This window comes from Pantoea sp. Lu_F5_004 (assembly GCF_051136245.1).
In the GTDB taxonomy this organism is placed as follows: domain Bacteria; phylum Pseudomonadota; class Gammaproteobacteria; order Enterobacterales; family Enterobacteriaceae; genus Pantoea; species Pantoea agglomerans.
This window is the reverse complement of record NZ_CP194946.1, coordinates 2690797-2748467: the sequence shown is the minus strand read 5'-3', so window position 1 is coordinate 2748467 and position 57671 is coordinate 2690797. Positions and strand designations below refer to the sequence as shown.

Below are 57671 nucleotides of genomic sequence, written 5' to 3'. Positions count from 1 at the left end.
TGATTTCGCTGTGTTTCTCAGTCAGGTATTTCTGATGGGTGGTGCCGTTCTGGACGCCAACCCGCTTGCCTTTCAGCGCTTCCACGCTGGCGACTTTGCCTTTCTGGGCAACAAACAGCGCGGAGTTGTCATAGTAAGGCTTGGTGAACAGGACCTGTTTTTCACGATCTGGCGTGATATCCATGCCCGCCATCACCGCATCAAAGCGACGGAATTTCAGGCTTGGGATCAGGCTGTCGAACGCCTGATTGGTGAAGGTGCAGGTCGCGTCAATCTCTTTACACAGCGCATTGGCCAGATCGACATCAAAGCCCTGAATCTTGTTGTCCGCATCCACAAACTCAAAAGGAGGATAAGAGGCTTCGGTCGCAAAACGAATCGTCTGAGCCGCCGTAGCGCTCAGGCTAAAACCAGCAAGCAGTGCAGCAAGTACCATTTTTTTCATTTTTAGCATCCTGACTTAGTGCGAAAGATAGTGAGCAAACGCCTCGGTTTGCGGCTGTGTAAAGCGGCTGGCATCGCCCTGTTCCACAATGTGACCGTTCTCCATATAGACGACGCGGCTGGCCGTTTTACGTGCCACCTCCACTTCATGGGTCACAATCACCTGGGTAATGCGGGTCTGGGCCAGTTCGCGAATGATACTGACAATCTGTGCGGTAATTTCAGGGTCCAGCGCGGCAGTCGGCTCATCGAACAGCAGCACCTGTGGCTCCATCATCAGCGCGCGGGCAATCGCCACACGCTGCTGCTGACCACCGGAGAGATGCAGCGGAAAGCGATCGCTGTAGGGCGTCAGGCGCAGCCGGTCAAGCAGCTTGTCGGCACGGGCGCGGGCGTCGCTTTTGCTGAGGCCCAGTACCCGGCAGGGCGCTTCAATCAGATTCTGCAGCACGGTAAGATGCGGCCAGAGGTTGTACTGCTGAAACACCATACCGACGTTCTGACGCAGTTCGCGAATCGCAGCATCGGAGGGTTTCTGGCTGAAGTCGAACTGATTACCGGCAATCTGCAACTGACCTGAACGGGGTTGCTCCAGCAGGTTAAGCACCCGCAGCAGCGAACTCTTACCCGCACCGCTGGGACCCAGCAGTACCAGGGTCTCGCCTTGCGGACACTCAAGGTTAATGTCGAACAGCGCCTGATGAGCACCGTAGAAGCAGTTTATTGCGTTTAGTTGAATACTCATGCGCCAGATTTGAATAGCTATTAGTGTCGCGGATTTTAACGTCACCAGAATAGTTATGCAAATAAGGTGGGTTAAAATTTGTAAAACAGCAGGCTAACCGCAAAAGCTTAGCACAATATCATGCACAGTCTGGGGGCAGCCCGCTGCAGCGGGCCGGACGGCGGAAATAAAAAAAGCGCAGCGCCCGGGGGCGACTGCGCTTCGCTGAACGGATAAGCCTGAGGTTATTTTTTCGATTTCTCAAGCATCTGGCTCAGGCTGCCACCCTCTGCATGCGCAGGGTTGGCCATGTAGCGCACATCATCCACCACCCAGCAACTGCCCTGATGGATCATCAGCACTTCATCCTGCCACTGCTTGCCGTCGCGGCTCAGATCGACCCGCAGCGGGATGTTGCGCGCATCGCGGTTCGGAATGGTGGAAGCATCAGCAACGCTGGCAGCGGTCGGACCCTGTGACAGGCTGGAGAAGAGATCGCCATTGCGCCACTGTGCGCCTGCATTGCTGCCGCTTGCCGACTGCAATGAGTGGTACAGCGCATCACTCAGGTAAGGGCGATATTTTGCCAGGGTGTTGCTGTCGGGCAGACCCTGCGTAGGCTGTTCGATACGCAGGTCGTAAAACTGCTGGGCCACCTGGTCAGGACCGCCTTCAATGCACGGTGCGGTACGTGGGCCATTATCCTTAATGACTGGCTCAACGGTGGTACAGGCGCTGAGCAGCAGGGCTGCCGGGATCATTAGCGCAAACGCGTTGTTTCTCATCTCGATTTCCTTATGGTTCTCTGGCAAGGTGCCCTTTTTAGCATAGAGTATAGCCGTGCTTTTTAGTCGAAAGAGCCTTAGCCCGGTTTTCAACAAGGAGAATGCGATGAAATTTTCAACAACCCCAACGCTGGAAGGTCACAGCATCAGCGAATATTGCGGCGTCGTCACCGGTGAAGCGATTCTGGGTGCCAACATCTTCCGTGATTTTTTTGCTGGCATCCGTGATGTGGTCGGTGGCCGCTCCGGTGCTTATGAGAAAGAGCTGCGCAAAGCGCGAGAGATCGCGTTTGAAGAGCTGGAGGAGCAGGCAAAAGCGCTGGGCGCCAACGCAGTAGTCGGTATCGATATTGATTACGAAACGGTCGGCAAAGATGGCAGCATGCTGATGGTAAGTGTCAGCGGTACGGCGGTGATCATTCGTTGAAACGGTGGCTGTGGCTGATACTGGCGCTGCTGCTGGCGGGCTGCCAGTCCGGGATAGAATCCCGTGACGGCTACTGGGCCGATCTGCGGCATCCGGCGCAGGGCGCGCGACCGCGGGTGAAGGTGATAGTGATCCACTACACCGCCGAAGATTTTTCTTCGTCGCTGGCGACCCTGACCGATCGGGAGGTCAGCGCCCACTATCTGATCCCCCGCCAGCCGCCACAGCGCGCCGGGAAAGGCGTTATCTGGCAGCTGGTGCCGGAGCAGCAGCTCGCCTGGCATGCCGGGCCAAGCTTCTGGCGCGGAGCCAGCCGCATCAATGACACATCGATTGGTATCGAACTGGTGAACCAGGGTTATCGCCGGACCCTGACCGGTCTTGAATGGCAGCCGTTTACCGCTGCGCAGATCACCACGCTGGAGGCGCTGCTGCGCGATGTTGCACAGCGCTACGGCATCGCACCGGAAAATATTGTCGGTCACAGTGATATCGCGCCGCAGCGTAAGCAGGATCCCGGCCCACTATTTCCGTGGCAACAGCTGGCCCAGCGCGGAATGGGTGCCTGGCCCGATGCCCGGCAGGTCGCGTTTCATTTAGCGGGTCAGGATCCGCACGCGGTGGTGCCCGTGGAGCCACTACTGGAAAGTTTGCAGCGCTACGGCTATCCGGTGACGGCAGGGATGAGCGCGCGTGAACAGCAGAGGGTAATCGCCGCGTTTCAGATGCATTTCCGGCCTGCGGATTATCGCGGGCAGCCCGATGCAGAAACCGCGGCGATAGCCGCCGCGCTACTGGATAAATATGGCGCGGCGCAATAGCGGATTATTGGTGTAAAAACGCCTTCCAGTGGGCGACGACCTGCGCCAGCGCCGCACGATCAGCATCCAGATGGGTGACCAGACGGGTGCGGGTTCCTGCGCTGATTAACACCCCGCGCGCCTTCATCCACTCACCTAATGGTTTGACCTGGGTTTCCGGCACCGCCACAAACAGCATGTTGGTCTGCTGATCGATGACCTGAACGCCCAGCTCATGCAACTGCTGTCCCAGCCAGGCGGCATTGTCATGATCCTCCTGCAGCCGCACCACGTTGTGTTCTAACGCATAGAGACCCGCCGCCGCCAGAATACCGGCCTGGCGCATGCCGCCGCCGGTCATTTTACGCCAGCGACGTGCGCGCTCAATCAGCGCCGTGTCGCCACAGAGCAGAGAACCGACAGGCGTGCCCAGACCTTTAGAGAGACAGATTGTCAGGGTGTCGCAGTAGCGGGCAATCGCTGCCAGCGTGGTCTGCTGCGCGACTACCGCATTGAAAATGCGTGCGCCATCAATGTGCAGCGCCAGCTGGTGCTCGCGGGTAAAATTCCACGCCTGTTCCAGATACGCCAGCGGCAGGACTTTACCGTGATGCGTGTTCTCCAGACTCAGCAGACGGGTGCGGGCAAAGTGAATATCGTCCGGCTTGATGGCGGCCGCTACTACGTCGAGCGGCAGCGTACCATCGTCGGCGGCCAGAATTGGCTGTGGCTGAATACTGCCCAGCACTGCCGCGCCGCCCGCCTCATATTTGTAGTTGTGCGCCTGCTGACCGACGATATATTCATCGCCGCGTTCGCAATGGCTGAGTAGTGCCACCAGATTCGCCTGGGTGCCGGTCGGGAAAAACAGCGCCGCTGCTTTGCCGCTCAGCCGTGCGGCTTCCGCCTCCAGCGCATTTACGGTGGGGTCGTCACGGTAGACATCATCACCGGTCTCGGCAGACATCATCGCGCTTAACATGGCGGCACTGGGCCGGGTTACGGTATCACTGCGTAAATCGATCACCCTATGCTCCTGAACGTGGCGAAAGAAAAAAAGGCGGGCATCACGCCCGCCTGGATGGAGTCTCTGTTTTACCGCAGCCAGTTGGTTTTCGCCAGTTCTACCACCTCATCACCGCGACCATTCATGATGGCGCGCAGCATGTAGAGACTGAAGCCTTTAGCCTGCTCCATTTTGATCTCCGGCGGCATCGCCAGTTCCTCTTTGGCGGTAATGACATCCACCAGCACCGGGCCATCGTGGGCAAACGCCTGCTCCAGCGCGCCATTGAGATCGGATGCCTTTTCCACCCGGATACCCCGGATACCGCAGGCCTCGGCGATAGCGGCAAAGTCAGGATTCTCCAGCTCGGTGCCATCGGTGAGATAGCCACCCGCTTTCATCTCCATCGCCACAAACCCCAGCACGCTGTTGTTAAAGATCACCAGTTTGACCGGCATTTTCAGTTGCGCCAGTGAGATAAAATCCCCCATCAGCATGCTGAAGCCGCCGTCGCCACACATTGCCACCACCTGACGATTGCGATCGATCGACTGCGCGCCCAGCGCCTGTGGCATCGCGTTCGCCATTGAGCCGTGGTTAAACGAACCCAGCAGGCGACGTCTGCCGTTCATCTTCAGATAGCGCGCCGCCCAGACGGTCGGTGTCCCGACATCGCAGGTAAAGATGGCGTCATCACTGGCGTAGTGGCTGATCTGCTGTGCCAGATATTGCGGATGTATCGGCTGCTTGTCGTTGGGCTGCGCCAGCTCGTCCAGACTTTTACGTGCCTCTACATAGTGCTTAACCGCGCTGTCGAGATGGCTGCGATCGCTTTTGTGTGTCAGTTGCGGCAGCAGCGCCTGCAGTGTGCTTTTTACATCGCCGACATAGGCCTGATCGACGTGACAATGTGACCCAAGGCTGCCCGGATTGATATCAATCTGGATGATTTTAGCCTTTTCCGGATAGAAGGCGCGATAGGGGAACTGCGTGCCCAGCAATACCAGCGTCCCGGCATTCATCATGGCGTGAAAACCGGATGAGAAACCGATCAGACCGGTCATGCCGACATCATAAGGGTTGTCATATTCGATGTGTTCTTTGCCGCGCAGCGCATGGACGATAGGGGCTTTCAGCGCTTCTGCCAGCGCTACCACCTCCTGATGCGCTCCGGCGCAGCCACTGCCGCACAGCAGCGTAATATCGCTGGCTTCGTTCAGCGTCTGCGCCAGCTGCGCCAGTTCTGCGGGCTGTGGCAGGACCTGCGGCAACTGTGGCGGATACCATTCCGCGCTGGCGCTTTCTGGCGCCAGTTTAAGCGCGACATCCCCAGGCAGCACCACCACCGAGACGCCACGATTCAGAATCGCTTTACGCATCGCGATACCCAGTACCTGCGGGAGCTGCTCAGGGTTCGAAACCAGCTCGCAGTAGTGGCTGCATTCGCGGAACAGCTCCTGCGGATGGGTTTCCTGAAAATAGCCGCTGCCGATTTCGCTGGAGGGAATATGTGCCGCAATCGCCAGAACAGGAACGCGGTTACGATGGCAATCGAATAGACCGTTGATCAGATGTAAGTTGCCTGGCCCACAGGAGCCGGCGCAGACCGCCAGTTCACCGCTGATGTGCGCTTCCGCGCCCGCTGCGAATGCGGCGACTTCTTCATGGCGCGTCGGCATCCATTCAATGGTGCCCATGCGATTAAGACTGTCGCTCAGGCCGTTAAGGGAATCCCCGGTGACGCCCCAGATGCGTTTTACGCCCGCGCTTTCCAGCGTTTTGGCGACCAGCGCCGCGACGGTTTGTTTCATGCTCTTCTCCTTTGTCGGCCCGCCCTGAAGAGTGACGTGACCAGAACCGAAAAAAGAAGCGTAGACGACGCGGCAGAAAAGCAGGCGTGAAAAAATGCGCTGGCAGAGCTCAGCGCATATCAGACAGGATTCAGGCGGAGAAGAGAGCGATGAGAATCGGGGCCAGCAGGCTCATCACAAAGCCGTGCACAATGGCGGCCGGGACGATCTCATTGCCGCCCGCCCGCTGCAGCACCGGCAGGGTAAAGTCCATTGAGGTGGCGCCACACAGGCCCAGTGCGCTGGAGCGATGACGGCCAATCAACGCCGGAATAAGCATGATTGCCACCAGTTCACGTATCAGGTCGTTGAAGAAGGCGGCGCTGCCGATGACCGGACCAAAAGCTTCGGTCATCAGAATGCCGGAGAGAGAGTACCAGCCAAAACCGCTGGCTAACGCCAGACCGGTTTTCAGCGGCACGCCCAGCAGCAACGCCGCAATCATGCCGCCGATAAGTGCGCTGACCAGCACTACGCTGGCAACCAGCAGGCCACGACGGTTCAGAATAATCTGACGCAGCGTCATGCCGCTGCCGCGCAGCTGAATGCCCACCAGAAACAGCAGGAAGATCAGCGCATATTCGCTGGCCGTCGAGGCGTGTTGCAGCAGTGGCCATTGGGTCAGGCCAAGCAGAAAACCGATGACAACCACGCCGCACAGCTTCAGAGAGTCCAGCGCCATATGCAGCCGCGAGGGCAGTTTCTCCTGCCGATGCGCATGCTGCCAGGGAGCATATTTTTCCAGCCCGCGCAGCGCCAGCAGGTTGCACAGCAGAATGCAGAATGCCGCTACCAGCGCGGTGTAAAATACCGCCAGCAGATTGCTGCTCAGGTTGTCGAGAAAGGCCAGGCTGATGCCCATAAAGAACAGAATGACGTAAACCATCCAGCCCAGCAGCTGATTGACCCGGCGCAGGGTTGAAGTTTGACGGAACGGTAGCAGCCAGCCGGCGATCAGCGGCAGAAGAATAATCAGGAGTCCGGAGTACATAGCGATAAGGGCCATCCATGGAGGAAGAGGCCACACGCTAGCGAAAAAGCGTAACGGAGTAAACCCTGAGAAAGCAGCTTGACCGGCTCGCTGGCGGCAACCATGCTGTTTATAAACTGAGGATGGGCGCCTATGATTCTGGAACATATCGACATTCGCGGTTTCCGCGGCATCAATAAGCTCTCACTGCCTTTAACCCAGACCAATCTGCTGATTGGTGAGAACGCCTGGGGCAAATCCAGTCTGCTGGATGCCCTGAGCCTGTTACTTTCGCCCCATGAACCGGCCTATGTTTTTACCGAGGCTGATTTCCATTTCACCCCAGGCGATGTGACCGATGCGATGCGCCGCCTGTCGGTGGTGTTCCACTTTCGCGATGACGGCAACGACCCGGATGCGGTGCTCTCGACCTTCTGGCAGCGTGATGCTCAGGGCCAGCGTCAGCTCTGTTACAGCGTCAGCGCCACCTGGCGTGACAGCGGTATCGAAACCCGCCGCCGTTTTGTTGACCTGAACTATCAGCTGTTGCCTGAGCAGAACTGTGCGGCGGCCATCGATCTTTTGCTGAAACGGTATCCTGTTCTGCGATTGCGCGATGCACGTTTCAGTAAGCGGAGGCGGAGTAGTGCACCGCTCCCCACCGCACATCCTGAGCTACTGGCGGGTATGGAGACGCTGGCGCGCGATCTGGAGCACCATCCGCAACAGCTCAGCGATGAGGTGCTGCGGCAGGGGCTGAAGACGATGCAGCAACTGATGCAGCACTACTTTCTGGTGCAGCCGCCCGATGCGGGCAACGAGGTCAGGCTACGGGATCCTCAGACGCGCGAGGGGGGACAGGGATGGCGGGCGCTGGATCACCTGAATCAGCTGATTGCCGGAACCGACTCCCGCAGTCGTCAGCTGATTCTGCTGCAGATGTTTACCCTGCTGATTGAGGCGCGAGGAGACGTCCCGCTGACCGCCGGTGCCCGCCCGCTGCTGCTGATTGAAGATCCGGAAACCCGGCTGCATCCGATTATGCTGTCGGTAGCATGGAATCTGCTGAGGCTGCTGCCGCTGCAAAAAATCGCCACCACTAATTCGCCGGAGCTGCTGTCGCAGGTGCCGGTGGAAAACGTCTGTCGTCTGGTGCGAGGACCCTCGCGCGTAGCGGCCTGGCGTATCGGTCCGGAGGGACTGAGTGCCGAAGAGAGCCGGCGCATTGGCTTCCATATTCGGGTCAACCGGCCTGCTGCGCTGTTTGCCCGTTGCTGGCTGCTGGTGGAGGGGGAAACCGAAGTCTGGATCATGAATGAGCTGGCGCAGCAGTGCGGTTACAACTTCGCCGCTGAAGGCGTGAAGGTGATTGAGTTTGCGCAGTCGGGGTTAAAGCCGCTACTGAAGTTTGCCCGGCGCATGGGTATCGCCTGGCATGTCCTGACTGACGGTGATCAGGCGGGGAATAAATATGCCAGTACGGCACGCACTCAGTTACAGCCGGGTGAACCGGAGCCGCGTTTTCTGACGCAGTTACCGGCGCTGGATATGGAAAATTTTCTCTATCAGCAGGGTTTTCAGGATGTCTATCATCAGATGGCGCACCTGCCGTTAAACGTTCCGATGAGTTCCAGGCGTATTATTACTAAGGCGATTCACCAGAGCTCCAAGCCGGAACTGGCGATCGCAGTGGCTACGTCAGCGGCGGAACGCGGGCCAGAAGCCATCCCGCTGTTGATGCGGCAGATGTTTGCCCGGGTGATTGGACTGGCGCAGGGCCAGGCAGATTAGGTGACATCGAACAGGAAAATGCCAGCGGCACTGGCTGGCATTTTTGGGTCTTTGTTCAGAAAGGCGATATGTGTCAGGCCACGGCCTGCACCTCGACCGGCACGATCAGGCTGGCGTGATTGCCTTTCGGGCCTTCGTGAACATCGAACTGAACCTGCTGGCCTGCCTTAAGCGTGCGGTAGCCTTCCATCTGAATGGTGGAGTAGTGCGCAAAAATATCTTCGCCACCGCCAATCGGACAGATAAAGCCAAAGCCTTTGGAATTGTTGAACCATTTAACTGTGCCCGTCTCCATGCTTTTACTTCCCTCGCAAGACATTTTATAAGTAGGTGAGGTCATCGAAGCTGTGAGTCGGATTTGATTAAAACTCAATCAGCCTGTGCAGCTAGAATGTAGAGAAAGCGCGGCTGACGTCAAGCAAACCACCGGGCCAGGTGGGGAAAAAATCATCAAAATTTGAGGCAGTTAACGCTATTGCGAATTTTGTGATGCAGGTCGCGCAGGGGAATTTCTGAATAAATTTTCAGCAGCGGCATGCGGCTTGACAGGCATGTTAAACTCTCAATATGTAGCTACTTAAAGGCTAAAAGCAAAATCTCAACGGAACACTATGGCAAACGCAAACGACTGGCTTAACTTTGAACATCTGGCCGAAGATAAAGTACGTGAAGGGTTAAAGCCGCCTTCTATGTATAAAGTCATTCTGAATAATGACGATTATACACCTATGGAATTTGTTATTGACGTTGTACAAAAGTTCTTTTCTTATGATGTTGAACGTGCAACGCAGCTGATGTTGAAAGTTCACTATCACGGCAAGGCGATCTGTGGTGTATTTACTGCAGAAGTCGCCGAAACAAAAGCGGCCCAGGTGAACAACTATGCACGGGAAAATCATCATCCGTTGCTGTGTACGCTGGAAAAGGCCTGAACCCGTCTCCATATAGGAAACAGGTAAGGGCGATAATTGGGGGAGGTGCCTAATGCTCAATCAAGAACTGGAACTCAGTTTAAATATGGCTTTCGCCAGAGCGCGTGAGCACCGTCATGAGTTTATGACCGTCGAGCATCTGTTACTGGCGTTGCTCAGTAACCCGTCGGCCAGAGAGGCACTGGAAGCCTGTACGGTGGACATTGTGGCTCTGCGGCAGGAACTCGAAGCCTTCATCGAACAAACTACGCCCGTGCTGCCTGCCAGCGAAGAGGAGCGTGACACACAACCCACGCTCAGCTTCCAGCGCGTCCTGCAGCGTGCGGTTTTCCATGTCCAGTCATCCGGTCGCAGCGAAGTCTCCGGTGCGAATGTGCTGGTCGCCATTTTCAGCGAGCAGGAGTCGCAAGCGGCCTATCTGCTTCGCAAACATGAAGTGAGCCGCCTTGATGTGGTGAATTTCATCTCTCACGGTACGCGCAAAGATGAGCCCGGCCAGGCGCCAGGCGCAGAAAATCCGGTTAACGAAGAGCAAGCAGGCGGGGAGGAGCGTATGGAAAACTTCACCACCAATCTTAATCAGCTTGCTCGCGTCGGTGGTATTGATCCACTGATTGGTCGCGATAAAGAGCTGGAACGTACCGTTCAGGTGCTATGCCGTCGCCGTAAAAATAACCCGCTGCTGGTGGGTGAGTCGGGTGTGGGTAAAACCGCCATTGCTGAAGGTCTCGCCTGGCGCATAGAGCAGGGCGATGTACCGGAAGTGATGAAAGACTGCACGATCTACTCGCTGGATATCGGTTCCTTATTAGCCGGCACCAAGTACCGTGGTGACTTTGAAAAACGTTTCAAAGCGCTGCTGAAGCAGCTGGAACAGGACGAACACAGCATTCTGTTTATCGATGAGATCCATACCATCATTGGTGCGGGTGCCGCGTCCGGCGGCCAGGTCGATGCTGCGAACCTGATCAAACCTCTTCTTTCCTCTGGCAAGATTCGGGTGATGGGTTCCACCACCTATCAGGAATTCAGCAACATCTTTGAAAAAGATCGTGCCCTGGCGCGTCGCTTCCAGAAGATTGATATCACGGAGCCTTCATCTGAAGAGACCGTGCAGATCCTGAATGGCCTGAAGACCAAGTACGAAGCGCATCACGATGTGCGCTATACCGCGAAAGCGGTGCGCGCCGCGGTGGAACTGGCGGTGAAATATATCAACGACCGTCATCTGCCTGACAAGGCGATTGATGTGATTGATGAAGCGGGTGCGCGTGCGCGCCTGATGCCAGCCAGTAAGCGCAAGAAAACCATCAACGTCTCTGACATTGAAACGGTGGTGGCCCGTATTGCCCGTATTCCTGAGCAAAGCGTGTCAGCAAGCGACCGCGATACGCTGAAAAATCTGGGCGATCGCCTGAAGATGCTGGTGTTTGGCCAGGACAATGCGATTGAGGCGCTGACGGAAGCGATCAAAATGAGCCGTGCAGGTCTGGGTCAGGATCGTAAGCCGGTCGGTTCCTTCCTGTTTGCCGGGCCTACCGGTGTCGGTAAAACGGAAGTCACCGTGCAGCTGGCGAAAGCGCTGGGTATTGAGCTGCTGCGCTTTGATATGTCCGAGTATATGGAGCGTCACACCGTCAGCCGTTTGATTGGTGCGCCTCCGGGTTACGTCGGCTTTGATCAGGGCGGCCTGCTGACGGATGCGGTGATTAAGCATCCTCATGCGGTGGTGTTGCTGGATGAGATAGAGAAAGCACACCCGGATGTCTTCAACCTGCTGCTGCAGGTGATGGATAACGGTATGCTGACCGACAACAATGGTCGCAAAGCGGACTTCCGCAACGTGGTGCTGGTCATGACCACTAACGCCGGTGTCCGCGAGACTGAACGTAAGTCGATTGGCCTGATTCATCAGGACAACAGCACCGATGCCATGGAAGAGATCAAAAAGATGTTTTCTCCAGAGTTTCGTAACCGTCTCGACAACATTATCTGGTTCAGTCACCTGTCACCAGAGGTGATCCATCAGGTGGTCGACAAGTTCATTGTCGAGTTGCAGGCGCAGCTGGATGCCAAAGGCGTGTCGCTGGAAGTCAGCGATGAAGCACGCGACTGGCTTGCTGAGAAAGGCTATGACAAAGCGATGGGCGCTCGTCCGATGGCGCGCACCGTGCAGGACAGCCTGAAGAAACCGTTAGCCAATGAACTGCTGTTTGGTTCGCTGGTGGATGGCGGCTCGGTGTCAGTGGCGCTGGATCGTGAGAAAGGTGAACTGACCTATCACTTCCTGAGTGCTGAAAAACGCAAAACCGAAGGCACGGTGCATTAATCACCTGCTGCAGATATGAAAAAGGCCGGATTAAAATCCGGCCTTTTTTTTCGCTGCAAATTGCAGAGCGATGAGATTACTGCAAATTAGCGACTACGGAAGACAATGCGGCCTTTGCTCAGGTCGTACGGGGTCAGCTCAACGGTCACTTTGTCACCCGTCAGGATGCGGATGTAGTTTTTGCGCATTTTACCGGAGATATGAGCAGTAACCACGTGTCCGTTCTCAAGTTCTACGCGGAACATGGTGTTAGGTAACGTATCCAGTACGGTACCTTGCATTTCAATATTGTCTTCTTTGGCCATCGAATCCTCTGGGTGTACTACCTTTCAGTTGAACCGGCAAGATAATGCCCAATTCAACGATTTATGTAAAGAACCGTCGGCGATTTTGCCAACGCTTTGCCGGGGTGCACGTCAGTCGCGCGCATCCGGTAAAATTAGGGTGTTTATGTGACGTCTGCGGGGGATTAGCGGGCTAAGAATCTGTATCAACCGGTTACACGCGCACGATTGAAAACAGTTCCGAGAGTGCGTTGAGATTCCCAGCCTGGCAATTCCGGCTCGTTATTGCGAAGCGCGGACGACATACCAAACTCGACCATTATACCACTTAATACGCCTTTATGTGTGCAAAACATCTCTGTGCGACTAAAAAAGGGTTTGTGTCTGCCAGCAGCCATCGCTGACAGGCTGGCACGCAAGGCTTTGTACATATTGCAGATAGTCGGCGCGCGGGATCTCCTGCGCCCCCAAAGAGGCCGTATGAGGGTTAAGTACCTGACAATCCACCAGACGGCCCTGATGTCTGAGGAAATGCTGACAAAATACCCAAAGTGCGGTTTTTGACGCATTCTGCTGACGGCTGAACATTGATTCGCCGCAGAAGATTTGCCCCATCGCCAGCCCATACATGCCACCTGCCAGCTGATGTTCGTCCCATACTTCAATGGAGTGAGCGTGGCCCAGTTCATACAATCGCAACCAGGCGCGCTTCATTTCAAAGGTGATCCAGGTGCCTTCCTCACGACCGGTGGCACAGCCCTCGATCACCTCTGCAAATGACTCATTCATCGTCACCCGATAGGGCGAACGGCTGTGGAAACGCTTCATACTCCGGCTGAGATGAAACTGCTCAGGCAACAGCACTGCACGGGGATCGGGCGACCACCAGAGAATCGGGTCGCCAGAGGAAAACCACGGAAAGATGCCGCGCTGATAAGCGTTAAGTAAGCGGGCAGGGGAGAGATCACCCCCCATGGCCAGCAGGCCGTTTGGCTCGCGCAGCGCCATCTCCGGTGGGGGAAATTGCAAAGATTCCCGTGACAGTTGTACCAGTCTCATCGCGTTATGTTACCCATCAGCATTTCGCTAAGACTATAGCGCAATCCGCTGCCGGAAACGCCAGTACCGACCTGCTTTTGAGATTAATTCGGCATGACTTCCCTGTTCCACAATTACGCCATTATCCATCACGCAGATGCGATCCATCTGCTCCAGGCCGCTAAGTCGGTGCGTGACCATTATCACGGTCTTGCCAGCAGTCAGCCGCTGCAGCAGGGTGAAGATATGCTGCTCGGTAGTGGCATCCAGTCCTTCGGTGGGTTCATCCAGCAGCCAGAGATCGCCGTCATGCAGTAACGCACGCGCCAGCGCCAGCCGACGCAGTTCGCCGCCTGACAGCGGGCGACCGCCTTCTCCCATCCAGGCGTTTAATTCTTCCGGGCTCTCAAGCAGGCGCTGCAGGCCGACGTCATTCAGCACGCGGCGTAACTGCTCATCAGTAGCATCGGGACAGGCCAGCAGTAAGTTATCACGCAGGCTCTGACTGAAGAGATGAACCCGCTGAGTCACTACACTGATGCGCTGACGCAGCGCTGGCTCTGACCATGCGGTGATCGGCAGGTCATTCAGACAGATGACACCGTGCTGGCTATCCCAGCCCCGGGTCAACAGCGCCAGCAGAGTGGATTTGCCACAGCCGGTCGGCCCCAGCAGTGCAATGTGTTCACCGGCAGCCACCTTGAGGGTACAGCGGTTCAGTACCTTATCCGGGCGGTCGGGATAGCTGAAGTCGAGCTGATCGATAGCAACCGCGAGTCGTCCTGGCCGGGCGTCTGAATCTGCCGGAAAGGTGATAGCGGGTGACTGATCGATAATGTCATTGACCCGCTGAGCGGCATTTATCACCTGCGACATGGGCAGAAAGGCCCCCGCAACCGGTGCCAGCGCCTCGAAAGCAGCCAGCGCGCAAAACACTACCAGTGCAATCAGCGAGCCGGGCAACTGCTGCTGGCTGATAGTCGCCGCACTGAGCCAGAGCAACAGTGTGACGGTTACGCCGCTGATCAGCAGCAGCAGGCTCTGTGCCGCAGCCTGCAAGCGCTGCTGCTGGCTCTGAGCCTGCTGCCAGCGCTGTTCATCTTCATCAAGTTGCTGACGCCAGCCCCGCGAGGCACCGTACAGGGTGAGTTCAGCCTGAGCCGCCAGCCACTGCATCAGCTGTAAGCGCCAGCGGGCGCGCCCACGGGCAATCGCGCCGCCTGCAGGCGATCCCAGACGGTAAAACAGTGCTGGCATCACCACCAGTGTACTCAGCATAATGCCGCCCAGCGTCAGTGCCAGCTGAACATCGATGAAGCTCATTCCAAGGGTAACCACGACAATCACCACCAGTGCACCGAGCAGCGGCGAGATGACGCGCAGATAGAGGTGATCCAGCGTATCGACATCGGCCACGAAGCGGTTGAGCAGGTCCGCCTGCCGGAACCGCGAAAGCTGGCCCGGCGAAAGGGCCATCAGGCGACTGAATGTGTGGACACGCAGATGCTGAAGAACCCTGAATGTTGCATCGTGGCTGACCAGACGTTCAGCATAGCGTGCGGCAGTGCGAATGATGGCGGCGCCACGCACGCCTGCCGCAGGCAGCATATAGTTGAAGGTATAGAGACCGGCTACGCCTGCCACTGACGAGGCGGCCAGAAACCAGCCTGAAAGCGTCAGCAGACCGATACTGGCCAGCAGGGTAACAATCGCCAGCACGATGCCCAGCGCCAGGCGATAAGGGTGGCGCAGCCAGAGACGAAGAAAAGGACGCAAGGCGGACATCAGCGAATCTCCTGTTGACGATGCTTCAGCATCTCACTGAAAGCACCCGGCTGTTGCGACAGCTGCTGCCAGTTACCCTGTTGCACCAGCTTACCGGCTTCCATTACCCATAGGGTCTGCCAGTGACTTAGCGTATCAATCTGATGGGTTATCATCAGCGTGGTCTGGCGGGCTGCCGCCTGGTTCAGTGCCAGCATCACATGACGTTCACTGAGCGCATCCAGGCTGGCTGCGGGTTCATCGAGCAGCAAAAAATGCGAGGATTTATAGAGTGCGCGCGCGACCGCGACCCGCTGCGCCTGACCCACCGATAGCTGATTACCGCCATCGCCAGGCTGGGTGTCAATGCCCTGGGGCAGACGAGGCAGGAACTCATTGATGCCGCACGACTCCAGCAGCGCCGCAAAACGCTCGTCATCCCAGGCCGCATTCATCACGATGTTGTCGCGTATGGTGGCGGCCGGTAACTGAGGATTCTGTCCTACCCAACTGAGCTGCTGATGCCAGTCACTCCGTCGTATATCGCGGAGTTCAACGCCATTCGCTTTCAGCGAACCCTGATAAGGCAGAAAACCGAGCAGGGCGTTCATCAGGGCCGTTTTACCGGCCCCGCTTTGACCGACCAGCGCAATCTGTTCGCCAGGTGCGAGAGTAAAAGAGAGCGGGCCGCACAACACCTGACCATCAGGCGCACAGACACGCAGATCTTCGGCGGTAAGTGCGATTGAGCGATCGGCAGTGAAAGGCAACTGGCCTTCCTGCGGCGCGGTGGCGGGCGTCGCCTGCATAAAGGCTTCAAGGGCATCGGCACCGCCTACTGCCTGGGCTTTGGCATGATAAAAAGCGCCGAGATCGCGCAGCGGCTGGAAAAACTCCGGGGCGAGGATCAGCACCAGAAAGCCGGCAAACAGCGTCACGCCCTGGCCGTAATCACCGAAATGCAATTCGCCCAGATAGGAGAAACCAAAGTAGACGGCCACCACGGCAATCGCCAGCGAGGCAAAAAACTCCAGTACGGCAGAGGAGAGAAAGGCTAAGCGCAGCACTTCCATGGTGCGCTGGCGAAAATCGGTGGTGGCGGCGGCAACCGCCTGCTGCTCAGCTGCGCCACGATGAAACAGCCGCAGCGTCTCTCTGCCGCGCAGGCGGTCGAGAAAGTTACCGCTCAGGCGGGCCAGCACCAGAAAGTTCCGGCGGTTAGCCTCGGCCGCACCCATCCCGACCAGCGCCATAAACAGCGGAATCAGTGGCGCGGTGGCAAACAGGATCAGACCCGCCGTCCAGTTGAGCGGAAAAATAGTCAGCAGAATGCAGCAGGGGATAAGCACCGCCAGGGTCATCTGCGGCAGATAGCGCGCGTAATACTCCTGCATCTCTTCGATCTGCTCCAGCAGCAGCGTCGCCCAGCTGCCGGCTGGCTTTCCCTGAATCCACGCCGGCCCCAGATCAGATAGCCGGTCTAATACCTGCTGACGTAAAGCCTGACGTATAGCCTGCCCGGCACGATAACCGGTCAGTTCGCGGGCATAGTTAATCAGGGCGCGGAGCACAAAGCAGAGCAGTAACAGCAGGATGCTGACAGTCAGCGCTTCACGCGGCTGCTGGTCAATAATCAGAGCCTGCAGCAGCGAGGCCAGTAAACCCGCCTGAGCAATAATCAGAAGTGCACTTGCCATGCCCAGCAGGGTGTTGAGTCGCAACCAGCGACCGGCGAAATGACGTTGCTGACGAAGCCAGCGGGTAAGATGCTGCTGCCGCGATTTGTCCATGCGAGACCATGATGAATGTCGATGACGGGTGAAAATGGAAAGACATTTCCATCTCTTCAGGCGCAAGAATCTAGCATGAGAGCAATAAAAAAGGCGACGGAAAAACCGTCGCCAGGAACATTTGAGATCAGAGGGTTAACAACTTACTGATCGTTTTTAACCAGTCCGTCAAGAAAGCGCTCAGCGTCTAACGCGGCCATACAGCCGGTGCCCGCAGAGGTGATCGCCTGTCGATAGATATGGTCCATCACATCGCCTGCCGCAAAGACGCCAGGGATGCTGGTCTGAGTGGCGTTGCCGTGCAGACCTGACTGAACTTTGATGTAACCGTTCTCCAGCGCCAGCTGACCTTCAAAAATGGCCGTATTCGGGCTGTGTCCGATAGCAACAAAAAGACCCGCCACCTCCAGCGCTTCTGTCTCATCACTGTTCTGGGTAGAACGCAGCGTCAGACCGGTGACGCCCATCTGATCGCCCACCACTTCTTCCAGTGTGCGATGGGTGTGCAGCACGATATTGCCATTGCGCACTTTTTCCATCAGACGGTCGATCAGGATCTTCTCTGCGCGGAAGCTGTCACGGCGGTGAATAAGGTGCACTTCAGCCGCAATATTCGCCAGGTAGAGCGCCTCTTCCACAGCCGTGTTACCACCGCCAATCACCGCAACTTTCTGGTTGCGATAGAAGAAGCCATCACAGGTTGCACAGGCAGAGACGCCTTTGCCTTTGAAGGCCTCTTCGGAAGGCAGACCGAGGTAGCGCGCTGACGCACCGGTGGCGATGATCAGGGCATCTGCCGTGTATTCGCCGCTGTCACCCGTGAGGCGGAACGGACGGTTCTGCAAATCGACGGTGTGAATGTGATCGAAGATGATCTCAGTATTAAATTTTTCGGCATGCTCATGCATCCGCTCCATCAGCGATGGACCTGTCAGATCGTGCGGGTCGCCCGGCCAGTTCTCCACCTCGGTGGTGGTGGTCAGCTGTCCGCCTTTTTCCAGACCCGTGATCAGTACCGGGTTCAGGTTGGCGCGTGCAGCATAAACGGCTGCGGTATAACCCGCTGGGCCAGAGCCCAGAATGAGTAACTTACTGTGTTTGGCCGTACTCATGCGTTCCTCAGTTTCATTCGGCTGACATAGCCTGCGATTGTAGGGAATATCCGGCGACAATGACAAGGCTTCGGCAATTTTGTTAACGATAGCTGCAAACGGCGTAGACGATGAGCGACGGTTTTGCCTGGCCAATGCGCCAAAAGGGGGCAAAACTCGGGTCAGAGGGGTGCAATAGTGGAAAAATAGTCATTTAAAAACAGATACCCAGCGGACTGTCTGGCATCTTGTCCTGAATTTGGTGATTTTACTTTGACAATCGCCTGCGCTTTTGCGAAAACATTATCAGAAGCGAATAACATTTATCGGAACAAAACAGGTTTTCATCGCCCGTTTTGCACGTAACGCCGAATAAAAGCAGCCTGATATGGATATTGACGCATGATGTGGACAGACAACATGCGTCATATCGATAGGTGTCAGAACACAGGCTCTGTTAGCTCACTTCAGAAATGCCCCGAACAATGAGCGTTTTCAGGGCGTGGCAGGTAAAGGGAAGGAATTAAGAGAGACAATAATAATGGTAGACAATAAGAAACGCCCCGGGAAAGACCTCGACAGAATTGACAGGAACATTCTGAATGAACTTCAGAAAGATGGTCGCATTTCAAACGTAGAGCTTTCCAAACGCGTAGGCTTATCGCCTACGCCATGTCTTGAACGCGTGCGTCGTCTCGAACGTCAGGGATTTATTCTTGGCTACACCGCGCAGCTGAACCCGCACTATCTGGATGCGTCGCTGCTGGTGTTCGTTGAGATTACTCTGAATCGTGGTGCACCGGATGTGTTTGAGCAATTTAACGCCGCTGTGCAAAAACTTGAGGAAACTCAAGAGTGTCACCTCGTTTCCGGCGATTTCGACTACCTGCTGAAAACGCGCGTACCTGATATGTCAGCCTACCGTAAGCTGCTGGGTGAAACCCTGTTGCGCCTGCCGGGCGTAAACGACACGCGTACGTATGTGGTGATGGAAGAGGTTAAACAGAGCAATCGACTGGTGATCAAAACTCGCTGATGCGGGGCAGGTGCAAAACCTGTGAGATTTCGGTACACTCCTGTGCATTCATACAGGATCAGCGTCGGGCTCGCCCGGCGCTGTTGCTTCTTACTTTACAGGCACCTGGAGAGTCCTCTTGAGCCAGGAATATACAGAAGATAAAGACGTTTCGTTACAATCGATGAGCAGTGGACGTCGTCTGCTGGAAGCGATGCTCATTCTGGTGGCGCTGTTTGCCATCTACCTGATGGTTTCTCTGGTCAGTTTTAACCCTTCCGACCCGAGCTGGTCGCAAACGGCCTGGCATGAACCTATCCATAATATCGGCGGCAGCGTCGGTGCCTGGCTGGCTGACACCTTACTCTTCATCTTTGGTGTGATGGCGTATGCCATTCCGCCCGTCATCCTGGGACTGTGCTGGATTGCTTTCCGTCAGCGCGACAGCCAGGACTACTTTGACTACTTTGCCGTCGGGCTGCGCTTAATTGGCGTCCTCGCGCTGGTGGTGACGACCTGTGGTATGGCGGCGCTGAACGCCGATGATATCTGGTACTTTGCCTCGGGCGGCGTGATCGGCAGCCTGGTCAGTAATGCTATTGCACCCTGGTTCAGTCCGGCTGGCGGCACGCTGATGCTGCTCTGCGTCTGGGCGGCGGGTATTACCCTTTACACCGGCTGGTCATGGCTCACCATTGCAGAAAGAATTGGTGGCGTGGTCATGGGCGTACTGACGTTTGCCAGCAACCGCTCACGTCACGATGAACCCTGGCAGGAAGAGGATGACGAGCGGGACGCGCGTGAATACGCGGATGTGCCTGAGCTTCATGCCGCCGATCAGGATGATGATGTGCTGCTTTCTGCCCCACGTGCAGCTGCTGAGCCTGCGGCGTCACAGCAGGATCCGCTGCTGGCTAAAGCTGCAGCAGCCACCAGTGCGGCAGTCGCGGCTACCGCTGAAGCCGCCGAGGTGACTCTTGCCCCGGCAGCCACGGTGACGCCTGCACCTGCTGCTGTCGCCGCACCTGCTGCTGCGGTTACAGCTTCGGCGCCTGCCGCGTCAGCGACATCCATCCCTGCATCGCCGTCTGCACAACCTGCGCCTGCGTACGCACAGAGCGCGCCAGCTCCGCAGAGTGTGGCGAATTCCCCGACGCCGGCGCAGAGTGCTTCTGCACCCGCAGACTCACCACCGCTTTATCATTTTGAAATGCCAGACGACGCTCCGGTTACTCCGTCGTTCAGTGCTTACGACGACGATGAACCTAAAATGGGTAACTGGCGGGATACGTCGGTCATCCCTGCGGCATCTGCAGCAGCGGCAGCCGCTGCAACGGCAGCTCAGGTAACAACGCGTACTGCGCCTGTTTTTGATTTAGCCCCTGAAACCAATCTCAATCCGCAGGTTAAACAGGGTATCGGTCCGGCACTGCCGCGTCCTAACCCGGTAAAACTGCCAACCCGTCGTGAGCTGGCCTCTTATGGTATTAAGCTGCCTTCTCAGCGCATGGCAGAAGAGAAAGCGAAAACGGAAGAGACCGAACCGGTCAGTGCTGGATCCGTTTCCTCTGCTCCGGATGCTGAAGAGGCGCTGCAGCAGGCTGAACTGCGTCAGGCCTTCCAGTCTGAACAGCAGCAGCGTTACGGCACCAGCTGGCAGCAGGATGAGGAAGATGAGCAGGATGCACAGCAGCAGGATGCACTGGCGCGTCAGTTCGCCGAGCAGCAACAGCAGCGCTATGAGCCAGAAGTGAAAAAAGAGCCGGTATTCAATATTGATCCCGCCTCAGCGTTTGATTTTTCACCGATGAAAGATCTGGTAGATGACGGTCCTTCTGAACCGCTGTTTACCATTGCGGCGACGCCAGAACCTGAAGCCCCGGCGGTTTCGCACGAACCCTGGCAGCAGGTGAGTGAGGTTTCAAGACCTCAGGCTCCGGCTCATGTTCCTGCACCAGCCAGCTTTGCCCCGGCAGAGCCTGCCTATAGCGCGCCGGCAGCACCGTCTGAACCTGACTATGCTGCACCTGCGGCAACCTCTGCGTCCGCTTATGGTGCCCCTGCGGCTCCTCAGGCTCCGGCTTACGCTGCGCCTGCCTATGGCACGCCACCGGCAGCGCCGGTTCAGCCGGTGGAAGAGGCGAAACCTTCACTGCATGACAGCCTGATTCATCCATTCCTGATGCGTCACGAGCAGCCGCTGGAGAAACCCTCCACGCCACTGCCTTCGCTGGATCTGCTGACCGCACCGCCTGAAGAGGAAGAGCCGGTTGATATGTTCTCGCTGGAGCAGACGGCCCGTCTGGTGGAGTCACGCTTAGGCGATTATCGCGTCAAAGCGGAGGTGGTTGGTATCTCGCCTGGCCCGGTTATTACCCGTTTCGAACTCGACCTGGCACCGGGCGTGAAAGCGGCGCGTATCTCCAATCTGTCCCGCGATCTGGCGCGTTCGCTGTCGACGGTAGCGGTTCGTGTGGTGGAAGTGATCCCAGGCAAACCTTATGTAGGTCTGGAACTGCCAAACAAGCATCGTCAGACCGTCTATCTGCGTGAAGTGCTGGATTGCCCTAAATTCCGCGACAACCCTTCACCGCTGGCCGTCGTGCTGGGTAAAGACATTGCCGGTCAGCCGGTGGTGGCCGATCTGGCGAAAATGCCACACTTACTGGTCGCCGGTACCACCGGCTCCGGTAAATCTGTGGGCGTAAACGCCATGATTATCAGCATGCTGTATAAGGCGACGCCGGAAGAAGTTCGCTTCATCATGATCGACCCGAAAATGCTTGAGCTGTCGGTCTATGAAGGTATTCCGCATCTGCTGACCGAAGTTGTCACAGACATGAAGGATGCTGCCAATGCGCTGCGCTGGAGCGTCGGTGAAATGGAGCGTCGCTACAAGCTGATGTCGGCGCTGGGCGTGCGTAATCTGGCGGGCTACAACGAAAAAGTGGAACAGGCCGAAGCGATGGGTCGTCCGATTCCCGATCCGTTCTGGAAACCGGGCGACAGCATGGATATGACGCCGCCGGTTCTGGAGAAGCTGCCTTATATTGTTGTGATGGTCGATGAGTTTGCTGACCTGATCATGGCAGTCGGTAAAAAGGTGGAAGAGCTGATTGCGCGCCTGGCACAGAAAGCCCGTGCTGCCGGCATCCATCTGGTACTGGCGACACAGCGTCCATCTGTGGATGTCATTACCGGTCTGATCAAAGCGAACATTCCGACGCGTATCGCCTTTACCGTTTCCAGCAAAATTGACTCACGTACCATTCTCGATCAGGGCGGCGCGGAGTCATTGCTGGGTATGGGTGACATGCTCTACATGCCGCCGAACTCCTCGCTGCCGATTCGTGTTCACGGTGCGTTTGTTCGTGACCAGGAAGTGCATGCAGTGGTTCAGGACTGGAAAGCGCGTGGTCGTCCGCAATATATCGACAGCATTACGGCGGGCGAAGAGAGCGAAAATGCCGGTGGCATCGACAGTGATGAAGAGCTCGATCCGCTGTTCGATCAGGCGGTCGGTTTTGTGGTCGATAAGCGCCGTGCGTCGATTTCAGGCGTTCAGCGTCAGTTCCGCATCGGTTATAACCGCGCGGCACGTATCATTGAACAGATGGAAGCGCAGGGCATTGTTTCTGCACCAGGACACAATGGTAACCGTGAAGTGCTGTCGCCACCGCCACACGATATGTAGTGGCTAAATGTTTTGAAACACAACGCAATGAGCCAGTTCCGACTGGCTCATTGTTTTTATACGGTTAAACCCCATATCTGAATCAGCTTTCGGTTTTTTTCTCTGTTCTGATGGCGGAACGGCGGCCAGGCTTAATGCAGTTATCGATGGGAACGTTTAAATAAGGAATTGAAGCAGATGAAATTACGCGTAATCGCTCTGGGCCTGTTGGCCACCTTTTCTTCAGCCAGCGTTCTGGCTGATGCTTCCAGTGATCTGCAACAGCGCCTGAACAAGGTCAGCAGCTTCCACGCCAGCTTCACCCAAAAAGTGACCGACAGCAGCGGCGCGAATGTGCAGGACGGTGAAGGCGAATTGTGGGTAAAACGTCCCAGCCTCTTTAACTGGCACATGACCGCGCCGGACGAAAGCATCATCATCTCCGACGGTAAATCGCTGTGGTTCTACAACCCGTTTGTTGAGCAGGCGACAGTCAGCCTGTTGCAGAATGCGACCAGCAACACGCCCTTTATGCTGATTGCCCGCAACCAGTCAAATGACTGGAAGCAGTACAATATCAAACAGCAGGGTGACAATTTTGAACTGACACCTAAGAACAGCGACGGCAACCTGAAACAGTTCACCATCCAGGTGACGTCCAGCGGGACCATTAACCGCTTCAGTGCTATCGAACAGGATGGCCAGCGCAGCGATTACCAGCTGAAAAGCCAGCAGAATGGCGCTATCAGCCCGGATAAATTCACGTTCACACCGCCAAAAGGCGTGACGGTGGACGACCAACGTCAGTGAGGTCACGGTGAGTAACCTGTCCCTGGATTTTTCCACCGAAAATTTCAAACCTCTGGCTGCGCGTATGCGGCCAGAAACATTGAAACAGTACATTGGTCAGCAACATCTGCTGGGCGCAGGCAAACCTCTGCCGCGCGCGATTGAAGCAGGGCACCTGCATTCAATGATCCTGTGGGGACCTCCCGGGACCGGCAAGACCACGCTGGCTGAGATCATTGCCCATTACGGTAACGCCGATGTGGAGCGTATTTCGGCCGTCACCTCTGGCGTAAAAGAGATCCGTGAGGCGATTGAGCGGGCCCGTCAGAATAAACATGCCGGGCGGCGCACTATCCTGTTTGTGGACGAGGTCCATCGGTTCAACAAGAGCCAGCAGGATGCCTTTCTGCCCCATATCGAAGATGGCACCATTACCTTCATTGGTGCGACCACCGAAAACCCCTCTTTTGAGCTTAACTCTGCTTTGCTGTCACGCGCCCGCGTTTACCTGCTGAAATCACTGACTCTGGAAGATATTGAGCAGGTGCTGGATCAGGCAATGCAGGATAAAGCGCGAGGCTATGGGGACAGTGACATCGTGCTGCCGGACAACACACGCAGGATGATCGCTGAACTGGTTAATGGTGATGCACGTCGGGCGCTGAACACGCTGGAGATGATGGCTGATATGGCCGAAATCACCGCATCAGGTCAGCGAGAACTGACGCCGCAGCTGCTTAACGAAGTCTCTGGTGAGCGATCCGCGCGGTTTGATAATAAAGGCGATCGTTTTTACGATCTGATTTCCGCACTGCACAAATCGGTACGCGGCTCCGCACCGGATGCGGCGCTCTACTGGTATGCGCGCATTATCACTGCGGGCGGCGATCCGCTCTATGTGGCTCGTCGGTTGCTGGCAATCGCCTCCGAAGATGTCGGCAATGCCGATCCACGCGGTATGCAGGTGGCGATTGCGGCCTGGGATTGCTTCACGCGCGTCGGGCCGGCAGAAGGGGAACGCGCGATTGCCCAGGCCATTGTTTATCTGGCTTGCGCGCCTAAAAGTAATGCGGTCTACAACGCGTTTAAAGCCGCTATGCGTGATGCGCGCGACCATCCCGATTACGATGTGCCGGAACATCTGCGCAATGCCCCGACTAAGCTGATGAAAGAGATGGGCCTGGGTAAAGAGTACCGTTATGCCCATGATGAAACCAACGCCTATGCCGCGGGTGAAGTCTATTTCCCGCAGGAACTGGCCAGCGCGCGCTATTACACCCCAACCCAGCGCGGGCTTGAGGGTAAGATTGGTGAAAAGCTAAGCTGGCTGGCCGAGCAGGATCAAAATAGCCCGACAAAACGCTACCGCTGAAACAGACGTTACGGTAATGTGGGCAATGTTTTCAACGCATTCCGCTGGAATGCGTCCCTTCTTTCAACCAACTTTTTATACACAGGATAAGCATGCTCGATCCCAATCTGCTGCGTAACGAGCCAGACGCAGTCGCAGAAAAACTGGCACGCCGGGGATACAAACTGGATGTGGAAACGCTGCGTTCGCTTGAAGAGCGTCGCAAAGTGCTGCAGGTGGAAACAGAAAATCTGCAGGCAGAGCGTAACTCCCGATCCAAATCCATCGGTCAGGCCAAAGCACGTGGGGAAGACATCGAGCCGCTGCGTCAGGAAGTGAACGCGCTGGGCGAACGCCTGGATGCCGCAAAAGCAGAACTGGATGAACTGCAGAATCAAATCCGTGACTTCTCACTGGCACTGCCGAACATTCCGGCCGATGAAGTGCCGCTGGGCAAAGATGACAGCGAAAACCAGGAAGTGAGCCGCTGGGGTACCCCGCGCGAGTTCAGTTTCCAGGTTAAAGATCACGTTGAGCTGGGTGAAGCGGCTAAAGGCCTTGATTTTGCGTCTGCCGTGAAACTGACCGGTTCACGCTTTGTGGTCATGCAGGGGCAGATTGCCCGCCTGCACCGTGCACTGAGTCAGTTTATGATTGACCTGCACACCGAGCAGCATGGCTACCTTGAAACCTACGTGCCTTATCTGGTTAACCACGAAACGCTTTACGGTACCGGACAGCTGCCTAAGTTTGGCGAAGACCTGTTCCACACCCGTCCGCTGGAAGAGGAGTCAGACAGCAGCAACTATGCGTTGATTCCTACTGCGGAAGTGCCGCTGACTAACCTGGTGCGCGATGAGATCCTCGAAGAGGATAGCCTGCCGGTTAAACTGACCGCGCATACGCCGTGCTTCCGTTCTGAAGCGGGTTCTTACGGTCGTGACACGCGTGGCCTGATCCGTATGCACCAGTTCGACAAAGTTGAGATGGTGCAGATCGTCACGCCGGAGCAGTCAATGGATGCACTGGAAGAGCTGACCGGTCACGCTGAGAAAGTGCTGCAGTTGCTGAACCTGCCATATCGTAAGGTTTTACTCTGCACCGGCGATATGGGCTTTGGATCGACTAAAACTTACGATCTGGAAGTCTGGCTACCGGCGCAGAATACCTATCGTGAAATTTCATCCTGTTCCAACATGGGTGATTTCCAGGCGCGTCGTATGCAGGCGCGTTGCCGCAACAAACAGGATAAGAAACCACGTCTGGTTCATACCCTGAATGGCTCAGGGCTTGCCGTAGGGCGTACCCTGGTGGCGGTGCTGGAAAATTATCAGCAGGAAGATGGCCGCATCACTGTGCCTGAGGTTTTACGCCCCTATATGAATGGCGTCGAAATTATCGGCTAAGCAACAGTAACTCTCTGAACCCGGCCATGGCCGGGTTTTTTTATGTTATAGCTCCGGAAAAACTGTTTTGTCATGCCTTAATTTAATCACAAATAAACGTTATCGATATCAGTCAGGCCGGAATGGCTAAAAACCTAATTTTTCATAGAGATAGCATTTAGCGACCTGCCGCTTCTTACAATTGTAACCCACTGAAGATTAGTAAATTAAATTGTCGCACAGCAAAATGTGCTGCCGTCAAAATCCGCCCATTGACTTTAAAAAAGCCAGTGGCAAACTGCGCGCAATTTCCTTCATTTGCTCTGGTTTCTATCCCCTATGTCAACCTGGTCACGCCCTGTGATATTGCTGCTTTGCGGCCTGATGTTAATGACGGTCGCAATTGCCGTGCTGAATACGCTCGTTCCACTGTGGCTGACGCATGACTTACTGACAACCTGGCAGGTGGGCATCGTAAGCTCCTCCTATTACACCGGTAACCTCGCAGGAACGCTGCTGGCTGGCTGGTTAATCAGGCATTACGGCTTCAACCGCAGCTACTACCTGGCTACCTTGATGTTTGCCGTCGCAACCCTGTGCCTGGCGATGATGTCGGGTTTCTGGGCATGGAGTTCAATGCGTTTCATCGCCGGTGTCGGCTGTGCGCTGATGTGGGTGGTGGTTGAGAGCGCACTTCTGTGCAGCGGAACGGTACGTAATCGGGGACAGCTGCTGGCGGCCTATATGGTTGTCTATTACATCGGCACCGTGACAGGCCAGTTGCTGGTCAGCAAACTGTCTACGGAATTACTCAGCGTGATCCCGTGGGTGACGTCGCTGGTCTTCTGCGCCGTGCTGCCGCTGGTCTTTACTCGCGTCTCCGCCAGCGGTGAAGCGACAGAAGCCGCTCCGGCCCGCATCTGGCCGATGCTGCGTCGCCGTAGCTCACGGCTGGGCATCAATGGCTGCATTATCTCTGGCATCCTTCTGGGCTCGCTTTATGGCCTGATGCCGCTTTACCTGTCACATCAGGGTATGAGTGATGCTAATGTGGGTTACTGGATGGCGTTGCTGGTCAGCGCAGGCATTGTGGGCCAGTGGCCAATTGGCCGTCTGGCCGATCGTTTTGGTCGCATGCTGGTGCTGCGAGTCCAGGTCTTTGTGGTTATCCTGGGGGCGATGGCCATGTTAACCAATGCCGCGATGGCGCCAGCGCTGTTTGTTCTGGGACTGGCGGGCTTCACACTCTATCCGGTGGCGATGTCCTGGGCTTGCGAGACGGTTGCACATCATGAACTGGTTGCGATGAATCAGGCGCTGCTGATGAGTTATACCGTGGGCAGTCTGGCTGGACCGGCAATGACCTCTGTTCTGATGCAGAATTATTCTGACCAGCTACTGTTCGTGATGATCGCTGCTGTGGCGCTAGTTTATCTGGTGATGCTGCTGCGCAAAGCGAATCATCAGGCTACGCCAGTGGCGCATGCCTGATCGCTGAACAGCAAAAAGGGAGCGTTAAGCTTAATGCCAGTCAGTTAAGCGCCAGGGGATAACGCAGTCTGGTGCCGGGCAGGGGCTGGCGGTCCTCGCGCCGCTGCGCGGTTCCTTCACTTCATTCCTCTGCCTGACGGACCGCCGGGGATGGCACATCCTGTGCCGCCCCGCCTTTCGCCCGCGTCCTGCGGGCTCTCCTGGCAGACTCATTCTGTTCAGCGCTGCGGATTGCCTGCCCCAGCCCGGCCCCGGCCTGCACTGAAGCTTCAGTGTGTATTGTTAAAAAGGGCACGAGAGTGGAGGCCTGAGCGCCTCTGCTGCTGAAAGGGCTATCCGCAGCGCTGAGGCGTGACGGCGGGCCAGAATTCCACGCCGGGAAGCGTGGAGAGTTCGGGGCCGGCCAGGGAGGGCCGATCCCCGAACGGTTCGTCGGCACGCCGTCAAAGCCGAAGGTACCGCGTGAGCGGCGCGAGGACGGCCCGGCAGCAGCAGAGGTGCGCTGGCCCGCACTGCGGCTCGCTCGCCCGGAAAAAAAGCTGCCACGTTTGACCGTGACAGCCTTTACAAATCTAATCTTAACTGACCAGCGTTAAGCTCTTTTTTGTGGCAGATTCTTCAGTACATCACTTCGTGGCCATAACTGGCGAGAATGTTTTTCACGCGCTCCATCGTCTCTTTGCTCGGTGGCTTCACCCCGTCCAGCTTGTACTCTTCACCCATCGCAATCCATTTATGCTTACCCAGCTCGTGATAGGGCAGTAATTCAATCTTCTCAACGTTCTCCATGTCACGCGTGAATTCACCCAGCCGATGCGCGGTGTCATCATCGTCGGAATAGCCAGGCACCACGACAAAACGGATCCATGTCCGTTTGCCTTTTTTCTGCAGGTAACGGGCAAAGTCCAGCGTACGGTGATTGGAGACACCCACCAGAATCTGATGCACCTCATCATTCATCTGTTTCAGGTCGAGCATCACTAAGTCGGTAACGTCGAGCAGTTCATCGATCACCGGATCATAGCGGCGTACGAAGCCGTTGGTGTCGAGACAGGTATGAATACCTTCGGCCTTGCAGGCCCGGAACCAGTCGCGCACAAATTCAGCCTGAAGAATGGCTTCACCGCCTGACGCCGTGACGCCGCCGCCAGAGGCGTTCATAAAATGGCGATAGGAGAGCACATCCGCCATCAGCGCTTCGACGCTGATCTCTTTGCCACCGTGAGTATCCCAGGTGTCGCGGTTGTGACAGTAGAGGCAGCGCATCAGGCAGCCCTGGAAGAAGGTGATAAAACGGATACCGGGACCATCGACGGTGCCGCAGGATTCAAATGAGTGGATACGACCGTTAACTGACATTGCGATGTTTTCTCCAGTGAGTCTGCCGGGACAGACGGCGCAATCTCTGTTGCGCTCAGGGCAGGAAATCGATTCTGGTGGGAACCTTGATGGAGATGACCACCAGAACAGACTTTAAATAAAAGGCTCCGCGAGGAGCCTTTTTTATCGGGTAGAGCAGGTAATTACAGTGACTGAGTGAAGGTTCGGGTAATCACATCCTGCTGCTGCTCTTTAGTCAGTGAGTTAAAGCGGACAGCGTAACCGGAAACGCGAATGGTCAGCTGCGGATATTTCTCTGGATGTTCCATCGCGTCCAGCAGCATTTCACGGTTCATAACGTTAACGTTGAGGTGCTGACCGCCTTCGATGCTGGCTTCGTGATGGAAGTAACCATCCATCAGACCGGCAAGGTTGGTTTTCCGCACGTTATCGTCTTTACCCAGCGCGTTTGGTACGATTGAGAAGGTATAGGAGATACCATCTTTCGCATAGGCAAACGGCAGTTTCGCGACGGAAGTCAGTGAGGCAACCGCACCTTTCTGGTCACGACCATGCATCGGGTTAGCACCTGGTCCAAACGGTGCGCCAGCGCGACGTCCATCTGGTGTGTTACCGGTTTTCTTACCATATACCACATTCGAAGTAATGGTCAGAACAGACTGAGTCGGCACGGCATTACGATAGGTGTTCAGCTGCTGAATTTTCTTCATGAAGCGTTCAACCAGATCGCAGGCCAGGTCATCTACCCGTGAGTCGTTGTTACCGAACTGCGGATATTCGCCTTCGATATCGAAGTCAATGGCCAGACCATCTTCGTCACGGATCGGTTTCACTTTGGCATATTTAATGGCAGAAAGTGAATCCGCAGCGACGGAGAGACCCGCGATACCACAGGCCATGGTGCGGTAGACATCCCGATCATGTAAGGCCATCAGTGCCGCTTCGTAGCTGTACTTATCATGCATGTAGTGAATGATGTTCAGCGAAGTCACATACTGTTTTGCCAGCCAGTCCATGAAGTGATCCATACGCTCCATGACGGTGTCGAAATCCAGCACGTCGTCGCTGATTTTGTCGCCTTTCGGTCCAACCTGCATTTTCAGCTTTTCATCCACGCCGCCGTTGATTGCGTAAAGCAGCGTTTTCGCCAGGTTGGCACGTGCGCCAAAGAACTGCATCTGTTTACCGACAATCATCGGGCTCACGCAGCAGGCGATTGCGTAGTCATCATTGTCGAAATCAGCACGCATCAGGTCATCGTTCTCATACTGCAAAGATGAGGTATCGATAGAGACTTTAGCGGCATATTTTTTGAAATTAATCGGCAGTTTTTCTGACCACAGGATGGTCATGTTCGGCTCAGGTGAAGGACCCATGGTGTAGAGGGTATTCAGGAAGCGGAACGTACTTTTTGAGACCAGAGTACGGCCATCAACGCCCATACCTGCCAGGGATTCCGTTGCCCAGATTGGGTCACCTGAGAACAGCTCATCATATTCAGGTGTGCGCAGGAAGCGAACCATGCGCAGTTTCATCACCAGATGGTCAATCAGTTCCTGTGCCTGTTCTTCAGTCAGTTTGCCGGCTTTGAGGTCACGTTCGATGTAAACATCAAGGAAGGTTGAGACGCGGCCAAATGACATGGCAGCACCGTTTTGTGATTTAACTGCAGCCAGGTAGCCATAGTAAGTCCACTGTACTGCTTCAACCGCATTGGTAGCCGGACCAGAGATGTCATGGCCATATTTTGCTGCCATCTCTTTGATCTGGGCCAGCGCACGGTGCTGATCAGAAATCTCTTCACGCAGACGAATGGTCGCTTCCAGATTAACGCCATTCTCTAAATCTTCCTGCAGTGAGGCGAACTGAGCGAATTTATCCGCCATCAGGAAATCGATGCCGTACAGCGCCACACGACGATAGTCACCGATAATACGGCCACGGCCATAAGCATCAGGAAGGCCGGTCAGGATACCTGATTTACGGCAGCGCAAAATGTCCGGAGTGTAAACATCGAACACGCCCTGGTTGTGCGTTTTGCGGTATTCGGTGAAGATTTTTTTCAGTGAAGGGTCGAGTTCACGGCCATACACTTTGCATGACCCTTCGACCATTTTGATGCCGCCATAAGGAATGATGGCGCGTTTTAATGGCGCTTCGGTCTGCAGACCAACAATTTTTTCCAGTGGCTTAATGATGTAACCCGCGTCGTGCGAGGTAATGGTTGAGGCGAGATCGGTGTCGAAGTCGACTGGCGCGTGGGTGCGGTTCTCAATTTTGATGCCTTCCAGCACGCTTTCCCACAGTTTGGTGGTCGCTTCGGTGGCACCCGCCAGGAATGACTCGTCACCTTCATATGGGGTGTAGTTTTTCTGAATGAAGTCGCGCACATTGACGCTATTCTGCCATTCGCCTTCAGCAAATCCTTCCCATGCTGAAGCCAGTTTTGCATTAAGTTCGGTCATAATATACCTGCCTTATATGAGGAGACTTTACGGTCGGGCACAGCCAACTTTCTGTGCCGTCAAAAATGCGTTTAATGAACCTGGTCACCTTTACGGAGATAGATAACCCAGTAGGTCAACCCAACCAGAACACCGCCGCCGATAATGTTTCCGATGGTCACGGGAATCAGGTTGTCGATAATAAAATTACTGAGGGTCAGTGAGTGAAACTGTGCCGCCGTGGTGCCAGCTGCCTGCCAGAATTCAGGTGTCGCGAAGTCACGAATAGCAATGGCATAGGGTATAAGAAACATGTTGGCGATACTGTGTTCGAAACCGCTTGCGACAAACATCGCAACAGGCAGAATCATCACGACCAGCTTATCGGTCAGGGTGCGGCCTGAGTAACTCATCCAGACGGCGAGACAGACGAGCAGATTGGCCAATGTACCCAGACAAACCGCTTCTATGAAGGTGTGATGCATCTTATGGTCGGCGGTTTGCAGGACATTCAATCCCCAGGCGCCATTCGCGACCATGTGCTGTCCGGCAAACCACATCAGGGCGACAAAGAAGAGTGCGCCTGCAAGGTTACCGGCGTAGACGTTAATCCAGTTGCGGGCCAGCTGTCCCCAGCTGATACGGCCACTGGCTTTGGCGACAACGATTAATACAGTAGAGGTAAAAAGGTCAGCACCGCATACCACGACCAGCATTAAGCCGAGTGAGAAGCAGATACCTCCAATCAGTTTGGCTATGCCATAGGGCATCGCGCCGCTACCGGTGGTCGCTGTAATATAAAAAACGAATGCGATTGAGATAAATACGCCGGCGTTTATTGCCAGAAAGAAGGTCGTAAAAGGATGTTTGGTTGCTTTATAGATACCCGCGTCTTCGGCCACTTTCGCCATCGCGGCGGGTAATAAAAGATTAAAAGGGTTGTCAGTTTTCACACTAACTTACTCCTGAAGTTGTCTGAAAAAATACTAACAAAGGAGTATAGGTCAGTAATTGATATGGATCATGTTTGCCAGGGTGGTAACCCACTGGTCGCAAATTAATGAGAAAATAATGAGTTAACTAACTGAATATAAAAAAATAAATATATTTTAAAAATACAAAAATATTTTAATATAAAGTGATGCGCCACTTTTTTAGTTCAGGCTGTGTTATTAATTAATGGCTTATATGTTAATTAAAATGATGTGATGTAATAGGAAGGAATTTTAAAGTAGCTAATGTTTCATAGAGAAAGTGGAGAATGATGGCACCAGATAAATCCAGTGCCATGTTTAGCTGTCTGCTTTCAGTCTGACGCGTCAGAGCTTACGCGTTTTTCCAGTAGTGACGTTTGGCGTTTTGCAGTTTTTCGTAGGCGGCAAGCAGAGACTGATGGGCCGGGAAGGCCTGCAGCTCATCATCAACAGCCTGAAGGCCGTTAAACGGATTTTCACCACTGATCGCGGCTGAGGCTGCTTCCATTGCGCTCTCACCATACATCCGCAGGAAAGCGTGATGATACTGCAATGGATCACGCTCATCTTCCATAGCCAGTAACAGCAGGGTCTGCAGGCAACGATAGTAGTTAGCGCGCTCTGGCGTAAAAATTGAGCTGTTAAACTCCATCGTCCATTCTGTCCAGATCAATGCCTGATCCAGATCGCCGCCCGCCAGCGCCAGCATCGCTTTTAATTCGCCAACACGCAGCGTGTACCAGCCATTGTCTTTACCGGTCGCCAGACCCAGCAGCTCACGAACGCGGGTGAAGTCATCAAAGCCTTCATCATCAAGCTGTCCAATCAGATCCAGATACTCTTCCGGATTCCAGTTGCTGTCAGGCAGGGCCAGCAGGGTTTCACGCATGCCCGCTCCCATGCTGTTGTTCGCCAGGAACAGATCTTCTGCCGGGTAGATATCAGACATGCCTGGCACGATGATGCGGCAGGCATAGACACCCAGATGTTCGTAATCCGCAATATAGACTTCCTGATCTTCCGAGGCGAAGATTGCCATCAGCGTGGCGAACTCCTGTTCGGTGCTGCCCGCGAATGACCAGTCGACAAAAGGATAATCCGCAGTTTCTTTAAACAGATCCCAGGAGATCAGGCCGCTTGAATCGATGAAGTGTGTTTCAAGGTTGGCATGCTCAGCCACTTCTTCGTCATCAAAGGTCGGTGGGGTAAACACATCCAGATCTTTGAGGCTTCGGCCCTGCAGCAACTCGGTAACGGTACGCTCCAGCGCCACACCGAAATCAGGGTGAGCACCAAATGAGGCAAAACAGGTTCCGTTGGTTGGGTTAAACAGCACCACGCAGATAACCGGATATTTACCGCCGAGAGAGGCGTCATAAGCGAAAATCGGGAAGCCTTCCGCTTCAAGACGTGTAATTGCTTCGATCACCTCAGGATAACGCTGCATCACGTCATCAGGAATCGCAGGCAGGCTGATCGCTTCAGCAATAATGCGGTTTTTAATGTAGCGCTCAAACACTTCAGACAGCCCCTGAACACGCGCTTCATTCGCGGTATTACCTGCCGACATGCCGTTTGAGACATAGAGGTTGCCGATAATATTCATCGGGATATAGACAGTCTGCTGGTCGGACTGACGGGTAAAGGGCAGGGCGCAGATACCACGTTCAGTATTCCCGGACTGCAGATCAATCAGGCCGGAAGCCGTCAGTGCATTGTCGGGATCGTAAAATGCGCGCAGGCGCGGATCCAGAATACCTTCAGGTAAGGACTCATCATCAGGTAACGCAAACCATTTTTCATTGGGATAGTGAACAAAATCGCCGTTAGCGATCTTTTTTCCCAGCCAGAAGTCAGCAAAAAAATAGTTAGTTGAGAGACGCTCGAAATACTCGCCCAGCGCGGAGGCCAGCGCCGCTTTTTTACTGGCGCCCTTGCCGTTGGTAAAACAGAGCGGGCAATCGCGGTCGCGGATATGCACTGACCAGACATGGGGGACAGGATTAAGCCAGGATGCTTCTTCAATGTTAAAGCCAAGATCCTGAAGCTTGTTCTGGAAACGCGCAATGGAGTCTTCCAGTGCGGCATCTTTGCCCGGGATAAATGTTTGCGTCATAGTGCCGCTCTCTCAGTTGTCATAGGGTGCGTAAAGCGCGCAATGATACGGATTTTGCTAACAGACCGCTATCAGGGCGGGACATTTTTACCGGCTTACTTTACCGGCTTAGTTTTCATCACTTCTGCTCTCAGGCCAAACGCGGATTAATGGCGCTGGATAAAACCTCACAAAATTCCGCGCAGGTTTGCATTGGTAACATAACCTCCGGCGAGCCAGATTCAGAAAATGTGACCGCTCCCTGATTTATGATTGCAGCTATCAGAATGCAGTGATAAAACCGGATGGTTATTCATAACCGTTCGATATGACAGTGGTGAGGGGAAATGACGCAAGTTTATAATTTTAGCTCTGGCCCGGCGATGCTACCGGTTGAAGTGCTTCGTCGTGCAGAACAGGAACTGACGAACTGGCGCGGTCTGGGTACCTCTGTAATGGAGATCAGCCACCGCAGTAAAGAGTTTATCCAGGTGGCTGAAGAAGCGGAGCAGGACTTCCGTGATCTGCTAAAAATACCGTCCAATTACAAAGTTTTATTCTGTCATGGCGGGGCGCGTGCGCAGTTCGCTGCCGTACCGGGAAATCTGCTGGGTAAAGCGACCAGTGCCGACTATGTTGATGGTGGTTACTGGGCGCATAGCGCAATAAAAGAAGCGGAAAAGTATTGTTCCCCACGCACGCTGGATGTCAAAACAACGCGCGACGGTAAACGGGCCATCCTGCCGATGAGCGAATGGGAGGTGAGTGAGACGTCCGCTTACCTGCATTTCTGCCCGAATGAAACCATTGATGGCATCGCGATTGACGAACAGCCCGACTTTGGCAGTAAAACTGTTGTTGCTGATTTTTCATCCACCATTCTTTCACGCCCGATCGATGTGAGTCGTTACGGTGTGATCTATGCGGGTGCGCAGAAAAATGTGGGTCCGGCCGGATTAACGCTGGTTGTCGTTCGCGAAGATCTGCTGGGTCAGGCGCACGCCTCTGTGCCCTCAATCCTCGATTACAAAGTGCTGGCCGATAACGATTCGATGTTTAACACCCCGCCGACTTTTGCATGGTATCTCTCAGGTCTGGTGTTTAAATGGCTGAAAGAGAAGGGCGGTGTGGCTGAAATTGATCGTATCAATCAGGCAAAATCTGACCTGCTTTATGGCGTAATCGATCACAGTGGCTTCTATCGTAATGATGTGGCGACAGAAAACCGCTCACGCATGAACATCCCTTTCCAGCTGGCTGATGCTTCACTCGATGCGCTGTTCCTGGAAGAGTCGTTTAAGGCGGGATTACACGCGCTTAAAGGCCATCGTGTAGTAGGCGGTATGCGCGCCTCTATTTATAATGCGATGCCGCTGGAAGGTGTGAAGGCACTGACCGATTTCATGGTCGATTTTGAACGCCGTCACGGCTGATTATTAAGATATCAGCATTGATGCTGATGCCAGACCTCGTCACACGGCGAGGTCTCTGTATTTTTTGAGGATTTCGTTTCACATGCAGGACTCCCTGACTCTCCAACCGATTGCACGCGTCAACGGCACGGTAAATCTGCCCGGCTCAAAGAGCGTTTCCAATCGTGCATTGCTGCTGGCTGCTCTGGCTAAAGGTACAACCCGTCTCACCAACCTGCTCGACAGCGACGACGTTAAGCACATGCTGAATGCGCTGACCGCGCTTGGCGTAAACTATACGCTTTCCAGCGATCGCACCCTGTGTGAAGTGACGGGAAATGCCGGGCCACTGCACGCATCTCAACCGCTGTCACTGTTTCTGGGCAATGCCGGAACCGCAATGCGTCCGCTGGCCGCGGCGCTTTGTCTGGGCCAGCACGATATCGAACTGACCGGTGAACCCCGCATGAAAGAGCGTCCGATCGGGCATCTGGTTGACGCACTTCGTCAGGGCGGAGCAACCATTGAGTACCTGGAAAACGAAAACTATCCGCCGCTGCGTTTACGCGGTGGTTTTACCGGGGGGAAGTCAGTGTGGATGGCAGCGTTTCCAGCCAGTTCCTGACAGCGCTGCTGATGACCGCGCCGCTTGCACAGCAGGATACCTGCATCACCATCAAAGGTGATTTGGTGTCGAAACCTTACATCGATATTACCCTCAATCTGATGCAGTGCTTTGGCGTCGAGGTTGAGAATCAGAACTATCAGCGCTTCCTGATCAAGGGACAGCAACAGTATCAGTCGCCGGGTAATTACCTGGTTGAAGGCGATGCCTCTTCCGCTTCCTATTTCCTGGCCGCTGCCGCCATTAAAGGCGGAACGGTTCGTGTTACCGGGATTGGACGCCAGAGTGTGCAGGGTGACATCCGGTTTGCTGACGTGCTGGAAAAGATGGGCGCGACGATTGAGTGGGGCGATGATTACATTGCCTGTACGGCCGGAAAACTGCAGGCCATCGATATGGATATGAACCATATTCCGGATGCTGCAATGACCATCGCGACTACAGCGCTATTTGCAGAGGGCACCACCCGGTTACGCAATATTTATAACTGGCGGGTAAAAGAGACCGATCGACTGAGTGCAATGGCTACAGAGCTGCGTAAAGTCGGGGCGGAAGTCGAAGAGGGTCACGACTACATCCGTATTACGCCGCCCGCGACGCTGATTCATGCGGATATTGGTACCTACAATGACCATCGTATGGCGATGTGTTTCTCTCTGGTTGCACTTTCTGATACCCCGGTGACCATTCTCGATCCTGGCTGTACGGCAAAAACCTTTCCGGACTATTTCGTTCAGCTGGCTAAAATCAGCCAGAGCGCCTGATATCTCCTTTTCCGGTGCGGTTCGCACCGGAACCTCCCTGATTTTATCTGGCTGTAACAGGCCAGAGATCCTCTGAATTGAGTAAGATTACGAACCCGATCAGTGCGAAAGGGTAACCAAGCCGTGCTATGCAGCGTATAATGCTAGTCATTAATGGTGACCGAAAGGTCAGGAAGCACGCAGTAACAGGAGGGAATAATGACAGTAACTGCCCCGGTCATAACTATTGATGGGCCAAGTGGAGCGGGAAAGGGAACCCTGTGCAAAGCGATGGCGGAATCGTTGCAGTGGCATCTGCTGGACTCCGGTGCTATTTATCGCGTGCTGGCGTTAGCCGCATTGCATCATCAGGTGGATATTGAATCTGAAGAAGCGCTGGTGCCGATTGCCGCTCACCTGGATGTGCGCTTTGTGTCACAAAATGGTGAAATGCAGGTCATACTTGAAGGTGAAGATGTCACCGGTGAAATCCGTACTCAGGAGGTCAGCAACACCGCCTCACGTGTCGCCGCTTTTCCCCGGGTACGCGAAGCGTTATTGCGCCGCCAGCGCGGTTTCCGCGAGATGCCGGGCCTGATTGCTGATGGCCGTGATATGGGCACCGTGGTTTTTCCGGATGCGCCAGTGAAAATTTTCCTTGATGCCAGCCCGGAAGAGCGTGCTCAGCGCCGTATGCTACAGTTGCAGGATAATGGCTTTAATGTTAACTTTGACCGCCTTTTAGCCGAGATAAAAGAACGCGACGACCGCGATCGTAATCGCGCAATTGCGCCTTTAGTAGCCGCTGGCGATGCATTGGTTCTGGACTCTACCGAGATGTCTATCGATCAAGTCATTGAAAAAGCGCTACAATATGCCCGCGAGAAGCTGGGTATTACGGCTTAACTGAATCTACCACCCTGTACCATGGATCCGGTGCCGGGCATGTGAAACAACCCCATCCGACATGAAGTCAGATGGACGTTAAATTGAAGAATCCTGAAGATTATCAATATGACTGAATCTTTTGCTCAACTATTTGAAGAATCCTTAAAAACAATCGAAACCCGCCCGGGTTCTATCGTTCGTGGCATCGTCGTTTCTATCGACAAAGATGTCGTTCTGGTTGATGCGGGTCTGAAATCTGAATCTGCAATTCCTGCAGAGCAGTTCAAGAACGCAGCCGGCGAACTGGAAATCCAGGTAGGCGACGAAGTTGATGTTGCTCTGGATGCAGTGGAAGACGGCTTCGGTGAAACCCTGCTGTCCCGTGAGAAAGCTAAGCGCCATGAAGCATGGATCACGCTGGAGAAAGCTTACGAAGACGCTGAAACTGTTACCGGTGTTATCAACGGCAAAGTTAAAGGCGGCTTCACAGTTGAGCTCAACGGTATCCGTGCGTTCCTGCCAGGTTCACTGGTAGATGTGCGTCCGGTGCGCGATACGCTGCACCTGGAAGGCAAAGAGCTTGAATTCAAAGTGATCAAGCTGGATCAGAAACGCAACAACGTCGTGGTTTCACGTCGTGCGGTTATCGAATCCGAAAACAGCGCAGAGCGCGATCAGCTGCTGGAAAACCTGCAGGAAGGCATGGAAGTCAAAGGTATCGTTAAGAACCTGACTGACTACGGTGCATTCGTTGATCTGGGCGGCGTTGATGGCCTGCTGCACATCACTGACATGGCATGGAAACGCGTTAAGCATCCAAGCGAAATCGTCAACGTTGGCGACGAAATCACCGTTAAGGTGCTGAAGTTCGACCGCGAGCGTACCCGTGTTTCTCTGGGTCTGAAGCAGCTGGGCGAAGATCCATGGGTTGCTATCGCTAAACGCTATCCGGAAGGCACCCGCCTGACCGGTCGTGTTACCAACCTGACTGATTACGGCTGCTTCGTGGAAATCGAAGAAGGCGTTGAAGGTCTGGTACACGTGTCTGAAATGGACTGGACCAACAAAAACATCCATCCGTCTAAAGTTGTTAACGTAGGCGACGTGGTTGAAGTTATGGTTCTGGACATTGACGAAGAGCGTCGTCGTATCTCCCTGGGTCTGAAGCAGTGTAAATCTAACCCATGGCAGCTGTTCGCTGAGACGCACAACAAAGGCGATCGTGTTGAAGGTAAAATCAAGTCAATCACTGACTTCGGTATCTTCATCGGCCTGGATGGCGGCATCGACGGTCTGGTTCACCTGTCTGACATCTCCTGGAACGCGACTGGCGAAGAAGCCGTTCGTGAGTACAAAAAAGGCGACGAAATCGCTGCCGTTGTACTGCAGGTTGATGCAGAGCGCGAGCGTATCTCTCTGGGCGTTAAACAGCTGGCAGAAGATCCGTTCAACAACTACATCACTTTGAACAAGAAAGGTGCCATCGTCACCGGTAAAGTGACTGCAGTTGATGCTAAAGGTGCTACAGTTGAATTAGCAGATGGCGTTGAGGGTTACCTGCGCGCTTCTGAAGCTTCACTGGACCGCATTGAAGATGCAACTCTGGTTCTGAACGTTGGCGACGACGTTGAAGCTAAGTTCACCGGCGTTGATCGTAAAAACCGTGTCGTAAGCCTGTCTGTCCGTGCGAAAGACCAGGCTGATGAGAAAGAAGCTATCAATACTGTTAACACTAAACAGGAAGAAGGCAATTTCTCTAGCGCTATGGCTGAAGCGTTCAAAGCGGCTAAAGGCGAGTAATCGGCCTGAAGCACCGGGTGGGCAACCACCCGGTTTCGGTAAAAGCTGTCATACATTCCCACAGGGATAAACCGGAGGTTACATGACCAAGTCAGAACTGATCGAAAGACTGGCGGGACAGCATACTCATATACCGGCGAAAGTCGTTGAGGATGCAGTAAAAGAGATGCTTGAGCACATGGCCACTACGCTGGCACAGGGCGAACGCATCGAAATCCGGGGATTCGGCAGCTTTTCTTTGCACTATCGCGCTCCGCGTACTGGACGTAACCCGAAAACGGGTGACAAAGTGGATCTGGAAGGTAAATACGTTCCCCACTTTAAGCCAGGCAAAGAGCTGCGCGATCGCGCAAATATCTACGGCTAAGCCGATACCGAACCAGATAAACGACATCTCCGGATGTCGTTTTTTTTGTCTGCGATTCAGGCTCAGACCTGACATCCGGATTGCTGTCATCAACACTGCAACGCCGCACTTTCTTTGCGAGACCGCTCCAGCCCGCCTGATCATCCGCTGTTACTTTCACCGCCTTTGCCCAGAATAATCGAACTGAATTAATGGATACGATTATGCTGACATGGATCGTTCTGGCGCGACTGGCGATCGTTGCAACGTTACCGCTACTGCTGATGGCCCGGCTGCCTTCCGGTGAGGTGATGGGGGGCTTCCTCCTCACAGGACTGGCTCTGCTGCATTGCCCTTACCAACCCGTCCGTCTGGCCGGTATTACTCTGCTGTTTCTGGCATGGGCCTGTAACGACGCCCGTCTCATGGTGCGGGATATCGAAAAGTTCTCGGCGCGTCCTGCCACCTACACCCTTCAGATCAGTGAACTGCGGAAAGAGCGGAAACAAATCCGGGCTCGTCTGCTGGAAGAGGAGGGCAGGATGATTTTTCCGCCTCGCTTTGCCTGGCTCTGGTTTGATGCTGATCCGGAGATCTACTGTCCAGGACAACGCTGGACGATGAAACTGCGCCTGCGACCGGTACATGCCCGCCTTAATGAGGGCGATTTCGATGCGCAGCGTTTTGCACTGGCTAATAATACGCCGCTTCAGGGACGAATCCTTAAACAGGCAGCGGTAAGCGATCGCTGTGATAGCCGCTGGCGATTTATTTTATGGCACCGTGACAGGACCCGTGCAATGCCTGCGCGTGCAACGCTGGAGGCACTGGCTTTTGGCATTCGGGATGAGATGAGCCAGCAGACGCGTCAGCTACTGCGGGATACCGGTACCGCGCATCTGATGGCGATATCGGGCATGCATATCGCCCTGGCCGCCAGCACCGGCTGGATGATTGCGCGAGGGGTGCAATTTATCTTGCCAGCCCGTTATATCAGCTATGTTTTTCCTCTCATCGTGAGCTGGCTGTTTGCTGCAATCTATACCTGGCTTTCCGGTGCACAGCCTCCCGCAGAGCGTTCACTGCTTGCCCTGACGCTATGGGCGATAACACGGTTTGCGGGTGTTCAGCTGAATAGCTGGCAGGTCTGGACGTTCTGTATTGCGTTGCTGCTGGTAACCGACCCGCTGACCGTGCTCTCTGACAGCTTCTGGCTCTCGGTACTGGCTGTCGGCATGCTGCTGGTCTGGTATCACTGGTTCCCGCTGCCTGCGGCGTTCCGTCGGCAACGGCGCTGGATTCCGGTACAGTTGCTGCATTTACAGGCGGGCATGATGATTTTAATGGTGCCGTTGCAGGTGGCGATTTTTAACGGCATCAGCCTGACTGCGCTGGTGGCAAATGTTGTCGCGATTCCGGTCGTTTCGTTTATTACCATGCCTCTGGTGACGCTCGCCCTGCTGCTGCCGGTAGCGCATATATCCGGCTTCTTCTGGGGAGCGGCCGATCTCTCATTACGTGCACTGTTTCATTGCCTGACGTTGCTGCCACCAGGCTGGCGGCCGCTGAGTGGTACAACCTGGTTTACGGTCATGGTATGGGGCGGTCTGATTCTCTGGCGTGCGCAACTCTTTTTCTCTCTGCCGTTAAGCAGCGGCGCCTTAGCGCTGGCAATGATACTGAGTCGCCAGCCAAATCAGGAGCAGGGCTGGCGAATCGATATGCTGGATATCGGGCACGGTCTGAGTCTGGTGATCAGCCAGGGCGACGAGGCAGTGATGTATGATACCGGCCCGCGCTGGCAGAACGATAATGCGGGGAGTCGGGTGATCATTCCGTGGCTGGAGCGCAGGCAGTTACGGTTAAAACAGGTCATCCTGAGTCATAAACATCTGGATCATACTGGCGGGCTGGAGGCGATTATTCAACGCTGGCCAGCGGTTGAAGTCAGAAGTGCGCTGGCTGATGAGGCACACTTACCCTGCGTACGTGGCACGCAGTGGCGCTGGCGGCAGCTCCACTTTCGGGTGGTCTGGCCGCTGACGGCACCCCTGCCGGGCGGGAATAATGACTCCTGTGTGGTGATCGTCGATGATGGTCAGGTTCGTCTGATGTTAACCGGTGACATTGAAGCGAAAGCGGAACGCCAGCTGGTGGCGCTGGAGAAGCAGGGGCTGAAGGTCGATATCCTGCAGGTCCCGCACCACGGCAGCCGAACGTCGTCGACCTCATTGCTGCTGCGTAAAGCCGCAGGCCACACCGCTATCGCCTCGCTGGCACGCTACAATGCATGGCGTATGCCCGCGAAAAATGTGCTGGAAAACTATCGAACGGCTGGTTTTCACTGGCTGGATACGGGTCAGTCAGGACAAATCAGTATCAGGATAGAGCAGGGCAGAGCGCAGGTTTCCACCTTGCGGGATCAATTAATGCCCCGTTGGTATCATCAGTGGTTTGGCGTCAAACGCGAATCCAGGTAGAATGGCTGGCTATTTCCAACAGCGTGAATAAATAATGCATCAAGATAAAGATCTCTCTACGTGGCAGACGTTTCGCCGACTCTGGCCGATGATCGCGCCTAACAAAGCGGGATTAATTGCGGCCTCAGTCGCCCTGATTATTAATGCTGCGGGCGACGCCTTAATGCTCTCACTGTTGAAACCGTTACTGGATGATGGTTTTGGTAAAGCTGACAGATCGGTGATGCTGTGGCTGCCGTTAGTGGTTATTGGCCTGATGCTGGTACGCGGAGTTACCAGTTATATCTCCAGCTACTGCATCTCCTGGGTCTCTGGCAACGTCGTGATGAACATCCGCCGCCGTCTGTTCAGCCATATGATGGGCATGCCGGTTTCGTTTTTCGACCAGCAGTCAACCGGCACCCTGTTGTCACGCATTACTTACGATTCTGAGCAGGTCGCCTCCTCTTCTTCGGGCGCGCTGGTCACCGTAGTGCGTGAAGGGGCTTCCATTATTGGCCTGTTTATCATGATGTTCTACTACAGCTGGCAGCTGTCGCTGATCCTGATTGTACTGGCACCTATCGTCTCCTTTGCTATCCGCACCGTCTCTAAGCGCTTCCGCACCATCAGTAAAAGTATGCAGAACACTATGGGGCAGGTGACAACCAGCGCCGAGCAGATGCTGAAAGGGCACAAAGAAGTGCTGATTTTTGGCGGACAGGACATTGAATCGGAGCGCTTTTCCCGCGTCAGTAACCGGATGCGTCAGCAGGGAATGAAACTCGTTTCAGCCTCCTCCATTTCCGATCCGATTATTCAGCTGATCGCGTCGCTGGCACTGGCTTTTGTGCTCTATGCCGCCAGCTTCCCCAGCGTCATGGATACCCTGACAGCCGGTACCATCACCGTGGTCTTCTCCTCGATGATTGCCCTGATGCGCCCGCTTAAGTCTCTGACCAACGTCAACGCCCAGTTCCAGCGTGGGATGGCGGCCTGTCAGACACTCTTCTCTATTCTGGATAGTGAGCAGGAAGTGGATAACGGTACGCGCGAAATCACCCGTGCTAAAGGGGATATTGAATTCCGTGATGTGACCTTTACCTACCCTGGTCGTGAAATTCCGGCACTGCGTAATATCAATCTGTCGCTGCCGGCAGGAAAAACGGTGGCGCTGGTGGGCCGTTCCGGTTCCGGTAAGTCTACGATGGCGAGCCTGCTGACCCGCTTTTATGACATCCAGCAGGGCGAAATTCTGCTGGACGGTCATGATCTGCGTGAGTACAGCCTGCGCTCATTGCGTAATCAGGTGGCGCTGGTGTCACAGAATGTGCACCTCTTTAACGACACCATTGCTAATAACATCGCGTATGCCCGCAGTGAGCAATACAGTCGTGAAGAGATCGAGCACGCGGCCACCATGGCGCATGCCATGGACTTTATCAATAAAATGGATAAAGGCCTGGATACGATGATCGGCGAGAATGGCGTGCTGTTATCTGGCGGTCAGCGTCAGCGTATTGCCATTGCCCGTGCACTGTTACGTGATTGCCCGATCCTGATCCTCGATGAAGCCACCTCGGCGCTGGATACCGAGTCTGAACGCGCGATTCAGTCTGCCCTGGATGAGTTGCAGAAGAACCGTACCTCGCTGGTAATTGCGCACCGACTCTCTACCATTGAGAAAGCGGATGAAATCGTGGTAATTGAAGATGGCCAGATTGTTGAACGCGGTACGCATCAGGTGCTGTTAGCAGAACGCGGCGCCTATGCACAGCTGCACAAGATGCAATTCGGCCAATGATTGAACGTATCTGGAGTGGTCGCTCACCGCTATGGTTACTGCTATGGCCATTCAGCCTGCTGTATGGTGCGATCACGGCCCTGATACGCTTCAGTTACAGGTGCGGCTGGCGTAAAAGCTGGCGTGCGCCTCTGCCGGTCGTGGTGGTAGGTAACCTGACTGCTGGCGGGAATGGAAAGACGCCGGTGGTCATCTGGCTGGTCGAGGCATTACAGCAGCGCGGCCTGCGCGCTGGCGTGGTCTCCCGAGGATATGGCGGCAAGGCGGAGCACTATCCCTTGCTGGTCACGGCGCAGACCCCCACCGAACAGGCCGGGGATGAGCCGGTATTGATCGCCCAGCGCACCGGAGCACCGGTCGCGGTCGCGCCTCAACGGCGCCGGGCGATTGAGGCGTTACTGAAACAGGGTTCGCTGGATGTGATCATCACGGATGATGGCCTGCAACATTACGCCCTGCAGCGCGATCGCGAAATCGTGGTGGTTGATGGGGTCCGTCGTTTTGGTAATGGCTGGTGGTTGCCTGCCGGACCGATGCGTGAACGTGCCGATCGTCTGCAGCAGGTCGATGCCGTGATCATCAACGGCGGCGAAGCACAGCCCGACGAGATTGCCATGCAACTTCAGCCCGGGCTGGCCACCAATCTGCTCACCGGTGAAAGCTGCCCGACTGAGCAACTGGGTGCGGTAGTCGCTATGGCTGGTATTGGTCATCCCCCGCGTTTTTTCACCACGCTGAAACAGCAGGGTATAACGCCGGTCGCAGAGATCGCCTTTGCCGATCATCACGCCTACAGCAAAGATGAACTGACCCGATTACTCCAGGCGGGTCAGCAACTGCTGATGACCGAAAAGGACGCGGTGAAATGCCGTCACTTTGCCCAGCCTGACTGGTGGTATTTGCCGGTTGATGCCCGTTTGACCGGTAACGCCGTAACGCCGTTACTGGACGATATTGAACAACTCTGTCGCCATATTTCCTGATACCCGCCCCCGTTCAGGTGAAGCCTGATAAGGAAGAGGATGAACAGTACGCATTCACTTTCGTTACAGCAAGCACGCCACCTTCATCTCGCCGCGCAGGGCCTGCTGCGAGCTCCGGCAAAACGCGCTGTTTATCAGGATCTGATTAACTGCATTTCCCGCATGTCGCTGCTGCAAATCGATACAATTCATGTGGTGGCCCGTAGTCCGTATCTGGTGCTGTTCAGTCGCCTGGGGAACTATCCTCAGGCATGGCTGGAACAGGCTCTGGCACAGGGCGAACTCTTTGAGTACTGGGCGCACGAAGCCTGCTTTATTCCCCGTGCCGATTACAGACTTCTTCGTCATCGCATGCTGTCGCCGGAACGTCTGGGCTGGAAATACAATGCGCAATGGGTTGCTGAGCACCAGCAGGCCATTGCCGGATTACTGCAGCAGATCAGAGACAACGGCCCGGTACGCGCCGCCGATTTTACCCACGCCGATAACCCGAAGTCAGGCTGGTGGGCATGGAAACCGCACAAACGTCATCTGGAAAATCTGTTCAGTGCCGGTGAGCTGATGGTCACCGAACGCCGTAATTTTCAGCGTGTCTACGATCTGCGTAGCCGCGTAATGCCCGACTGGCAGGATGCGATACATGGCATCAGTGAAGCGGAGGCAACCCGTCAGATGCTGATGAACAGCGCCCGCAGCTTAGGGGTTTTCCGCGCGGCCTGGCTGGCGGATTACTATCGCCTGAAGCGGGCACCCGTGAATGACTTTATCGCTGACGCCCAGGCTGCGGGCGATCTGGTCGCCGTCAATACAGAGGGACTGGGCGCAATGTGGCTGCATCGCGACTCTTTGCCGTTGCTGGAGACGCCGCTGCAGGCGACGCACAGCGCGCTGCTGTCGCCGTTTGATCCGGTGGTCTGGGATCGCAAGCGCGCGCGGGAGCTGTTCAATTTTGACTATCGTATTGAGTGCTATACCCCGGAGGAAAAACGCAAATTTGGCTATTTTGTTTTGCCCATCCTCCATCGTGGTCAGATAAAAGGGCGACTGGATGCCCGCATGTTGCGTCAGGCAAAACAGCTGGAGATTAAAAATATCTGGCTGGAGGGGAAGACCCGCGTTACGGCGCGATTTTTAGTGGATATCCGGCGTGCTATCGAACGCTTTGCGACGTGGCAGGGTGCTGAAAGCGTCGCTATTTTGCAGGCACCCGACGCGCTTAACGATCAGTGGCCAGCCCTGTGGACGCTGGATTAATCAATTTTGCGGCAGCCGCTGCGGGATGGCGTTTTACCCCATCCCGCACGAGCCGCGCTATGGTATGCTTGAATCCTTAAGCATTCGGTCCCTGATGGAGGACATATGGATCATCGTTTACTCGAAATCGTTGCCTGCCCGGTTTGCAATGGCAAACTCTACTTCAACAATGCTCAACAGGAGCTGATCTGCAAACCCGACGGCCTGGCCTTCCCGGTCCGGGACGGCATTCCGGTGCTGCTGGAAACAGAAGCCCGCACGCTGTCAGTTGAAGAGATTCATCCATGAGTTTCACCGCTATCATTCCTGCGCGTTATGCGTCAACCCGCTTACCCGGCAAGCCGCTGCTCGATATCCACGGTAAACCGATGGTCGTGCATGTAATGGAGCGGGCCCGTGAATCGGGTGCCAGCCGGGTCATTGTTGCCACCGATCATCCCGACGTGGCGCAGGCAGTGGAAGCGGCAGGCGGCGAAGTCTGCATGACGCGCGCCGATCACCAGTCTGGCACTGAGCGGCTTGCGGAAGTGATCGAAAAATATCAGTTTGCCGATGATGAAATCATCGTAAACGTGCAGGGCGACGAGCCGATGATTCCGGCCGAGATTGTGCGTCAGGTGGCGACCAATCTGGCGGGGTCGGCGGCCGGGATGGCGACGCTGGCGGTGCCGATCACCGATGTGGAAGAAGCCTTTAATCCGAATGCGGTGAAAGTCGTCATGGATGTGAATGGCTACGCGCTCTATTTTTCACGGGCGACCATCCCCTGGGATCGTGAACGGTACGCCGCATCGCGCGAGCAGATCGGTGATACGCTGCTGCGCCACATTGGCATCTACGCCTACCGTGCTGGTTTTATTCGCCGCTATGTCGCCTGGGCGCCTTGTCCTCTGGAACAGATTGAGCTGCTCGAGCAACTGCGTGTTTTATGGTACGGCGAAAAAATTCATGTCGCCGTCGCGAAAACCATTCCCAGTGTGGGTGTGGATACGCCAGACGATTTGCAACGCGTTCGTGATGCCATGCAGGCCTGACAAATGGGGAGCCTGTCTCCCCGTTTCAGCGCAACGTTCTTGATCCGCCGCTAAACTTATCTCCAACACTTCCTTCAGGATATTGTGATACTCATCTGAGGAGGATGCCGCATGGAACAGCTTAAATCGGAACTCACGCTGGCGCTGGGTGAAACCATCAGCCGCCTCGAAATGATCAGTGAACATCCACCCACCCGGCTTTATGCGTTATACGATCGGGACGGGCGCCCCATGCCGGTGGTGGCGAAATATTTTCGTCATCAGGGCCGGGCGGCGATGGAAGCCAGAAAGCTGGCGCTGCTGGGCCAGGCCGGACTGATCGCCGTGCCGGCAGTCTATGGTCTGGTGATGAGCCAGCAGCCGCCGGTCCATGAAATGCTCCTGCTGGCGCGACTGAATGGAGTGACGGCGGAGGCACCTGCGCGGGATGCTCAGCGCTGGCAGCAGTTTTGCGAACAGGTGGTCGAGGGAGTGCTGGCCTGGCACCGGCTCGACAGCCATGGCCTGGTCGGTACAGTGGACAGCACGCAGCAGAACAGCTGGCCTGCCTGGTATGCACAACGGGTTGAGGTGCTATGGGCGACCCTGAGCTATCTGCGTCCGCCAGCCTTTACGCTGGAAGATCGCCAGATTCTGTTTCGCTGCCGGGCGCGACTGACGCATCTGTTTCGCGGTTTCGACGATCCCTGTGTGATGGTTCACGGCAACGTGCAGTTGCAGAGCATGCTGAAAGATAGCCGCAGTGACCAGTTAATCGCGATGACACAGCCGGGCACCATCCTCTGGGCACCCCGTGAATACGATCTTATCCATCTGGATACCTCGCCTGCCGAAACGGCGCTGTTGCACAGCTACCTGCAACGGGCGCCGGTTTCAGAAGGTTTTGTCTGGCGTCGGTGGGTTTATCAACTGTGGGACTGCATTGATCATCTGGTACAGACCGGCACGTTTAATCGTCCGCGTTTTGACCATGCATGCACGCAATTACTTCCCTGGCTCGGCTGAGTCCGATTCCTCGCCTTTCAGCTGTTGCAATAGTGTGCCAAGCGTTTCGTAAACCGCACGTTCGCTGTGACTCAGCCAGATCGATGAGGGTATCGCCCGTTCCCATCCATTCAGCGGTGACGTAATCGCCAGCTGATTCGCGGGAGCGGCCATCGGCTTCAACCCGACAGCGTGGAAAAAGCGTATTGCCCGCGGCATATGATTCGCGGATGTGACCAGCAGAAACGGGCGATCGCCCACCACGGTTTTAACTGCCTGCGCTTCATCCGCGGTGTCACGGGGCTGGTCGAGAATCTGAATATGTTCGCGGGGTATGCCCAGACTTTCCGCCACCTGTGCCGCTACCCAGGCGCTACTCTTTGGATTGGTGCCGCCCGCTGCGCCGGTAAAAATCAGGGTCGACTGCGGATTCCGCTGCCACTGACGAACGCCTTCTGCCACGCGCGGCAGACTGTTATTCAGCAGGTTCGAGCTGGGTGCCCACGCCGGGTTAAAGGTGTAGCCTCCACCCAGCACCACAATGTAGTCCACCTTCTCTGATCCGTTCCAGGTCGGATAGCGGCTATCCAGCGGCAAAAGCAGACGATCGGCCAGCGGTTGCAGGCTCAGCAGCAGCAGTAACAGCCAACTGACGGTGATCACGGTTTTGCCGCTTTTCTGCCAGCCAGTAAACCAAAGCAGTAAAATGCCAAGCGCCATCAGCAAAAGCAGAAACGGCAGGGGTAAAAGCAGCCCGCCGATAACTTTTTTAAGGGTAAATAACATCAAAAAAGAGTCCTGTTGTCCGAAAATAGAGCACCCGGAAGGGAAGATGGGGATGAAAGGTTCATTCTTCTGGTGCCTGTGACAAAATAGCACAAGTCTCACCGCAGCATACCGGAGCGCATGCCATGCAGGATCGTAACTTTGACGATCTCGCGGATAAATTTTCGCAAAATATTTACGGCACCACTAAAGGGAAGATACGCCAGGCCATCCTCTGGGATGAGCTGGAGAAGATAGTGCCCGGTCTGTCACCGCACCCGCTGTCGGTGCTGGATGCTGGCGGCGGTGTCGGTCAGGTCTCCAGCGGGCTTGCTGCGCAGGGCCATCAGGTTCTGCTGTGCGACCTTTCCAGCGAGATGCTGCGCCGGGCCGCGGAAAATGCGGCGGCGCAGGGTGTGAGCCACAACATGCAATTCAGACAAATTAGCGCTCAGCAGGTGGGTGAACATTTGGATAAGCCGGTGGATCTGGTATTGTTCCACGCTGTGCTTGAGTGGGTCGCTGAACCGGAGAAGGTGCTGAAAGCGCTGTTCGATCTGCTGCGTCCGGGGGGCGTCATGTCGCTGATGTTTTACAATCTGCACGGCCTGACATTGCGCACCTTAACGCTGGGTAACTTTGGCTATCTGCGCACCAACCTGACCAAACGCAAAAAGCGAACGCTGTCGCCTGACTATCCGCGCGACCCCGAGCAGGTCTATCGCTGGCTGGAAGCGTGTGGCTTTGTGATTGAGCAGCGTGCCGGGATCCGGGTGTTCAGCGACTACATGAAGCCGCCGAAGGGCGAGCCAAAAAGCGACGACGAAATTATTGAGATGGAGCGGCGTTACTGCCGTCAGGAACCCTTTTTGAGCTTAGGGCGCTACATCCACGTGACCGCGCGTAAACCCGGGCAGAAGGACGAATTATGAGTGAATTTTCCCAGACGGTACCTGAACTGGTCTCCTGGGCGCGCAAAAATGACTTTTCCCTTGCGCTGCCAGTGGAACGTCTGGCCTTTTTGCTGGCTATCGCCACCCTCAACGGTGAGCGGATGGATGGCGAAATGAGCGAAGGCGATCTGATTGATGCTTTCCGTCACGTCAGTAAAGCTTTCGAACAAACCCATGAAACCGTGTTGGTTCGTGCCAACAACGCCATCAACGACATGGTGCGACAGCGCCTGCTCAACCGTTTTACCAGTGAACTCACGGAAGGCAATGCCATCTATCGCCTGACGCCGCTGGCGATCGGCATCACCGACTATTACATCCGTCAGCGTGAGTTCTCGACCCTGCGCCTGTCGATGCAGCTGTCGATTGTGGCCAATGAGCTTAAGCGGGCAGCCGATGCCGCGCAGGAAAACGGCGATGAGTTTCACTGGCACCGCAATGTTTTCGCGCCGCTGAAATATTCCGTGGCGGAGATCTTCGACAGCATCGATATGACCCAGCGTCTGATGGATGAACAGCAGCAGGCGGTTAAAAATGATATCGCCGAACTGCTGAATAAAGACTGGCGTGCGGCCATCTCCAGCTGTGAAATGCTGCTTTCTGAAACCTCAGGGACGCTGCGTGAACTGCAGGATACGCTGGAAGCCGCAGGCGACAAACTTCAGGAAAATCTGCTGCGCATTCAGGATGCCACGCTGGACAGTCCCGATCTGGGCTTCGTCGATAAGCTGGTGTTTGATCTGCAAAGCAAACTCGACCGTATTACCAGCTGGGGCCAGCAGGCGATTGACCTGTGGATCGGCTATGACCGCCACGTCCATAAATTTATTCGTACCGCCATCGACATGGATAAAAACCGCGTCTTTGCGCAGCGCCTGCGGGTATCGGTGCAGAATTACTTCGACGCGCCCTGGGCGCTGACCTATGCCAACGCCGACCGCCTGTATGACATGCGTGATGAGGCGCTGACGCTGCGTAACGATGAAGTGATGGGCGAACTGCCGCCGGAGATGGAGTACGAAGAGATCAACGAAATCCGCGAACAGCTGGCAGCGATGATTGAAGAAGCGCTGCAGGTCTACAAATCGCAACAAAAACCGCTCAACCTCGCGTCAGTGATGCGCGACTACCTTGCCCAGTATCCCCGAGCCCGCCATTTCGATCTGGCGCGTATTGTGGTGGATCAGGCGGTGCGCCTTGGCGTAGCGGAAGCTGATTTAGCCGGTTTGCCTGTGGAATGGCAAGCCATCAATGATTACGGAGCCAAGGTGCAGGCACATGTCATCGACAAATATTGAACAAGTGATGCCGGTTAAGCTGGCACAGGCACTGGCCAACCCGATTTTTCCCGCGCTGGACAGCCAGTTACGCGCCGGACGCCATATCGGTATCGAAGAGCTGGATAATCACGCTTTTCTGATGGACTACCAGTCGTTTCTCGAAGAGTTTTACAGCCGCTACAACGTTGAGTTAATTCGTGCGCCGGAAGGCTTTTTCTATCTGCGTCCGCGTTCAACCACGCTGATTCCGCGTTCCGTGCTCTCTGAACTGGACATGATGGTCGGGAAGATTCTCTGCTATCTCTATCTCAGCCCGGAACGACTGGCCAATGAAGGTATCTTCACCCAGCAGGAGCTGTACGACGAACTGCTCTCTCTGGCCGATGAGAACCGCCTGCTGAAGCTGGTCAACCAGCGTTCAACCGGTTCGGATCTGGATCGCACCAAACTGCAGGAGAAAGTGCGCGCCTCTCTGAGCCGCCTGCGTCGCCTTGGCATGGTGTGGTTTTTCGGCAACGACAGCAGCAAGTTCCGCATCACGGAATCGGTGTTCCGCTTTGGTGCCGACGTGCGCGGCGGTGATGATGCCCGTGAAGCGCAGCTTCGTCTGATTCGTGATGGCGAAGCCATGCTACTGGAAAACGCGACAGCACCGGTCGACACCGATGAAGGTGAAGGGCAGGAAGGTGACGCGAGTGAGAACGCAGAGGAAGAACAGGCATGATTGAGCGCGGAAAGTTTCGTTCGCTTACGCTGATCAACTGGAACGGCTTTTTTGCCCGTACCTTTGATCTTGATGAATTAGTGACCACGCTGTCAGGCGGTAACGGTGCGGGTAAGTCCACCACGATGGCGGCATTTGTCACCGCGCTAATCCCCGATTTAACGCTGCTGCATTTCCGTAACACCACCGAAGCGGGCGCGACTTCAGGATCCCGTGACAAGGGTCTGCACGGTAAACTGCGGGCCGGCGTCTGCTACTCCATGCTCGATGTGGTGAACTCACGCCATCAGCGTGTCGTGGTCGGTGTCCGTCTGCAACAGGTCGCCGGACGTGATAAAAAGGTCGATATCAAGCCATTCAGTATCCATGGCCTGCCCACCGACACCAACCCAACCGATATGCTGACGGAAGTGCTCAACAGCCGTCAGGCACGCGTATTACCGCTGAACGAAGTCAAAGAGCGGGTTGAGGCGCAGGAAGGCGTGCAGTTCCGCGCCTATAACTCCGTCACCGATTATCACGCCATGCTGTTTGATCTTGGCGTGGTGCCGCGTCGTCTGCGCTCTGCCAGCGATCGCAGCAAGTTTTATCGTCTGATTGAAGCCTCGCTGTATGGCGGTATCTCCAGCGCCATCACCCGATCGCTGCGTGATTACCTGCTGCCAGAAAACAGTGGCGTGCGCAAAGCGTTCCAGGATATGGAGGCCGCGCTGCGCGAGAACCGCATGACGCTGGAGGCGATCCGCGTTACCCAGTCTGACCGCGATCTCTTCAAGCATCTGATCTCCGAGGCGACCAGCTACGTTTCGGCTGACTATATGCGCCACGCCAACGAGCGTCGGGGACACCTCGACAGCGCGTTACAGCTGCGCAGCGAGCTGTTCAGCAGCCGTAAGCAGCTCGCCACCGAGCAGTATCGTCATGTTGAGATGGCGCGCGAACTGGCTGAGCACAGTGGTGCAGAAAACGATCTTGAAGTCGATTATCAGGCTGCCAGCGATCACCTGAATCTGGTACAGACGGCGATGCGTCAGCAGGAGAAGATTGAGCGCTACGATGCGGATATCGAAGATCTGACGCTGCGGCTGGAAGAGCAGACCGAAGTGGTCGCAGAAGCGCGTGAAATTCAGGAAGAGAATGAAGCGCGTGCCGAAGCGGCTGAGCTGGAAGTGGATGAGCTGAAAAGTCAGCTGGCCGATTTCCAGCAGGCGCTCGACGTGCAGCAAACCCGCGCCATCCAGTATCAGCAGGCATTGCAGGCGCTGGAGCGCGCCCGCACGCTCTGCCAGCTGCCCGATCTGAGCATTGAAAATGCGGCTGAATGGCAGGAAAGCTTCCAGGCCAAAGAGGAAGAGGCGACAGAACGGTTGCTGCGCCTGGAGCAGAAGCTGAGCGTAGCGGAAGCGGCGCACAGTCAGTTTGAACAGGCGCTGGCACTGGTGACCAGCATTGCCGGTGACGTGACCCGTCAGGACGCCTGGCAAACCGGCCGCGAACTGCTGCGTGATGCCAGCAACCAGCGTCATCACGCCGAACAGCTCTCTTCGCTGCGTCTGCGTCTCAATGAGCTGGAACAGCGTCTGCGCGAACAGCATGAGGCGGAGCGTCTGCTGGCGGAATTCTGCAAGCGTCAGGGGCAGCATTATGAAGCAGATGCGCTGGCAGGCCTGCAGCAGGAGCTTGAAGCACAGATTGAACAGCTGAACAGCAGCGTCTCCGACGCCGGTGAGCAGCGCATGATGATGCGCCAGGAGCTGGAGCAGCTGCGTGAACGCATCACCAGCCTGACCGCCCGTGCGCCACACTGGCTGGCGGCGCAGGAGATCCTGACCCAGCTTAGCGAGCAGACCGGCCAGGCGCTGAACAGCAGCCAGGACGTGACCGAATATATGCAGCAGCTGCTGGAGCGTGAGCGTGAAACAACCGTCGAGCGCGACGAAGTGGCCGCTCAAAAACGTGATATCGAGCGGCAGATTGAACGTCTTAGCCAGCCAGGCGGTGCGGAAGATGCGCGCCTGACCCAGCTTGCCGAACGGTTTGGCGGCGTGTTGCTGTCAGAGATTTACGATGATGTGACGCTGGATGATGCGCCGTACTTCTCGGCGCTCTACGGTCCGTCGCGTCATGCGATTGTGGTGCCGGATCTCTCCCGCGTTCGTGAGTTGCTGGATGGTCTGGAAGAGTGTCCGGAAGATCTCTACCTGATCGAGGGTGATCCGCAGTCGTTCGATGACAGCGTCTTCAGCGTCGATGAACTGCAGAATGCAGTGGTGGTGAAGGTGGCGGAGCGTCAGTGGCGCTACTCCCGCTTCCCGAAAATACCGCTGTTTGGCCGCGCGGCGCGTGAGAATCAGCTGGAGCTGCTTCACCTTGAGCGCGATAAGCTGGCCGAACGCTACGCCACGCTGTCGTTCGACGTGCAGAAAACGCAGCGTCTGCATCAGTCATTCAGCCGCTTTATCGGCAGTCATCTGGCCGTCGCCTTTGACGCCGATCCGGAAGCGCAGATCCGTCAGCTCGGCGCGCGCCGGGGTGAGCTGGAGCGGGCGCTGAATCAGCATGAGAGCAACAATCAGCAGCAGCGTCAGCAGTATGAGCTGGCCAAAGAGGGCGCGTCACAGTTAAACCGGCTGCTGCCACGCGTCAATCTGCTGCTGGACGACACGCTGGGCGATCGCTGTGAAGAGATCCGCGAGCAGGTCGATGCCGCACAGGAAGCGGCGCGCTTCCTGCATCAGCATGGCGCTAAGCTGGCGAAACTGGAACCGATTATCGCCGTGTTGCAGAGCGATCCGGAACAGCATGAGCAGTTACAGGCGGATTATCAGCAGGCGCAGCAGCAGCAGCGCAACGCCCGTCAGCAGGCCTTTGCCCTGACAGAGGTGGTGCAGCGTCGCGCTCACTTCAGCTACGACGACTCGGCCAGCATGCTCAATGGCAACAACGACCTCAGCGATAAGCTGCGTCAGCGTCTGGAGCAGGCTGAGGGCGAACGCAGCCGCAGTCGTGATCGCCTGCGTGAACATCAGGCGCAGCTGACGCAATACTCTCAGGTGCTGGCCTCGCTGAAAAGCGCCTATGACGCCAAACGCGACATGCTGAAAGAGCTGCAGCAGGAGATGCAGGATATTGGCGTCCAGGCTGACAGCAGCGCGGAAGAACGCGCGCGTGTTCGCCGTGACGAACTCTACACGGCACTGAGTCATAACCGCGCCCGCCGCAATCAGCTGGAGAAACAGCTCACCTTCTGCGAAGCGGAGATGGATAACCTGCAGAAGCGACTGCGTCAGCTGGAGCGTCAGTATCATCAGGTACGCGAACAGGTGGTCAGCGCCAAAGCGGGCTGGTGTACCGTACTGCGTCTGGTGAAAGAGAATGGCGTTGAGCGTCGTCTGCATCGTCGTGAACTGGCCTACCTGAGCGGCGATGAGCTGCGCTCTATGTCGGATAAAGCGCTGGGTGCGCTGCGTCTGGCGGTAGCAGACAACGAACATCTGCGCGACGTGCTGCGGCTGTCGGAAGATCCAAAACGTCCGGAACGTAAAATTCAGTTCTTTATTGCGGTTTATCAGCATCTGCGCGAGCGTATTCGTCAGGATATTATTCGTACAGACGATCCGGTCGAAGCGATTGAGCAGATGGAAATCGAACTGAACCGTCTGACGGAAGAGCTGACGGCGCGTGAGCAGATGCTGGCAATCAGTTCGCGCAGTGCGGCCAACATCATCCGTAAAACGATCCAGCGTGAACAGAATCGCATCCGCCAGCTAAACCAGGGTCTGCAGACCGTCAGCTTTGGTCAGGTACGCAGCGTGCGGCTCAACGTGAACGTGCGTGAAACCCACGCCATGCTGCTGGATACGCTGTCGGAAGAGCACGAGCAGCATCAGGATCTCTTTAACAGCAATCGGCTGACCTTCTCGGAGGCGCTGGCGAAGCTCTATCAGCGTCTTAATCCGCACATTGATATGGGGCAGCGTACGCCGCAGACCATCGGTGAGGAGCTGCTGGACTACCGCAACTATCTGGAGATGGAAGTGGAAGTCAACCGCGGTTCCGATGGCTGGCTGCGCGCAGAGAGCGGGGCGCTCTCAACCGGTGAAGCGATCGGTACCGGTATGTCCATTCTGGTGATGGTAGTGCAGAGCTGGGAAGAAGAGTCCCGTCGTCTGCGCGGCAAAGATATTTCGCCATGCCGACTGCTGTTCCTTGATGAAGCGGCCCGTCTGGATGCCCGCTCCATCGCCACGCTGTTCGAACTGTGTGAGCGACTGGAGATGCAGCTGGTGATTGCAGCGCCGGAGAATATCAGTCCGGAAAAAGGCACGACCTACAAACTGGTGCGTAAGGTGTTTAATAACACCGAGCATGTGCATGTGGTCGGTCTGCGTGGTTTTGCTGCCGATCCTTCGCCGGTGCGGGCGGGAAGCGACACAGATGCGCTGCCCGATTTAACCGCTGAAAATTCGCAGGCGGAAACGTAGTCAAAAACTGAACCATTCGTTAATCTGGTTACGGCATTTGTCGCATGAGGCAAATGCCGTTTTTGTTTGTATACTCACATGATGAGTCATAGCGCGGTCGCAGTGGATACAGGGAACACTGCGAAGTTGAAAAACAAGGGGGCAGGGATGTTGCTGGTAAAAAAATTAAATCATCATCGCGTTCTATCATTGTTAGCGCTGGCGCTAACGGTTGTTCCATTTACGCTACCGCAGGCCGCTGTCATCGCCGCTTTGCCCGGGACAACGCAGGCGGCCACCTCCGTCTCCGAAAGTCAGCAACGCATCCGGCAGGCGTTTTCCAGCGCCGATCAGCCGTTTTATCTGGCACCGCTGGCGACGCTCTATGCATCCCGCCATATGCAACCGCTCTGGCAGGATCCCCAGGCGGTGCAAAAATTTCAGCAACAGCTGGCTGAAGTGGCGCTTTCCGGCGTTCAGCCACAGTTCACGCGCTGGATTGAGCGTCTGACTAACCCGGCGATCACCGGCTTTGCCCGGGATGTCGCGCTGTCCGATGCGATGCTGGGCT

Annotated in this window: 44 protein-coding genes and 1 pseudogene (2 of these 45 only partly in view); 28 read left to right on the top strand and 17 right to left on the bottom strand. The window is 55.5% G+C overall.

Annotation, left to right across the window (positions count from 1 at the left end):
- The 3 genes from artJ to ACR8BN_RS12740 all read right to left on the bottom strand — a co-directional run.
- Window positions 1–445 carry the 5' portion of an arginine ABC transporter substrate-binding protein gene (gene artJ / locus ACR8BN_RS12750; protein ID WP_434746992.1) on the bottom strand. The gene continues 287 nt to the left of window position 1, outside the view, so only the first 445 of its 732 coding nucleotides appear in the window; the start codon lies at window positions 443–445; its stop codon lies beyond the left edge, outside the window.
- A gap of 15 nt (window positions 446–460) precedes the next feature.
- Window positions 461–1189 (bottom strand): arginine ABC transporter ATP-binding protein ArtP, encoded by a 729-nt coding sequence (gene artP, locus ACR8BN_RS12745; RefSeq protein WP_010254433.1) that lies wholly within the window; start codon window positions 1187–1189, stop codon window positions 461–463.
- Window positions 1190–1413: 224 nt separating this feature from the next.
- On the bottom strand, window positions 1414–1953 hold the full coding sequence (locus ACR8BN_RS12740) for a lipoprotein (RefSeq protein WP_031593155.1): 540 nt from the start codon (window positions 1951–1953) through the stop codon (window positions 1414–1416).
- 106 nt (window positions 1954–2059) lie between these two features.
- Between ACR8BN_RS12740 and ACR8BN_RS12735 the strand changes: the two genes are divergently transcribed.
- Complete coding sequence (locus ACR8BN_RS12735) at window positions 2060–2380, top strand: heavy metal-binding domain-containing protein (protein ID WP_003849304.1); 321 nt, start codon at window positions 2060–2062, stop codon at window positions 2378–2380.
- A complete protein-coding gene (locus ACR8BN_RS12730; protein ID WP_039387627.1) occupies window positions 2377–3201 on the top strand; it encodes an N-acetylmuramoyl-L-alanine amidase in 825 nt (274 codons plus the stop codon). Before ACR8BN_RS12735 ends, ACR8BN_RS12730 begins: the two co-directional genes overlap by 4 nt.
- A gap of 4 nt (window positions 3202–3205) precedes the next feature.
- Here the strand turns inward: ACR8BN_RS12730 and ltaE are convergent, their stop codons facing one another.
- The 3 genes from ltaE to ACR8BN_RS12715 form a co-directional block, all read right to left on the bottom strand.
- A complete protein-coding gene (gene ltaE / locus ACR8BN_RS12725) occupies window positions 3206–4207 on the bottom strand; it encodes a low-specificity L-threonine aldolase (RefSeq protein ID WP_434746991.1) in 1002 nt (333 codons plus the stop codon).
- Window positions 4208–4275: 68 nt separating this feature from the next.
- Complete coding sequence (gene poxB / locus ACR8BN_RS12720; RefSeq protein ID WP_434746990.1) at window positions 4276–5997, bottom strand: ubiquinone-dependent pyruvate dehydrogenase; 1722 nt, start codon at window positions 5995–5997, stop codon at window positions 4276–4278.
- A 130-nt stretch (window positions 5998–6127) separates the two neighbouring features.
- The gene (locus ACR8BN_RS12715) at window positions 6128–7027 is read right to left on the bottom strand and encodes a lysine exporter LysO family protein (protein ID WP_031593151.1); all 900 of its coding nucleotides are present in this window, start codon (window positions 7025–7027) and stop codon (window positions 6128–6130) included.
- Window positions 7028–7159: 132 nt separating this feature from the next.
- Between ACR8BN_RS12715 and ACR8BN_RS12710 the strand changes: the two genes are divergently transcribed.
- Complete coding sequence (locus ACR8BN_RS12710; protein ID WP_434746989.1) at window positions 7160–8797, top strand: DUF2813 domain-containing protein; 1638 nt, start codon at window positions 7160–7162, stop codon at window positions 8795–8797.
- Between the two features lie 73 nt (window positions 8798–8870).
- Here the strand turns inward: ACR8BN_RS12710 and cspD are convergent, their stop codons facing one another.
- The gene (cspD, locus tag ACR8BN_RS12705) at window positions 8871–9092 is read right to left on the bottom strand and encodes a cold shock-like protein CspD (protein ID WP_010254451.1); all 222 of its coding nucleotides are present in this window, start codon (window positions 9090–9092) and stop codon (window positions 8871–8873) included.
- A 316-nt stretch (window positions 9093–9408) separates the two neighbouring features.
- On the opposite strand from cspD, the gene clpS reads away from it, so the two are divergent.
- Together clpS and clpA are read left to right on the top strand one after the other, a co-directional pair.
- Window positions 9409–9729, top strand: coding sequence for an ATP-dependent Clp protease adapter ClpS (clpS, locus tag ACR8BN_RS12700; protein ID WP_031593149.1), 321 nt, complete (start codon window positions 9409–9411; stop codon window positions 9727–9729).
- Window positions 9730–9781: 52 nt separating this feature from the next.
- Window positions 9782–12058 carry an ATP-dependent Clp protease ATP-binding subunit ClpA gene (gene clpA, locus ACR8BN_RS12695; RefSeq protein WP_031593147.1) on the top strand — a complete coding sequence of 759 codons (2277 nt, stop codon included), beginning with the start codon at window positions 9782–9784 and terminating at the stop codon, window positions 12056–12058.
- Between the two features lie 86 nt (window positions 12059–12144).
- Here clpA and infA read toward each other — a convergent pair whose 3' ends face one another.
- The 5 genes from infA to trxB all read right to left on the bottom strand — a co-directional run bounded on the left by infA (window position 12145) and on the right by trxB (window position 18046).
- The gene (gene infA / locus ACR8BN_RS12690) at window positions 12145–12363 is read right to left on the bottom strand and encodes a translation initiation factor IF-1 (protein ID WP_002211347.1); all 219 of its coding nucleotides are present in this window, start codon (window positions 12361–12363) and stop codon (window positions 12145–12147) included.
- Window positions 12364–12708: 345 nt separating this feature from the next.
- Window positions 12709–13401 carry a leucyl/phenylalanyl-tRNA--protein transferase gene (aat, locus tag ACR8BN_RS12685; protein ID WP_010254921.1) on the bottom strand — a complete coding sequence of 231 codons (693 nt, stop codon included), beginning with the start codon at window positions 13399–13401 and terminating at the stop codon, window positions 12709–12711.
- 33 nt (window positions 13402–13434) lie between these two features.
- Window positions 13435–15165 carry a heme ABC transporter ATP-binding protein/permease CydC gene (gene cydC / locus ACR8BN_RS12680; protein ID WP_425032490.1) on the bottom strand — a complete coding sequence of 577 codons (1731 nt, stop codon included), beginning with the start codon at window positions 15163–15165 and terminating at the stop codon, window positions 13435–13437.
- Window positions 15165–16934, bottom strand: coding sequence for a heme ABC transporter permease/ATP-binding protein CydD (cydD, locus tag ACR8BN_RS12675; protein ID WP_425022103.1), 1770 nt, complete (start codon window positions 16932–16934; stop codon window positions 15165–15167). The genes cydC and cydD overlap by 1 nt, the downstream gene beginning before the upstream one ends.
- Before the next feature lie 143 nt (window positions 16935–17077).
- Window positions 17078–18046 carry a thioredoxin-disulfide reductase gene (trxB, locus tag ACR8BN_RS12670; RefSeq protein WP_003849329.1) on the bottom strand — a complete coding sequence of 323 codons (969 nt, stop codon included), beginning with the start codon at window positions 18044–18046 and terminating at the stop codon, window positions 17078–17080.
- 520 nt (window positions 18047–18566) lie between these two features.
- Between trxB and lrp the strand changes: the two genes are divergently transcribed.
- From lrp to ACR8BN_RS12640, 6 genes are all read left to right on the top strand, one after another.
- Complete coding sequence (gene lrp, locus ACR8BN_RS12665; RefSeq protein WP_006118610.1) at window positions 18567–19061, top strand: leucine-responsive transcriptional regulator Lrp; 495 nt, start codon at window positions 18567–18569, stop codon at window positions 19059–19061.
- A 118-nt stretch (window positions 19062–19179) separates the two neighbouring features.
- Complete coding sequence (locus ACR8BN_RS12660; RefSeq protein WP_434746988.1) at window positions 19180–22734, top strand: DNA translocase FtsK 4TM domain-containing protein; 3555 nt, start codon at window positions 19180–19182, stop codon at window positions 22732–22734.
- A 177-nt stretch (window positions 22735–22911) separates the two neighbouring features.
- On the top strand, window positions 22912–23523 hold the full coding sequence (lolA, locus tag ACR8BN_RS12655; protein WP_003849334.1) for an outer membrane lipoprotein chaperone LolA: 612 nt from the start codon (window positions 22912–22914) through the stop codon (window positions 23521–23523).
- A 7-nt stretch (window positions 23524–23530) separates the two neighbouring features.
- Window positions 23531–24874, top strand: a complete 1344-nt coding sequence (locus ACR8BN_RS12650; protein ID WP_033757131.1) for a replication-associated recombination protein A — start codon at window positions 23531–23533, stop codon at window positions 24872–24874.
- A gap of 92 nt (window positions 24875–24966) precedes the next feature.
- Window positions 24967–26259: a serine--tRNA ligase gene (gene serS / locus ACR8BN_RS12645; RefSeq protein WP_039387614.1), complete on the top strand. Its 1293-nt coding sequence runs from the start codon at window positions 24967–24969 to the stop codon at window positions 26257–26259.
- A 318-nt stretch (window positions 26260–26577) separates the two neighbouring features.
- A complete protein-coding gene (locus tag ACR8BN_RS12640; protein WP_434746987.1) occupies window positions 26578–27729 on the top strand; it encodes an MFS transporter in 1152 nt (383 codons plus the stop codon).
- A 618-nt stretch (window positions 27730–28347) separates the two neighbouring features.
- Here the strand turns inward: ACR8BN_RS12640 and pflA are convergent.
- The 4 genes from pflA to ycaO all read right to left on the bottom strand — a co-directional run bounded on the left by pflA (window position 28348) and on the right by ycaO (window position 34604).
- The gene (pflA, locus tag ACR8BN_RS12635; RefSeq protein ID WP_434746986.1) at window positions 28348–29088 is read right to left on the bottom strand and encodes a pyruvate formate lyase 1-activating protein; all 741 of its coding nucleotides are present in this window, start codon (window positions 29086–29088) and stop codon (window positions 28348–28350) included.
- Window positions 29089–29252: 164 nt separating this feature from the next.
- On the bottom strand, window positions 29253–31535 hold the full coding sequence (pflB, locus tag ACR8BN_RS12630; protein ID WP_031594115.1) for a formate C-acetyltransferase: 2283 nt from the start codon (window positions 31533–31535) through the stop codon (window positions 29253–29255).
- Window positions 31536–31606: 71 nt separating this feature from the next.
- Entirely contained in the window at window positions 31607–32467 is an 861-nt protein-coding gene (gene focA, locus ACR8BN_RS12625) for a formate transporter FocA (RefSeq protein WP_010254939.1), read from the bottom strand.
- A gap of 373 nt (window positions 32468–32840) precedes the next feature.
- Window positions 32841–34604, bottom strand: coding sequence for a 30S ribosomal protein S12 methylthiotransferase accessory factor YcaO (ycaO, locus tag ACR8BN_RS12620; RefSeq protein ID WP_425016737.1), 1764 nt, complete (start codon window positions 34602–34604; stop codon window positions 32841–32843).
- Window positions 34605–34930: 326 nt separating this feature from the next.
- Between ycaO and serC the strand changes: the two genes are divergently transcribed.
- The 12 genes and pseudogenes from serC to ACR8BN_RS12560 all read left to right on the top strand — a co-directional run bounded on the left by serC (window position 34931) and on the right by ACR8BN_RS12560 (window position 48936).
- Entirely contained in the window at window positions 34931–36016 is a 1086-nt protein-coding gene (serC, locus tag ACR8BN_RS12615; protein ID WP_010669757.1) for a 3-phosphoserine/phosphohydroxythreonine transaminase, read from the top strand.
- 82 nt (window positions 36017–36098) lie between these two features.
- Window positions 36099–37384 (top strand): annotated as a pseudogene (gene aroA / locus ACR8BN_RS12610) (3-phosphoshikimate 1-carboxyvinyltransferase).
- Between the two features lie 198 nt (window positions 37385–37582).
- Complete coding sequence (gene cmk, locus ACR8BN_RS12605) at window positions 37583–38269, top strand: (d)CMP kinase (RefSeq protein ID WP_031594112.1); 687 nt, start codon at window positions 37583–37585, stop codon at window positions 38267–38269.
- A gap of 108 nt (window positions 38270–38377) precedes the next feature.
- Window positions 38378–40051, top strand: coding sequence for a 30S ribosomal protein S1 (gene rpsA, locus ACR8BN_RS12600; RefSeq protein WP_003849352.1), 1674 nt, complete (start codon window positions 38378–38380; stop codon window positions 40049–40051).
- Window positions 40052–40133: 82 nt separating this feature from the next.
- Entirely contained in the window at window positions 40134–40418 is a 285-nt protein-coding gene (ihfB, locus tag ACR8BN_RS12595) for an integration host factor subunit beta (RefSeq protein WP_003849360.1), read from the top strand.
- 203 nt (window positions 40419–40621) lie between these two features.
- Window positions 40622–42877, top strand: coding sequence for a DNA internalization-related competence protein ComEC/Rec2 (locus ACR8BN_RS12590; protein WP_434746985.1), 2256 nt, complete (start codon window positions 40622–40624; stop codon window positions 42875–42877).
- A gap of 34 nt (window positions 42878–42911) precedes the next feature.
- Complete coding sequence (gene msbA, locus ACR8BN_RS12585) at window positions 42912–44660, top strand: lipid A ABC transporter ATP-binding protein/permease MsbA (protein WP_031594110.1); 1749 nt, start codon at window positions 42912–42914, stop codon at window positions 44658–44660.
- The gene (gene lpxK / locus ACR8BN_RS12580; protein ID WP_434746984.1) at window positions 44657–45643 is read left to right on the top strand and encodes a tetraacyldisaccharide 4'-kinase; all 987 of its coding nucleotides are present in this window, start codon (window positions 44657–44659) and stop codon (window positions 45641–45643) included. Before msbA ends, lpxK begins: the two co-directional genes overlap by 4 nt.
- 39 nt (window positions 45644–45682) lie before the next feature.
- On the top strand, window positions 45683–46897 hold the full coding sequence (locus ACR8BN_RS12575; RefSeq protein WP_434746983.1) for a winged helix-turn-helix domain-containing protein: 1215 nt from the start codon (window positions 45683–45685) through the stop codon (window positions 46895–46897).
- Window positions 46898–47002: 105 nt separating this feature from the next.
- Window positions 47003–47185: a Trm112 family protein gene (locus ACR8BN_RS12570; protein WP_003849374.1), complete on the top strand. Its 183-nt coding sequence runs from the start codon at window positions 47003–47005 to the stop codon at window positions 47183–47185.
- Entirely contained in the window at window positions 47182–47931 is a 750-nt protein-coding gene (kdsB, locus tag ACR8BN_RS12565) for a 3-deoxy-manno-octulosonate cytidylyltransferase (RefSeq protein WP_010254955.1), read from the top strand. Before ACR8BN_RS12570 ends, kdsB begins: the two co-directional genes overlap by 4 nt.
- A gap of 111 nt (window positions 47932–48042) precedes the next feature.
- Window positions 48043–48936 (top strand): fructosamine kinase family protein, encoded by an 894-nt coding sequence (locus ACR8BN_RS12560; protein ID WP_163657189.1) that lies wholly within the window; start codon window positions 48043–48045, stop codon window positions 48934–48936.
- Here ACR8BN_RS12560 and elyC read toward each other — a convergent pair.
- Entirely contained in the window at window positions 48916–49701 is a 786-nt protein-coding gene (elyC, locus tag ACR8BN_RS12555; RefSeq protein WP_083068550.1) for an envelope biogenesis factor ElyC, read from the bottom strand. The genes ACR8BN_RS12560 and elyC overlap by 21 nt on opposite strands.
- Window positions 49702–49826: 125 nt before the next feature.
- On the opposite strand from elyC, the gene cmoM reads away from it, so the two are divergent.
- From cmoM to ldtD, 5 genes are all read left to right on the top strand, one after another.
- The gene (cmoM, locus tag ACR8BN_RS12550; protein ID WP_031594104.1) at window positions 49827–50612 is read left to right on the top strand and encodes a tRNA uridine 5-oxyacetic acid(34) methyltransferase CmoM; all 786 of its coding nucleotides are present in this window, start codon (window positions 49827–49829) and stop codon (window positions 50610–50612) included.
- Complete coding sequence (mukF, locus tag ACR8BN_RS12545; protein ID WP_003849384.1) at window positions 50609–51931, top strand: chromosome partition protein MukF; 1323 nt, start codon at window positions 50609–50611, stop codon at window positions 51929–51931. Before cmoM ends, mukF begins: the two co-directional genes overlap by 4 nt.
- The gene (gene mukE / locus ACR8BN_RS12540; protein WP_022625940.1) at window positions 51912–52637 is read left to right on the top strand and encodes a chromosome partition protein MukE; all 726 of its coding nucleotides are present in this window, start codon (window positions 51912–51914) and stop codon (window positions 52635–52637) included. The genes mukF and mukE overlap by 20 nt, the downstream gene beginning before the upstream one ends.
- Window positions 52634–57121, top strand: a complete 4488-nt coding sequence (gene mukB, locus ACR8BN_RS12535; protein ID WP_434746982.1) for a chromosome partition protein MukB — start codon at window positions 52634–52636, stop codon at window positions 57119–57121. The genes mukE and mukB overlap by 4 nt, the downstream gene beginning before the upstream one ends.
- A 147-nt stretch (window positions 57122–57268) precedes the next feature.
- Window positions 57269–57671, top strand: the 5' portion of a protein-coding gene (ldtD, locus tag ACR8BN_RS12530; RefSeq protein ID WP_434746981.1) for a L,D-transpeptidase. 1409 nt of this gene lie beyond the right edge of the window; the window shows 403 of its 1812 coding nt (coding positions 1–403); it begins with the start codon at window positions 57269–57271; its stop codon lies beyond the right edge, outside the window.

Bases quoted from the DNA above. Each gene is read 5' to 3' on its own strand.
- pflA (WP_434746986.1), bottom strand. From the start codon at position 29,088: ATGTCAGTTAACGGTCGTATCCACTCATTTGAATCCTGCGGCACCGTC.
- ACR8BN_RS12575 (WP_434746983.1), top strand. From the start codon at position 45,683: ATGAACAGTACGCATTCACTTTCGTTACAGCAAGCACGCCACCTTCAT.
- kdsB (WP_010254955.1), top strand. From the start codon at position 47,182: ATGAGTTTCACCGCTATCATTCCTGCGCGTTATGCGTCAACCCGCTTA.
- ACR8BN_RS12735 (WP_003849304.1), top strand. From the start codon at position 2,060: ATGAAATTTTCAACAACCCCAACGCTGGAAGGTCACAGCATCAGCGAA.
- cydC (WP_425032490.1), bottom strand. From the start codon at position 15,165: ATGTCCGCCTTGCGTCCTTTTCTTCGTCTCTGGCTGCGCCACCCTTAT.
- mukE (WP_022625940.1), top strand. From the start codon at position 51,912: ATGTCATCGACAAATATTGAACAAGTGATGCCGGTTAAGCTGGCACAG.
- lolA (WP_003849334.1), top strand. From the start codon at position 22,912: ATGAAATTACGCGTAATCGCTCTGGGCCTGTTGGCCACCTTTTCTTCA.
- infA (WP_002211347.1), bottom strand. From the start codon at position 12,363: ATGGCCAAAGAAGACAATATTGAAATGCAAGGTACCGTACTGGATACG.
- ACR8BN_RS12710 (WP_434746989.1), top strand. From the start codon at position 7,160: ATGATTCTGGAACATATCGACATTCGCGGTTTCCGCGGCATCAATAAG.
- ACR8BN_RS12570 (WP_003849374.1), top strand. From the start codon at position 47,003: ATGGATCATCGTTTACTCGAAATCGTTGCCTGCCCGGTTTGCAATGGC.
- ihfB (WP_003849360.1), top strand. From the start codon at position 40,134: ATGACCAAGTCAGAACTGATCGAAAGACTGGCGGGACAGCATACTCAT.
- ACR8BN_RS12715 (WP_031593151.1), bottom strand. From the start codon at position 7,027: ATGTACTCCGGACTCCTGATTATTCTTCTGCCGCTGATCGCCGGCTGG.
- rpsA (WP_003849352.1), top strand. From the start codon at position 38,378: ATGACTGAATCTTTTGCTCAACTATTTGAAGAATCCTTAAAAACAATC.
- clpA (WP_031593147.1), top strand. From the start codon at position 9,782: ATGCTCAATCAAGAACTGGAACTCAGTTTAAATATGGCTTTCGCCAGA.
- ACR8BN_RS12740 (WP_031593155.1), bottom strand. From the start codon at position 1,953: ATGAGAAACAACGCGTTTGCGCTAATGATCCCGGCAGCCCTGCTGCTC.
- ycaO (WP_425016737.1), bottom strand. From the start codon at position 34,604: ATGACGCAAACATTTATCCCGGGCAAAGATGCCGCACTGGAAGACTCC.
- ACR8BN_RS12640 (WP_434746987.1), top strand. From the start codon at position 26,578: ATGTCAACCTGGTCACGCCCTGTGATATTGCTGCTTTGCGGCCTGATG.
- pflB (WP_031594115.1), bottom strand. From the start codon at position 31,535: ATGACCGAACTTAATGCAAAACTGGCTTCAGCATGGGAAGGATTTGCT.
- msbA (WP_031594110.1), top strand. From the start codon at position 42,912: ATGCATCAAGATAAAGATCTCTCTACGTGGCAGACGTTTCGCCGACTC.
- lrp (WP_006118610.1), top strand. From the start codon at position 18,567: ATGGTAGACAATAAGAAACGCCCCGGGAAAGACCTCGACAGAATTGAC.
- lpxK (WP_434746984.1), top strand. From the start codon at position 44,657: ATGATTGAACGTATCTGGAGTGGTCGCTCACCGCTATGGTTACTGCTA.
- poxB (WP_434746990.1), bottom strand. From the start codon at position 5,997: ATGAAACAAACCGTCGCGGCGCTGGTCGCCAAAACGCTGGAAAGCGCG.
- aat (WP_010254921.1), bottom strand. From the start codon at position 13,401: ATGAGACTGGTACAACTGTCACGGGAATCTTTGCAATTTCCCCCACCG.
- artP (WP_010254433.1), bottom strand. From the start codon at position 1,189: ATGAGTATTCAACTAAACGCAATAAACTGCTTCTACGGTGCTCATCAG.
- elyC (WP_083068550.1), bottom strand. From the start codon at position 49,701: ATGTTATTTACCCTTAAAAAAGTTATCGGCGGGCTGCTTTTACCCCTG.
- trxB (WP_003849329.1), bottom strand. From the start codon at position 18,046: ATGAGTACGGCCAAACACAGTAAGTTACTCATTCTGGGCTCTGGCCCA.
- cmoM (WP_031594104.1), top strand. From the start codon at position 49,827: ATGCAGGATCGTAACTTTGACGATCTCGCGGATAAATTTTCGCAAAAT.
- ACR8BN_RS12590 (WP_434746985.1), top strand. From the start codon at position 40,622: ATGCTGACATGGATCGTTCTGGCGCGACTGGCGATCGTTGCAACGTTA.
- cspD (WP_010254451.1), bottom strand. From the start codon at position 9,092: ATGGAGACGGGCACAGTTAAATGGTTCAACAATTCCAAAGGCTTTGGC.
- cydD (WP_425022103.1), bottom strand. From the start codon at position 16,934: ATGGACAAATCGCGGCAGCAGCATCTTACCCGCTGGCTTCGTCAGCAA.
- cmk (WP_031594112.1), top strand. From the start codon at position 37,583: ATGACAGTAACTGCCCCGGTCATAACTATTGATGGGCCAAGTGGAGCG.
- mukB (WP_434746982.1), top strand. From the start codon at position 52,634: ATGATTGAGCGCGGAAAGTTTCGTTCGCTTACGCTGATCAACTGGAAC.
- mukF (WP_003849384.1), top strand. From the start codon at position 50,609: ATGAGTGAATTTTCCCAGACGGTACCTGAACTGGTCTCCTGGGCGCGC.
- serC (WP_010669757.1), top strand. From the start codon at position 34,931: ATGACGCAAGTTTATAATTTTAGCTCTGGCCCGGCGATGCTACCGGTT.
- clpS (WP_031593149.1), top strand. From the start codon at position 9,409: ATGGCAAACGCAAACGACTGGCTTAACTTTGAACATCTGGCCGAAGAT.
- serS (WP_039387614.1), top strand. From the start codon at position 24,967: ATGCTCGATCCCAATCTGCTGCGTAACGAGCCAGACGCAGTCGCAGAA.
- ACR8BN_RS12560 (WP_163657189.1), top strand. From the start codon at position 48,043: ATGGAACAGCTTAAATCGGAACTCACGCTGGCGCTGGGTGAAACCATC.